At 40.4% G+C, this 48156-nt stretch carries 49 protein-coding genes (1 of these 49 cut by a window edge); 26 read left to right on the top strand and 23 right to left on the bottom strand.

Translation table 11 applies throughout. The features are described 5' to 3' along the window. The first annotated feature begins 167 nt into the window (after positions 1-167). Positions 168-1904, top strand: coding sequence for a winged helix-turn-helix domain-containing tetratricopeptide repeat protein (locus tag Q1A31_RS02235; protein ID WP_299871739.1), 1737 nt, complete (start codon positions 168-170; stop codon positions 1902-1904). A gap of 9 nt (positions 1905-1913) precedes the next feature. Here the strand turns inward: Q1A31_RS02235 and Q1A31_RS02230 are convergent, their stop codons facing one another. From Q1A31_RS02230 to Q1A31_RS02210, 5 genes are all read right to left on the bottom strand, one after another. Next, positions 1914-2831 carry an alpha/beta hydrolase gene (locus Q1A31_RS02230; RefSeq protein WP_299871736.1) on the bottom strand — a complete coding sequence of 306 codons (918 nt, stop codon included), beginning with the start codon at positions 2829-2831 and terminating at the stop codon, positions 1914-1916. 20 nt (positions 2832-2851) lie between these two features. After that, a complete protein-coding gene (locus Q1A31_RS02225) occupies positions 2852-3097 on the bottom strand; it encodes a hypothetical protein (protein ID WP_299871734.1) in 246 nt (81 codons plus the stop codon). Between the two features lie 94 nt (positions 3098-3191). Beyond that, entirely contained in the window at positions 3192-3413 is a 222-nt protein-coding gene (locus tag Q1A31_RS02220) for a hypothetical protein (protein ID WP_299871731.1), read from the bottom strand. 400 nt (positions 3414-3813) lie between these two features. Beyond that, positions 3814-4587, bottom strand: a complete 774-nt coding sequence (locus Q1A31_RS02215; protein WP_299871727.1) for an ABC transporter permease — start codon at positions 4585-4587, stop codon at positions 3814-3816. Then, complete coding sequence (locus Q1A31_RS02210) at positions 4584-5540, bottom strand: ABC transporter ATP-binding protein (protein ID WP_299871724.1); 957 nt, start codon at positions 5538-5540, stop codon at positions 4584-4586. The genes Q1A31_RS02215 and Q1A31_RS02210 overlap by 4 nt, the downstream gene beginning before the upstream one ends. 191 nt (positions 5541-5731) lie before the next feature. On the opposite strand from Q1A31_RS02210, the gene Q1A31_RS02205 reads away from it, so the two are divergent. From Q1A31_RS02205 to Q1A31_RS02190, 4 genes are all read left to right on the top strand, one after another. After that, positions 5732-6007, top strand: a complete 276-nt coding sequence (locus Q1A31_RS02205) for a GIY-YIG nuclease family protein (RefSeq protein WP_299871722.1) — start codon at positions 5732-5734, stop codon at positions 6005-6007. Between the two features lie 12 nt (positions 6008-6019). Next, positions 6020-6340, top strand: a complete 321-nt coding sequence (locus Q1A31_RS02200; RefSeq protein WP_299871720.1) for a hypothetical protein — start codon at positions 6020-6022, stop codon at positions 6338-6340. Between the two features lie 191 nt (positions 6341-6531). Continuing rightward, the gene (locus tag Q1A31_RS02195; protein ID WP_299871717.1) at positions 6532-7746 is read left to right on the top strand and encodes a class I SAM-dependent methyltransferase; all 1215 of its coding nucleotides are present in this window, start codon (positions 6532-6534) and stop codon (positions 7744-7746) included. Positions 7747-7863: 117 nt separating this feature from the next. Further along, the gene (locus Q1A31_RS02190) at positions 7864-11238 is read left to right on the top strand and encodes an adenylate/guanylate cyclase domain-containing protein (protein WP_299871714.1); all 3375 of its coding nucleotides are present in this window, start codon (positions 7864-7866) and stop codon (positions 11236-11238) included. Between the two features lie 119 nt (positions 11239-11357). On the opposite strand, the gene Q1A31_RS02185 is transcribed toward Q1A31_RS02190, so the two are convergent. The 8 genes from Q1A31_RS02185 to purB all read right to left on the bottom strand — a co-directional run bounded on the left by Q1A31_RS02185 (position 11358) and on the right by purB (position 19441). After that, positions 11358-12665, bottom strand: a complete 1308-nt coding sequence (locus tag Q1A31_RS02185) for a threonine/serine exporter ThrE family protein (protein WP_299871711.1) — start codon at positions 12663-12665, stop codon at positions 11358-11360. A gap of 107 nt (positions 12666-12772) precedes the next feature. Next, positions 12773-13270 carry a hypothetical protein gene (locus Q1A31_RS02180; RefSeq protein ID WP_299871709.1) on the bottom strand — a complete coding sequence of 166 codons (498 nt, stop codon included), beginning with the start codon at positions 13268-13270 and terminating at the stop codon, positions 12773-12775. 530 nt (positions 13271-13800) lie between these two features. Beyond that, positions 13801-14154, bottom strand: a complete 354-nt coding sequence (locus Q1A31_RS02175; protein ID WP_299871706.1) for a YkgJ family cysteine cluster protein — start codon at positions 14152-14154, stop codon at positions 13801-13803. Positions 14155-14353: 199 nt separating this feature from the next. After that, on the bottom strand, positions 14354-15001 hold the full coding sequence (locus Q1A31_RS02170) for a bifunctional 2-polyprenyl-6-hydroxyphenol methylase/3-demethylubiquinol 3-O-methyltransferase UbiG (protein ID WP_299871703.1): 648 nt from the start codon (positions 14999-15001) through the stop codon (positions 14354-14356). Positions 15002-15359: 358 nt separating this feature from the next. Continuing rightward, on the bottom strand, positions 15360-15941 hold the full coding sequence (locus Q1A31_RS02165; protein WP_299871700.1) for a DUF4760 domain-containing protein: 582 nt from the start codon (positions 15939-15941) through the stop codon (positions 15360-15362). 269 nt (positions 15942-16210) lie between these two features. Continuing rightward, positions 16211-17392, bottom strand: coding sequence for a cupin domain-containing protein (locus Q1A31_RS02160; RefSeq protein ID WP_299871697.1), 1182 nt, complete (start codon positions 17390-17392; stop codon positions 16211-16213). A gap of 85 nt (positions 17393-17477) precedes the next feature. Further along, the gene (locus Q1A31_RS02155) at positions 17478-17891 is read right to left on the bottom strand and encodes a hypothetical protein (RefSeq protein ID WP_299871694.1); all 414 of its coding nucleotides are present in this window, start codon (positions 17889-17891) and stop codon (positions 17478-17480) included. A gap of 185 nt (positions 17892-18076) precedes the next feature. Further along, a complete protein-coding gene (gene purB, locus Q1A31_RS02150; protein ID WP_299871691.1) occupies positions 18077-19441 on the bottom strand; it encodes an adenylosuccinate lyase in 1365 nt (454 codons plus the stop codon). Positions 19442-19765: 324 nt separating this feature from the next. On the opposite strand from purB, the gene petA reads away from it, so the two are divergent. The 16 genes from petA (at position 19766) to Q1A31_RS02070 (ending at position 34272) form a co-directional block, all read left to right on the top strand. Next, a complete protein-coding gene (gene petA, locus Q1A31_RS02145) occupies positions 19766-20371 on the top strand; it encodes a ubiquinol-cytochrome c reductase iron-sulfur subunit (RefSeq protein ID WP_299871688.1) in 606 nt (201 codons plus the stop codon). Beyond that, positions 20371-21789, top strand: a complete 1419-nt coding sequence (locus Q1A31_RS02140; protein ID WP_299871686.1) for a cytochrome bc complex cytochrome b subunit — start codon at positions 20371-20373, stop codon at positions 21787-21789. The genes petA and Q1A31_RS02140 overlap by 1 nt, the downstream gene beginning before the upstream one ends. Next, positions 21786-22589: a cytochrome c1 gene (locus Q1A31_RS02135; protein ID WP_299871683.1), complete on the top strand. Its 804-nt coding sequence runs from the start codon at positions 21786-21788 to the stop codon at positions 22587-22589. Before Q1A31_RS02140 ends, Q1A31_RS02135 begins: the two co-directional genes overlap by 4 nt. Positions 22590-22784: 195 nt before the next feature. Then, positions 22785-23414, top strand: coding sequence for a glutathione S-transferase N-terminal domain-containing protein (locus tag Q1A31_RS02130; RefSeq protein WP_131907121.1), 630 nt, complete (start codon positions 22785-22787; stop codon positions 23412-23414). Between the two features lie 80 nt (positions 23415-23494). Continuing rightward, positions 23495-23950 carry a ClpXP protease specificity-enhancing factor gene (locus Q1A31_RS02125; RefSeq protein WP_299871675.1) on the top strand — a complete coding sequence of 152 codons (456 nt, stop codon included), beginning with the start codon at positions 23495-23497 and terminating at the stop codon, positions 23948-23950. Between the two features lie 22 nt (positions 23951-23972). Beyond that, positions 23973-24464 (top strand): type 3 dihydrofolate reductase, encoded by a 492-nt coding sequence (folA, locus tag Q1A31_RS02120; RefSeq protein ID WP_299871672.1) that lies wholly within the window; start codon positions 23973-23975, stop codon positions 24462-24464. Between the two features lie 84 nt (positions 24465-24548). Then, complete coding sequence (locus Q1A31_RS02115; RefSeq protein ID WP_299871669.1) at positions 24549-25898, top strand: dihydroorotase; 1350 nt, start codon at positions 24549-24551, stop codon at positions 25896-25898. Between the two features lie 179 nt (positions 25899-26077). Beyond that, positions 26078-27667 carry a peptide ABC transporter substrate-binding protein gene (locus tag Q1A31_RS02110; RefSeq protein ID WP_299871666.1) on the top strand — a complete coding sequence of 530 codons (1590 nt, stop codon included), beginning with the start codon at positions 26078-26080 and terminating at the stop codon, positions 27665-27667. A gap of 15 nt (positions 27668-27682) precedes the next feature. Then, positions 27683-28597: an oligopeptide ABC transporter permease OppB gene (gene oppB, locus Q1A31_RS02105; RefSeq protein ID WP_299871663.1), complete on the top strand. Its 915-nt coding sequence runs from the start codon at positions 27683-27685 to the stop codon at positions 28595-28597. 1 nt (position 28598) lies between these two features. Beyond that, positions 28599-29492 carry an ABC transporter permease subunit gene (locus tag Q1A31_RS02100; protein WP_299871660.1) on the top strand — a complete coding sequence of 298 codons (894 nt, stop codon included), beginning with the start codon at positions 28599-28601 and terminating at the stop codon, positions 29490-29492. A gap of 7 nt (positions 29493-29499) precedes the next feature. Continuing rightward, positions 29500-30477 carry an ABC transporter ATP-binding protein gene (locus Q1A31_RS02095; protein WP_299871657.1) on the top strand — a complete coding sequence of 326 codons (978 nt, stop codon included), beginning with the start codon at positions 29500-29502 and terminating at the stop codon, positions 30475-30477. Continuing rightward, entirely contained in the window at positions 30477-31334 is an 858-nt protein-coding gene (locus Q1A31_RS02090) for an ATP-binding cassette domain-containing protein (protein ID WP_299871651.1), read from the top strand. The genes Q1A31_RS02095 and Q1A31_RS02090 overlap by 1 nt, the downstream gene beginning before the upstream one ends. 69 nt (positions 31335-31403) lie before the next feature. Beyond that, positions 31404-32366: a patatin-like phospholipase family protein gene (locus Q1A31_RS02085; RefSeq protein ID WP_299871648.1), complete on the top strand. Its 963-nt coding sequence runs from the start codon at positions 31404-31406 to the stop codon at positions 32364-32366. A gap of 132 nt (positions 32367-32498) precedes the next feature. Further along, on the top strand, positions 32499-32918 hold the full coding sequence (locus Q1A31_RS02080) for a polyhydroxyalkanoate granule-associated phasin (protein ID WP_299871646.1): 420 nt from the start codon (positions 32499-32501) through the stop codon (positions 32916-32918). A 170-nt stretch (positions 32919-33088) separates the two neighbouring features. After that, a complete protein-coding gene (locus Q1A31_RS02075; RefSeq protein ID WP_299871644.1) occupies positions 33089-33658 on the top strand; it encodes a uracil-DNA glycosylase family protein in 570 nt (189 codons plus the stop codon). A 104-nt stretch (positions 33659-33762) separates the two neighbouring features. Continuing rightward, positions 33763-34272: a hypothetical protein gene (locus Q1A31_RS02070; RefSeq protein WP_299871641.1), complete on the top strand. Its 510-nt coding sequence runs from the start codon at positions 33763-33765 to the stop codon at positions 34270-34272. 81 nt (positions 34273-34353) lie between these two features. Here Q1A31_RS02070 and Q1A31_RS02065 read toward each other — a convergent pair whose 3' ends face one another. The 6 genes from Q1A31_RS02065 to Q1A31_RS02040 all read right to left on the bottom strand — a co-directional run bounded on the left by Q1A31_RS02065 (position 34354) and on the right by Q1A31_RS02040 (position 37087). Next, positions 34354-34653 carry a 4a-hydroxytetrahydrobiopterin dehydratase gene (locus Q1A31_RS02065; RefSeq protein ID WP_299871638.1) on the bottom strand — a complete coding sequence of 100 codons (300 nt, stop codon included), beginning with the start codon at positions 34651-34653 and terminating at the stop codon, positions 34354-34356. A 141-nt stretch (positions 34654-34794) separates the two neighbouring features. Then, complete coding sequence (locus Q1A31_RS02060) at positions 34795-35424, bottom strand: LysE family translocator (protein ID WP_299871636.1); 630 nt, start codon at positions 35422-35424, stop codon at positions 34795-34797. 48 nt (positions 35425-35472) lie between these two features. Next, positions 35473-35718, bottom strand: coding sequence for a DUF6868 family protein (locus tag Q1A31_RS02055; RefSeq protein WP_299871633.1), 246 nt, complete (start codon positions 35716-35718; stop codon positions 35473-35475). A 115-nt stretch (positions 35719-35833) separates the two neighbouring features. Next, positions 35834-36451 (bottom strand): carbonate dehydratase, encoded by a 618-nt coding sequence (gene can, locus Q1A31_RS02050; protein WP_299871631.1) that lies wholly within the window; start codon positions 36449-36451, stop codon positions 35834-35836. Between the two features lie 110 nt (positions 36452-36561). Beyond that, positions 36562-36906, bottom strand: coding sequence for a hypothetical protein (locus Q1A31_RS02045; RefSeq protein WP_299871628.1), 345 nt, complete (start codon positions 36904-36906; stop codon positions 36562-36564). A gap of 40 nt (positions 36907-36946) precedes the next feature. Then, positions 36947-37087 (bottom strand): hypothetical protein, encoded by a 141-nt coding sequence (locus Q1A31_RS02040; protein WP_299871625.1) that lies wholly within the window; start codon positions 37085-37087, stop codon positions 36947-36949. Positions 37088-37197: 110 nt separating this feature from the next. On the opposite strand from Q1A31_RS02040, the gene Q1A31_RS02035 reads away from it, so the two are divergent. Then, on the top strand, positions 37198-37818 hold the full coding sequence (locus Q1A31_RS02035) for an HAD family hydrolase (RefSeq protein WP_299871623.1): 621 nt from the start codon (positions 37198-37200) through the stop codon (positions 37816-37818). A gap of 65 nt (positions 37819-37883) precedes the next feature. Here the strand turns inward: Q1A31_RS02035 and Q1A31_RS02030 are convergent, their stop codons facing one another. Continuing rightward, positions 37884-38798 carry a prenyltransferase gene (locus Q1A31_RS02030; RefSeq protein WP_299871620.1) on the bottom strand — a complete coding sequence of 305 codons (915 nt, stop codon included), beginning with the start codon at positions 38796-38798 and terminating at the stop codon, positions 37884-37886. A gap of 145 nt (positions 38799-38943) precedes the next feature. Between Q1A31_RS02030 and Q1A31_RS02025 the strand changes: the two genes are divergently transcribed. After that, the gene (locus tag Q1A31_RS02025; protein ID WP_299871617.1) at positions 38944-39387 is read left to right on the top strand and encodes a MarR family winged helix-turn-helix transcriptional regulator; all 444 of its coding nucleotides are present in this window, start codon (positions 38944-38946) and stop codon (positions 39385-39387) included. Positions 39388-39531: 144 nt separating this feature from the next. On the opposite strand, the gene Q1A31_RS02020 is transcribed toward Q1A31_RS02025, so the two are convergent. Beyond that, on the bottom strand, positions 39532-40278 hold the full coding sequence (locus tag Q1A31_RS02020; RefSeq protein ID WP_299871614.1) for an SDR family oxidoreductase: 747 nt from the start codon (positions 40276-40278) through the stop codon (positions 39532-39534). Between the two features lie 185 nt (positions 40279-40463). On the opposite strand from Q1A31_RS02020, the gene Q1A31_RS02015 reads away from it, so the two are divergent. Both Q1A31_RS02015 and Q1A31_RS02010 read left to right on the top strand, forming a co-directional pair. Then, positions 40464-41768 carry a hydroxyacid-oxoacid transhydrogenase gene (locus Q1A31_RS02015; protein WP_299871611.1) on the top strand — a complete coding sequence of 435 codons (1305 nt, stop codon included), beginning with the start codon at positions 40464-40466 and terminating at the stop codon, positions 41766-41768. Positions 41769-41997: 229 nt separating this feature from the next. After that, the gene (locus Q1A31_RS02010; protein WP_299871608.1) at positions 41998-43281 is read left to right on the top strand and encodes a hypothetical protein; all 1284 of its coding nucleotides are present in this window, start codon (positions 41998-42000) and stop codon (positions 43279-43281) included. Positions 43282-43318: 37 nt separating this feature from the next. Here Q1A31_RS02010 and Q1A31_RS02005 read toward each other — a convergent pair whose 3' ends face one another. Together Q1A31_RS02005 and Q1A31_RS02000 are read right to left on the bottom strand one after the other, a co-directional pair. Further along, positions 43319-44305, bottom strand: coding sequence for an HPP family protein (locus tag Q1A31_RS02005; RefSeq protein WP_299871605.1), 987 nt, complete (start codon positions 44303-44305; stop codon positions 43319-43321). Beyond that, positions 44306-45658, bottom strand: coding sequence for an MFS transporter (locus tag Q1A31_RS02000; RefSeq protein ID WP_299871602.1), 1353 nt, complete (start codon positions 45656-45658; stop codon positions 44306-44308). It abuts the gene before it with no gap. 190 nt (positions 45659-45848) lie between these two features. Between Q1A31_RS02000 and uvrA the strand changes: the two genes are divergently transcribed. Then, a protein-coding gene (gene uvrA / locus Q1A31_RS01995) for an excinuclease ABC subunit UvrA (protein ID WP_299871599.1) crosses the window boundary here: on the top strand, positions 45849-48156 show its 5' portion. It continues 521 nt past the right edge of the window; only the first 2308 of its 2829 coding nucleotides appear in the window; its start codon is at positions 45849-45851; its stop codon lies off the right edge, out of view.

Below are 48156 nucleotides of genomic sequence, written 5' to 3'. Positions count from 1 at the left end.
AACTGCGAAAAGGCTATAAGGTATGATAGTAAAAACAATGACTTGGTTGCTTAATTCAACGGCATTGGGGGGGTGACCTTAATCTAGACTAATAACCTTTACCTCATTTATGTATTACACTCTATTAGTATAAGTTATTAAAAGTTTGCTTAAAAAAATAGGTTGTTATGACGGAGCATGAGGAACAGGTTGAATCTTCAAGTCATTTAAATAATGAGTGTTTTTTAGTGGCTGGATGGGAAGTGTCGCCTGATACTTTACGAATACAAAAAGGCTCTCGAAGTGTAAAATTAGAACCAAAAGTTATGCAGGTTTTAGTATTTCTTGCTAATCATCCTGGTGAAGTAATTTCTCGCCAAGAGCTAGAGGAAGATATTTGGCGAGGAACCATTGTTAGTTACGACGCAATTACTAATACAGTAATTAAATTACGTAAGGCTTTTGGTGATAGTTCAAAAAATCCATCCGTGATAGAAACTATCCCTAAAACAGGCTATCGCTTGATAGCTGATGTACAAAAAGTAATCTCTTCAGAACCCCATAGTAATGAACTAAATCATTCATCAAAAACAAAAGTTAAAATAATTAATAGTAAAAAGCTGCTTTATCTAATTGTTTTAGGAGGGATTTTTATTGTTGCTGTTTCGTTGTTTCTTGTTAAAAAAACAACATCTCTATTGCCACCTGATAAACCTTCACTTGTTGTTCTACCTTTTGATAATGTTGGTAAAAATCCCAAGTTAAATTATTTTAGTGATGGCATTACAGAAGATTTAATTACTGATTTGTCCAACGTTTCTGGTCTTTTTGTTATCGCACGAAACTCTTCATTTCAATATAAAGATAAACCAATAAAGCTGACGGATATCGCGGAAAAATTAGGGGTTAGATATATATTACAGGGCAGTGTAAGGAGGGATAACAATCAATTCAGAATTAACGTTCAACTCATGGACAGTATGACAAATAAAAATATCTGGGCTGAACGCTACGATTCTACCCTCGAAAATTTGTTTGCAGTTCAAGATGAGGTCACGAGAAAAATCACAGCAGCACTTTCAATTAGACTAAAAAATAATACTGGAAATGCCGTTGCTAACAATGAAACCATGAATAAAATTATCAATGTGGCTTCTTACGATGAATTCTTAAAAGGATGGGAAAGATACTGGAAGTTTACCAGAGATGATTTTGCCATTGCCGAAACACATTTTAAAAAAGCATTACAGCTTGACCCAGATAATTCGCGTGCGCATGCGGCTCTGGCTTTGATTTACTGGAAATCATGGCAACTCAAATGGCATGAGAACCATGGCACTCCGCATGAGGGTTGGCGACGTGCCAATAAAGAAATAGAGCTCGCATTGAAAAATCCAACACCACTGGCATATAGTACCAAATCAGCCATGTTACTGATCAATCGTCGTTATGAGGAATCCATAGTGGAAGCTGAGAAAGCAATCAAACTGAATACAAATTATGCAATGGCTTATCTGGCACTTGCAGAAGCACTGAGCTTTTCTGGACAACCTGGACGAGCCATTGAGAATGCTAAAATAGGAATGCGCTTAGATCCTAATTTCACTCATCCTTATCTTACTGTGATTGGACGATCACAATTTGATATGGGTTTGTATGAAACGTCTAACAAGTCATTAGATTGTAATACCACACAAAATATCCAGGGCTGTCACTCTTTGATTCTTGCCATCGCGAACTATGGGTATTTGGGCCAGCAAGATAAAGCACAATTGTTTATCAAAGCTTTAAACAATAAAAGTAAAGCTGAGAAAACTCCCCCATTTACTATTGATAGATTAAAATACCGATTGCCATACCGTAGAAAAGCAGATCGTGATCATTTCTTTAATGGTCTGGAAAAAGCCGGTGTTCCTCTGTGGTAGTCTCAAAGATTATGAAGAAGTCGTCTCAAGATTATCAACAAATTCTACAGCTGCCTCAACCGCATCTTCAATATTCAAGTCGCGAAAGAAATGACCTGCTCCTTCAACAATGGTTAAAAATATACGTTTATCATCTACATAGGGTTTCATATACTTATCAATATTGGGTTGGTGCTCATCATGACTTGCTGCAACAATCAAAACCGGAACATTTATCTGTGGCAGATAAAGATGTGCATTCCAGAATTCTTTTTTTCTTTTATAAAATGCGACAAAGGCGTCAGCACTGACTGAGGTCTTGGGGCAAAAACCCCAATCTACTTCTTTCATTAACTGGTCTTTTTTTCCATCCGCGATCAAAAGTTTTGCACGCTCAAGGACTTCGGAGAGGAGCGTTCCATAGGTTTCTTTATAGCGGGCAGGCGAACTGGCGGTTCCCCGAGTATTGGGAGCGAGAAGTACTAAGCCTGTTACTGATGGGTTATTGCGTTTTGCCATATAATTCAAAATCTGGTTTGAAGAGATTGAATGTCCCATTAGCACAATTTTCTCGACTCCTTTACGAGATAACCAATTAATCCAGATATCTAATTCAGCAATTGCATCGGATAGTTTAAAGCGAATCGGAATAAAACAATCGTAGTTACCATGCCTATTGTCTACGCCAAGACTCAAATTAATAGCTAGCGAGTTTTGCTCATTTTCTAAAAAAGCATCCTGGCTTGCTTTGATAATTTCCATGCGGTTATGCGCAAGAAAACTGTGCATAATGAGTACTACACCATCACTGATTGTCTTCCCTTCAGCGATTTCGAGGTTTGCATTCAGGGTTAAATTATTAAATGGGAGTGTGACTTCTTCCGCAAATGAACTTGAGCTAATGAAGAAGAATAACGCACTGATTAAAATATTACTTATTGCTTTCATGTTAAGTCCCTCTATATCTATTATAGCCAACCTGCAAGCTGAGCATGTATGCCAGTGTTTTTAACGCCTTCAAGTACTTGCTGAGAACTGATTGTTTGCGGGTCATAACTTACCCGCATTAAATGTGGTTTTTGATCACTCATTAACACACTAGAAATTCCTTTTAGGTTGTTAACTTGTTCTGACAAATTTTCTCGGTGCTGTTTATTCAGTTCTTCGTTAATGTGAACCACAACCTCAGTTATTCCAAATTTGAATACCTTCATTTGAGACTCCTTCATAAATTTAATATGTATAGTTTTTCAAATACCTCACCGAAAATGAATGCAATGAGGTACTTTTGGTACACCTTTATGTGAATTAACATCCATCATCGTCAGAATCGTATGCGTAATCAATTTCAGTTTCATTTGATGGAATGACTCGAATAGTAACTGGAACAGTAACAAGATTAGGAGCAATAGTAGCTTGCTCATCTAGGTTGATCTGGTCGCTAGCACTAGGGCTTGTGTTTTCGGCATAGCTAAGTGAACCTATGGATATAGCTATTAAAAAAGTTAAGAGTGTCATTGCGGTTTTCATTGGAAGACTCCTTTTAGTTTGAGTAAATAGCTTATTGGCTGCTTAGCCATTTGCTATGACTCATTTATAAGTGAATCCCAATGAAATAACCCAACGGAAAGGAAACGGTTTTACGACGGTTTTATATTATCAATATAAACAGATGCTTAAGGGGTCTTTAAGAGTTGTTGTTTTATTTGCAGTTTATTTTTAAAAGTAATTTGTAGATGGCAAATAAGCACACTAGCTGATGTTTAGTCGATTTAATGTTGACTGTCTATCGGTAAGTTTTTTGCAAAAAGTGCCTAAAAGTAGGGGGGTGACTATTTGAAATGCTACCTATGAATAAAACCAGTACAGCCCCATGCTACGCATGACCCTGCGTACACTTCTGGCTCTTAGTGAGCCAAGAAGAGCAACCTTAAGATCGGATTCCAACGCCATTCTTTAATAATCGATAAGCGATGAAATACAAAGCGGCTATGAACGCGATAATTAAAGAGAAACTCACCCAAGGATTTATATCTGAAACTCCAAGAATACCGTAGCGGAAACCATTTACCATATAGAGTACTGGATTTGCTAGCGATACGGTTTGCCAGAATTCAGAGAGCAGACTAATCGAATAGAAAACGCCACCCAGATAGGTTAGGGGCGTTAATACGAAGGTTGGGATAATGCTGATGTCATCAAAGTTTCTCGCATATACAGCGTTAATGAAACCTGCAATTGAGAACAACATGGACGTCATCAATACGATGAAGATAGTCATTATCGGATGTTCAATATGCAATTCTGAAAAGAATAAAGAGACCAGTGTCACGATTAAGCCAACGGTTAATCCTCTCGCCATTCCACCGCCAATATAGCCGAGTAAAATGACATGGTTAGGCACAGGTGAAATCAGCATCTCCTGAACATGACCGTACATTTTCGCATTGAAAAATGCGGCAACAACATTGGAATATGAATTGGTAATTACCGACATCATGATCAAACCGGGCGTAATGTATTCGATATATTTGAAACCACCCATTTCACCGATTGCACTACCAATCAAATTACCGAAAATCACAAAGTATAAGGTCATGGTGATTGCGGGCGGTATTAGGGTTTGCACCCAGATTCTCAAGAAGCGTAATACTTCTTTGGTAATGATGGTTCTAAAGGCAGTCAGATTCTTTTTGTTGTTCATGAGGCTGCCTCCGCGTCATTTGATTCGTTGTCTTGGACTTTATCTTTTTCAACCAGGTTGATAAATAACTCTTCTAAACGACTGGTTTTATTTCGCATACTTGAAACGCGGATATTGTGTTCACTGAGTTTTTCAAAAAGAAAATTCAGCGATCTGGACTTGTCTAGATCAGCCTCAATGGTGTTCGCGTCGCGTCGACGCAAGGTAATATCTTCAATATGGGGGAGTTCTGTGATGGGTTCTTTAACATCGAGCACGAATGTTTCTACATTTAAATGCGAAAGTAATTCCTTCATGCTGGTATTACTAACCACTTCACCGCGATTAATGATGGCGATGTTATCGCACATGTTTTCCGCTTCTTCCAGATAATGTGTGGTTAGAATGATGGTTGTTCCTGCCTGATTGAGTTGGGTCAGAAATTTCCACATTGAGCGGCGAATTTCAATATCCACGCCAGCTGTTGGTTCATCTAAAATTAATAGTTTAGGCTTGTGCAGCAAAGCTCTGGCAATCATTAGTCGACGCTTCATGCCGCCTGAAAGTTTATTCGCTTGTTCGTGGCGTTTATCCCATAAATCAAGGTGTCTGAGCAGTTCTTCAGCACGCTCAGTTGCGGTAATTCGGTCGATGCCGTAGTAGCCGGCCTGATTGATGAGTATGTCCATCACTGGTTCCCACACATTAAAGTTAAACTCCTGTGGGACTAAACCAATATGTTCCTGCACTTGTTCGCGCTGGGTATCGAGGTCATAACCAAACACTTCAACACTTCCTGCCGTTTTATTCACGAGAGAACAAATAATACCAATCGTTGTTGATTTGCCTGCGCCATTTGCCCCAAGGAGAGCAAAGAAATCGCCTTGCTCGACCTGTAAATCGATGCCTTTGAGCGCATGCATACTATCGCCATAGGTCTTCTTTAAGTTTGTTATTTTAAGTGCAGGTTTCATGGTTTTTTGTCAGAGTTAATTTTGCTGAATAGAACTAAGCAATCATGTGGTATCTTATCTAACAATTCAATTTAAATATAAGAAACTGTTTTTTGTCTAGGGGCATTTTTCGACTACTTTTGTGAAAGTAGATCAGGCGAATGAACTGGAGGACAAACAAGAGGACAAACAAGAGGGCAAATAGGAGAAAAATGGGGGAATTATCCGAATGGTTTGTTTATATGCTTCGCTGTTCTGACAATAGTCTTTATACCGGTGTGACTACCGATGTTGAGCGCCGTTTAAAAGAACATAATGAAGAGAAAGCGGGTGCAAAGTACACAAGAGTTAGACGCCCCGTTTCCTTGGTCTATGAAGAAGCAGCGGAGTCACGGTCGGCTGCCTGTCAGCGAGAATATCAACTAAAGCAATTGAAAAAGAGCGACAAAGAATCGTTTATCAAAGGCGACCTCACCGTATCTGCGTAAATTATAAAAATAATGAGAAAACGCACATTTATATTCGACACTTCCGCAGGCGCAGGGAAGGCTCTATTTAAAGTCTTACAGCATTATGCCGATGCTGCTTATCCAAAAGGTGGTTCTGATTGTGCAGCCGCTTCACGGGAGGCGCTGTTATTGATAGCTAATAAAATCGAGTCTGCTGAAAACGACAACTATTGTGAAATTAGTACACGGCAACGCCCCATCTTGAATGCTGCGGTAAACTGGTATTTCAAAGAATCTGGTATCGAAGCAGATAATGAATCTACTCAGACAGAATTCGAGCTTCTCAGCAGCTTATTGATTAAGAAGAGATAAGCGTAATTTTTAGTTATCGATAGTTGCTGAGTGTTCAAGCCTATTTAATCTATGTAATAGCATTTTGTGATTGAGTGGGTATTGTAGTTATTTATTAATAGATTTTTAGCTGATTAAATCTGCAAAATAGACTATATATAAGTAAATAAAATAAGAATAAAAAAACAAGCAACAAGTGCGAGGTAATTACTATGCGAGCGGTAAATATCGAAGATGCTTCCACCCCTGAAGTATCAAAACGAAATGATGTTGTAATACAAACCTATAACCCGGGTAAAAAAATGGTCTGGGTATTGAAGGCTTTAGATGAAGCGACAACATGTGCGGCTTCTGTCTATATGCCGGATAAAAGTGAAGTCAAAATAGGCGATAATGCCTCTGATTCTGAATTTGAAATTCATTTAAATAATGAGCGAGCCTTTTCCGCCCTAAGCTCTTTAGATGAATTAGCACTAGCTGAAGCTTACATCAAAGGAGACATAGAAATCCTGGGTGACTTCATGAAAGTCCTGGACTTACGCCATGCGATTTCTGATAAGCACCCTGTATTGGATTTTGTCCGTCGTATCAAACCTAAACTTTATGGTCAGGTTAAAGATGATCGAAATGCCATAAAAGAACATTACGAATTCGATGATGATTTTTATATGGTCATCCTTGATGAAACGCGTACCTATTCACAAGGTGTCTACGAGTCTGACGATGAAACCCTAGAGACAGCGATGAAGCGCAAACTGGATTATGTGATTGAATCCTGTCATCTTAAAAAGGGCTCAAAAGTATTGGATGTGGGTGGTGGTTGGGGTGCGTTTAATGAATATGCCGGAAAGCAGGGCATAGAGGTCACATCATTAACCATTGCCGAGCATTCTAAGGATTATTTGAATCGTCTGATTAAAGAAAAAGATTTGCCCTGTCATGTGATCAATCAAAATTTCCTTGAATTTGAACCTGAGCAAAAATTTGACGCGGTTGTAGTGTTAGGCGTGATTGAGCATATGCCATATTACGATAAGGTAGTAAAAAAGCTGGAAAGCTTATTAAAAACAGGAGGGTATGCATATTTTGATGGAAGTGCCAGCACCAGGAAATTTGACTTTAATGCTTTCTTAAATCGTTATATTTATCCGGGTAATCACTGCACTTTGAGTATTCATGACTTTTTGGGTGAAGTGCAAAAAAGTGATATGGAATTATTAACGGTCCATAGCGATAGACATAGTTACTATTTAACGTGTAAAGCCTGGGCTGAAAAGATGGAAGAAAACCGTGAATTAATTATCGATCGATGGGGGCGTGAACTCTATGCCAAGTTCTTATTGTACTTATGGGGCGTGGCGCATAATTTCTATCATAATCAGTTACAAGCGTATCGTTTGGTCTTAACTTTAAATCCTGCAACTTAATCAAAGTCTCCTTAAGTCACAGAATAGTTTTTCAGGTGCTTGTATTATTTGTACTTTAAAACAAGATACTGAAATCTATATTTTGCTGTATGGATCGCTGTTGAGAGAAAAAGCAATATGAAAATAAGCTGTGCAAATTGCAAAGCAGATAATAGTGAAGATAGAAAGTTTTGTAAAAAATGTGGTGCAAAGCTAGCTGAAATCTGTGGTTCATGCGGTTTTACCAATCAATCTGACGCTGATTTTTGTGGCGGCTGTGGTCTTAAGTTAACTAAATTTACCTCCAGCGAAAAAACCGAGCAAGACGCTGAAAGACGTCAATTAACGGTGATGTTTTGTGACCTGGTGGGTTCGTCTGAGCTTGCTGAAAAGCTTGATCCAGAGGAACTCCGTCAAATTTTAAGATCTTATCAACAATGCGTTGCCGAAGTGACGTTGCGCTATGGTGGACATATTGCTAAATATATCGGTGATGGTTTATTAATTTATTTTGGTCATCCACATGCCCATGAAGACGATGCTCGTCGCTCGATACTAGCCGGTTTAGGAATCATAGAAGAAATAAAAAACCTGAATCGCAGCTTGGTTTCAGAATATTCTGGAAAACAAAATATTAAGTTAAAGGTCCGTTTGGGTATTCATACCGGTTTGGTTGTAGTGGGCCAAATGGGCAGTGGTTCCAATCGTGAAGAAAACGCAATAGTAGGGGAAACGCCGAATATTGCCGCAAGAGTAGAAAAACTTGCACATGAAGATACGGTGGCGATTACCGAAGAGACCAAAGCTTTGGTCAATGGTTTGTTTATTTTAGAAAGCCTCGGTAAAGAACCCTTGAAAGGCGTATCTCACTCGATTGAAATATTTCGTGTGTTAGCAGAGAAAAACTATCGATCTGAATTTCATGTACGCCGTCGACACGGTATTACTCCAGTTGTAGGAAGAGATAGAGAACTGGATTTTTTATCAGAATGTTGGGAACAAGCTAAAAACGGTGTTGGTCAAATCGTTATGTTGACTGGTGAAGCCGGGGTTGGCAAATCCAGAGTAGTCTCAGAATTTATGAGCAGGGTGTCAGATGAGCCTCAGCATCTGCGTTTGTATCGTTGCTCGTCTGTGCATACTAATTCAGCTTTCTATCCCATAATTAATTATCTCAAACAATTATTGAATATAGATAAGGATGTTTCGGAGGAAGTTGCTTATAAAAGTGTCGTTGCTTTATTCGATCAATTCCTAACACCTTTAGGACAATATGCACCATTTTTTGCACCACTGATGGGTGTTAAGGTGGTAGGTCAAGATGCGTTTGTCGATGTGAGTCCAGAAAAGACGAAAGAACTGATCTTCTCTTCCTGGTTAGGCTTAATGGAGCAGATGGCGCTGGAACATCCTTTGCTGTTGATTTTTGAAGACACTCACTGGATCGATCCATCCACCCAGGAATTGATAAACATTATATGCCGCAATATTAGCTCTCAACGCATTTTGTTTTTTATTACTTCGCGTCCGGGTAGCCAGCTAATAACAAATAAAGATGTCGTGATGCAATCACTAACTCTGGGTCGTCTAAGTCAGAAACAAAGTTACGAGATGGTCACACAGTTGGCAGGTAACAATTCTTTGCCAGAAGAAGTGATACAGGAATTAATTGCTAAAACCGATGGCGTACCTTTGTTCGTAGAGGAATTGACTAAAACGGTTCTCGATTCTGGACAGTTGAAACTGACGAATAAACGATATGAGCTTGCTGGACCGTTAGCCAGTATGGCAATTCCAAATACACTAAAAGACTCATTAATGGCTCGTTTGGATCAACTTTCAACGGTTAAGAAAATTGCACAGGTAGCGTCTACCATAGGACGAGAATTTTCGATTGATTTACTAAAAAGTTTGCCTATTGATGGTTTTGAAAGCATCGATAATGCATTACAGAAATTGATCAATTCACGTTTGATAGTGCAACATGAAGATTCCGAGGAATCAGTCTATCAATTTCGTCATGCTTTATTGCAAGAAACGGCTTATGAATCTTTACTCAAAACTACGCGCCGTGAATATCACGAGCTGATCGCTGATGCCTTAAAAGAGAAATTCCCTGAAATTGTAGACGCCTCTCCCGGAATGCTGGCACTGCATTACACAGAAGCAGGAAAGTCTGAATTGGCGATTCAATATTGGTTGGCCGCAGGTAATAAGTCGAATCAAACCTCATCACATAATGAGGCGATATCGCATTTCACAAAGGCGATTGAGATATTGAACAGCTTGCCTGAAACTGAGGAAAATATGGAGCTGGAATTTCAGTTTCAAGTGCGCTTAATCGGCCCATTAATCGCCTCTAAAAGCTATGTATCTCCCCTAGTGGAAAAGGCTTATACACGGGCTTTGGCCCTTTCCAAAAAGATCAAATCATCACCGGAGATTTTCCCGGTTTTACATGGTCGATATGCTTTTTTCCAGGTGTGCGGTTTAATTAACAAAGCAGAGTCATTGGTTGATGAGTTTTTTAAACTGGTAGAAAGCCAAAAAGGTGAAACCAAGACCTTGGAAATGATAGCCAATCGTATGCGTGGCTCATCGTTGGTAATGAAAGGAGAGTCGAAGAAAGCAGATGTTTATTTTAAAAAGGCATTAGCCACATACGATTACAAAACTCATAAAAGTTTGAATATTCTCTATGGTCAGGATATCAAGGTTATATCCTTGACGTATTTAGGCTTAAGCCAGTGGCACCAAGGAAATATCGCTGAGTTATATAAATGCAGTGAAGAAGCTTTTGAACTAGCCAAGAAAATCCCCAGCGCTAATACTATTGGCATTTCACATATTGTCAGCAGAGTCATTCCCTATGTTTTATTAGACGAGGCTGAATTAGCATTAGAAGCGAGTGACAAAGCGATTGAAGTCGCAACTAAATTAGAAACCCCTTTGTGGAAGGTTGCAGGCATTATTTTCAAAGGTTGGGCATTGGTGCGGCTCGGTAACAAAGAAGAAGGAATGACTTTTCTGGAAAAAGGAGTTGAGGCCTATATAGGAATGAACTTGGGACTGTTTCGTCCACAGATCATGATTATTTACGCTCAGGCATTAATGGAAACCGGCTCAATCGGTAAAGCTTTAGACATATTAGAAAAGTCACTGGAGTTTACTGAAATAGGTGGAGAGCATTGGCTAGATGCTGAAACGCATCGCTGTATCGCTGAAGTTTTATTGCGACAACCAGAACCAGATTACGCAAGAGTTAAACAAGAGCTAGATATTGCCTTGGAGATTGCGTTGCAGCAGGGTGCTATTACTCAGGAATTAAAAGTAGCGGTGAGTTTATTTAACTTTGCAAAAAATAAAAGTAATGAAAAAGATATTACTAAGTCTCGCGTTTTATTACACGCAGCCTATGAAAAATTTGAAGACAAAAAGAGTACTAAAGATTTGCTGAGAGCCGCAGAACTATTAGCCGAATCGAGTGTAAGTCATGTGGTAAAGGGTGATTAATCTGAGATTCCATAACGATAATGTTAACGAAAAACAGGCTAAAAGTAGGGGGGTGACCTTTAATTCTTAATCGTCACAATGAATTAAAATGTTGATCAGAGCTAACAAACTATCGATTATCAAAGACTAATTTTAGGTCGTAAAATGATATTAGCAATCAACAAACCTGCGGCAATGGCTAATGCGACAATGAACATTTGCAGAAACATTTGCATACCTTGATCAGCTTGCTGAGTGGCTGCAGTCAGCAAACCACGAAAACCGATTGAGCCACTGACCAATATCGTTATCGCAGGAATCAATACAATTGAAGTCGGTCGATTGGTCATCCTCGCCCATAAATTCGCGAACATACTGGCTACGGTTGCACCGAACAAAATGCCTATATCAGCAGACAGTAATTCGCTGGTACTGAGAACGATACCATAGGCTAGAGCGCAATTAATTAGCACCCAAACACAATCTCTCAATAAGGTTTGATAAGCCAGGCATAAACCAACAATCAAACACGTTATAGATAGCAGGATGATAGAGGTCGAATTGGGGTCAAGAGAGGTATTTAGCTCCATATCTCCAAACAAACTGATAAATGAAATACCTAGCCATGCACCAGTGAATTGTTTTATCAGGTAAACCAGGCCACCAAACAGGCGTGCTGTTCCTGCAATAATGTAATTTTCTACGATTTCAACAATGCCAGCAGAAATAATAAAGCCAGGAATTAATACAATAATCGCGGCTAATATAACGATGCTCTCGTTAAGCTCAGGTAGCCATAATTTCACCGTAGCTGCGCAACTACCAGCAACAAAAGCAGAGGTGAAGGGCAGCGCATCTAAAAAACGGCCTTTCATTTTTTCGGCCAATAAAAACAAGGCACAAACGACAAGGCTTAAACAAACTGAGACGATATTATCCAGTAAGCTACCCTCTAACATACCTGAAAATCCAAAAGCGACTAAGGCAAAACTCACAGGGTAAGACCACAATCCCCAGGGATCAGGCATAGCCTCAATTTCATCCAAGCGTTTTGACGCTTCAATCAGCGTAATCTTATCTGCGACCAACTCCTCAACTAAGTTGCCCACTTCAGCCAACTTTGCCATGTTGTAACCACCCACAGGCACAACGGCAATATGCGTGCGTTGCCACCATTGATCTTGCTTGGAAAAAGCAAAAGTAATCTCAGAAGGAGTCGAGCGAAACACACCTTCATAACCAAGCGTCGTACAAACCGCCGTTAAATAAGACTCAAGGCGCGCCGCAGACGGGCCATAGTGATGCACTGCCGTACCCAGTTTAATAATAAACTGACACGCCGCATCGTACTTTTGATCGTAGATGTGTTTTGGACTTAGTTCTTGGTTAAGTTCTTGGCCTAGTCCTGAGTTTAATTCTGAGCTAGGTTCTGTGATCAAATCGGACATGACGAGCCAAATATTAAGGTAGTGTTGAATGGCGTACCATATCCGACCTATCGTGCCTGGTAAATTAGAAGTTCACTTATTTCTGCTGGTGTAAGTAACAGCATTTCTTAAACCCTTCTTTGCTTAAACGAATAGACCCCTGATGCCAGTAGTGTTTCAAAGACTGTTTTCCATGCAGAGAGTTTTTCATTAGGCGCCTTACCTTTGGCTAATCCTCCACCCAATGCAATAGCCGAAGGTGCGACAGGCGTCTTCACCAAAAAGTTAGGTATTTGTTTACCGGGATGGTTGAGCTGTGCCCAGATCGCGCAACCACCTGTTTTTCCCGCTGTACTCCAGCGACGAAAAGCTTCTAGATCACTCTGCTCATCGAGTACAACATTGGCGGGCTCTCCAAGTGCAGAACGGTCGATCATGATATTGCCAGTGACCGAAATACCTAAACCACCCTCGGCCCAGGTGCGGTAGAGCGTTTCTAGACCAGGCTTGGGGTTGTGATTCTTATCGCCAAGCTGCTCACTCATGGCTGACTTCATTAGTCGATTGCGGATGATTGCTCCGCAAGGCAGGGTCAGTGAGTCGTTAATCTTGGCGTGTGTATTCATGGGTGAGTCTTATGATAAAGAGGGGCGAGTATCCCTCTTGTAATAACTAAGGACAAGCGTAAGCAGAATTACAGTAGTTTGGGTTGACGACAAGAAACCCAGAAAATCACACAACTCATCAATCGTTTAAGGCTTTGTATCTCATGACTAAAAGATGGATGTCTTAATTAATGAACCGCTTCTATTTGTTTTGATGGTTTAAGGATAATGGCGTCTTCTGATATAAAAAAAGTGCCTAAAAGTAGGGGGGTGACTTTAAAATCCTATTCTAAGGACAGGTAATAAAAACCTGAGAGTGAAGAGTTTTTGTTGAGTATACAATGATGGAAGTCTTTTGTGAGTTTACAAAATAATTGCAGATGTAGCCTAGATAAGCGATAGCGTCATCTGGGTTTCGAGAGTTATAAAGAAATGATAGAGAGAATAAATACATTTCAGAAAGCATGCGTCAGATGACGCAAGCTTATCTAACCTACGAATGTGGATACGGGTTACCACACTTTACAAAAGATAAAACAGGTTTTAATGACCTACACTAAAACCTGCCGTGTGTTAGCGATATAGTGATGAACCAGGCTTTCAATTTCAGGGTCAACCATATCTTCTGGGCGACGACCATTAGGGCAGGGCATAGTTTGTGTTGTGCCAAACAATCGACAGATTAAAGGTCGCTCCTCATAAACCTCACAACCATTAGGCCCCAGATGTACGCAATTATAATTATCTAATGCTACTTCATGTTCGGCATCAGTTTTAACCGGCAGACGTGACATTTCCTCCGAAGAAGTAGTTACCGGACCGCAACAGTCGTGACAACCTGGCACACATTCGAATGTCGGAATGCGCTCACGTAGTCGTAAAATGATTTCTTGGTTATCGTTCATTTATATCTTATTTATTTATTTATGTATGCAATTAGCTAACAACGTTAATCTAAATCTATATTCAATTTCATCGAAACAAATAAAAGGAATTAGAAAAGTACTTAGCTCTGCATAAATTTTATTTACGTTATGTAAAAATAAAAAACAATACAAGCGTTGGCGAGTAGTTTTTCCGATGTAGCACTTGTATGGTTACTTGTTATGTTTTTTGTAACTTCTTAGCCACGACAAAATAGCTAGATGCGTCTTTGTATATCTCTTCAGATTCAACAGCTTGAAACCCGCCTGCCTCTAATAAGCTTTCTACTTCAGAGCTTGTGACTCTTCTTATAGGAATGGGAATTAGTCCAAGTTTACACAAGACCCGCACCAGCTGGATTTGAAGATTAACTAAAAATGACATCTTTTGACGTAAGCAAGGTGTTACAGAAATGAATAAACCTTCTGGCTTTAGCAATTCATTTATTCGCAGTACTACATCCTGTGGGCTAGGGACTGTATGTAACATGTTAAAAGCCAGAATAACATCATACGACTCTTTAGAATATTTGCTGTCAAAAATATCCGATTGCTCGAAGCTTACGTTCTCTACTTTCGCAACTGCTGCTTTCTCCCTCGCTATTTCAATCATCTTCGATGATATATCAATAGCGTGAACCTCTTTAACCTGACAGGAAAACTGGCAAGCTGCAGTTCCTGTCCCACACCCATAATCGAGAACGGTATCGCTACCTTTGAGGAATTTTTTGGTATTTTCTCTAGATTTACTATGAATGTACTCAAATCGTTCTTCGGTCTTGTCGTAGTTTTTAGATGCTCCGTCCCAAAACTTTTCCGGTTTACTCATTCTCTATACCTTTATGGGGGGAACATACCCCCTTGCTCAGCGGAAAAATGCGAGATTCTATGTCCATATTCAAGTCAAAAAAACTTAAATTGGAAAATATTCAGAATGATCTCTCATTAGTGCAAAGGCCAGTCTAGCTATTTTACGAGACAACGCAACTGCCGTAGAAGTTGTTGAGTGTCCTCTGGCTCGCATTTTAAGAGTTTACAAAATAATTACAGATGTAGCCTAGATAAGCGATAGCGTCATCTGGGTTTCGAGAGTTATAAACAAATATTAGAGGGAATAAGTACATTTCAGAAAGCATGCGTCAGATGGCGCAAGCTTATACAACCTACATATCAGGGTTACGCGTTTGTTAAGGGACAATTGCTTTTGTTCCCTTTTCTTTATTAAGTGATTCTTGAGCTGCGGCTAATTTTTGCTCTCGATGTTCTTTTGTATTTAAATAACGTTCATGCCAACGAGAGGCCACAACTTCTAGCTCTATATATATTTCGTCATCTTCAGCCTTTTCTCGACTATATATTATGTAATTTTTGAATTTATGATAAGTGTCTGTGATCCTTGCAGAATGGACGCTATAAGCATAATTATCATCTATTGTTTGTGCGTTTACAGCTGCGCACAATTGCTCAAATTTATTAAGAAATTGTTTCACACAAACCCAATGATCTGAATTACTATAGATTTTATCAGCTGATTCTTTGGTGAGAGCTCCATTTTCTTCAACGTCCAGATCTTCTATGATTTTCCAGAATCGCTTTTCATGATCTTCATCGGGCAGGTTCGAGAGTAGCGCATGCTGACTATTTGCCTTGTTCCATTGATGCGTAAGCCTTATTTGATACCAAAGTAACACCAAGCCTACAACGCCTACAAATGAAACTAAAAGTTGCAATATAGGTACTATATCTTTAGAGAATTCTTGTAAAGTCATAGGTTATCCTTTTCTTAAGTTGGTCTCTTCCACAAGCCAGAAAGATCGTTTAAGAATCACTTTATCACTATTTAATGTAAGAAAAGCAATAATCAAATAGATACTGCTTATTATGCCAGCTTATGGTGTATTAACCAATTGATCTGATCAGGAAAGAGAAATTGCCACCCAGAACACATCAGAGAAAACAGCTTTAGCTGAACCTAATTATGGGGTTGAAAATTCATCAAATTTTTTTTTGGGGGGGGGGTAAAAGCTATTTGAAACAATTAAGAAGTATGTAAACTCCCAGCCTTCAATAATTCCTTAAACATCGCTGTAAACTCATCATACTCAAATAAAGGCTTAAGTGTTTCTGCACCATAATAATAATGCTCACAAAAAGCCTGAATTGCGGCTCTCTCTGATTGCGGTAAAGTCACATGCAAACCCGCAGCAAATAAATGAATGCTCTTATTTTTCTCGTCTTCGATATAGGAAATACGTGTCCAGCTTTGGCGTTCGTAGTCTGCTTTCTTTGAGAACTTGCCTGAGAGTGTTTGTAAAGAAAAGTCCTCATCTTCCAGTTCGCTATTTTTAGTTTCTGTTAAATATTTGCCCAGGAATATCGGGAGTTGTTGTTCTTGATTTTTGACTAGATCCATTATCAAGTTTGATAATTTTTGAATGTCTTCAGCGGCTATTTCGCCTGAGCTTTCTTGTATTTTGCGTTCGGCATCATTAAAGCGTTTGGTGATTAACTCTTTAGTTTTAGCGTTGCTCTGTTCATTACTAAATGATTCTAACCAGCTTTGGGTTAGGCCAAGCGTATCGGGTGCTCTAAAACCTACTGAGAAGGTCATGCATTCGCCGTCCGCGACACCCAGATGTGGCATATTGGGTGGTAAATACAGCATGTCGCCAGTATCGAGCAACCATTCCTCATCGTGTTGGAAGTGCTTCAAAATCGCTAATTGAGAGTCTGGTAGAAGTTCTGTTGGGTAGTCTGGATCAGTTACTACTTGCCAGCGGCGTTTACCTTCGCCTTGAATCAGGAATACGTCATAGGCATCGACGTGTGGGCCGACTGAGCCTTGATCAGCTGCGTAGCTAACCATGAGGTCGTCGATGCGCCAATCAGGGATAAAGCGAAATGGCTCGATGAGGTTTCCTAGCTCTGGGTAATATCGCTCTAGATCGTTTACCAAAAAAGTCCAATGCGTTTCTGGTGTGCTAGTGAAGTCTTCATCTGTGAAGGGTGGGTATTTGACCGTCCAGGGTTTGTTTTCAGGTGCTTCGCCTTTTTCTAATATGATGCGGGCTGGGCTATCAGTTTCGAGCGCAAGTCCTGCGAGTTCACCGGCATCGAACGGCATTTCAAAATCAGGAAACGCGCCACGAATGACTAAGGGTTTTTTCTGCCAGTAGTCGCGGAGGAATTCTTCTGTGGTGATGTCGCCTAGGATGCTCATAATTGATTTCTGTTTGAAAAAAGTGCCTTAAAGGTGGGGGGTGTCATTTTAAACTATGTAGAATGATATTTTTCTGTCAGCTTCTTTAAATTTTGCTAAGAGCAGCTTCGCAAACCACAAAGAACCGTTTGAGTTCGATGTTTTCGCCGAAACCTATGATTGGGTTGTCAGTGCCAATATTCGAGTTTGCGTTTGTATCCTTAACACTGCCTTTTACTTTCGAGCAGAGTAAATAGCCTGGCTCGACCGCTTTCAGTTCTTCTAAGGCTTTTCCAATGCTTATCGCTTTGCTGTCAGAATTAGCTTCAGAAGAGGTGTGTAGCAAACATTCTTCATGTTCATTATCAACTTCAATATGTGTGACTGCTTCTACCGTTGCATCTGAGCTTACTTCACCTGACTCGTCAATTTCTATCGACATGACGAATAAGTCAAAGTCATCCTCGACTATACCTAAGGACTTAAATTCATCGAATAGGTCTATGACTAATTTACTCAAAATTGATTCCTGTGAAGATTGTCAGTTCTAGCGTAATGGGGAAAACAGGCTAAAAGTAGGGGGGTGTCTTTTATCAACTAAAAAACACCCTTGTTTCGGCGACTATCGGTATTTCCTTGTGGAAATACCGGCATACTTTTCGGCTCTTGGTGAGCCTAAAAAAGCTACTTTTTAGCTATTTCTAATTAAATCGCTTTAGCTTGCTCAATCGCATTACCAATATAAGTCGCTGGTGATAATTCTATCAATTGCGCTTTCGCTTCTTCAGGTATATCTAGCTTCTGAATGAACTCTGCCATTTTCTCGGCATTGATGCGTTGTCCGCGAGTTAAGTCTTTGAGTTTTTCGTAGGGCTTTTCGATGCCGTATCGACGCATTACGGTTTGTACTGGCTCTGCCAATACTTCCCAGTTTGCATCAAGGTCAGCAGCAATCGCAGCTTCATTCACTTCTAGTTTAGAAATGCCTTTAAGCGTTGATTGAATTGCGATGCTAGTGTGTCCGAATCCAACACCTAAGGTTCTTAATACCGTTGAGTCGGTTAGGTCACGCTGCCAGCGAGAGATTGGTAGCTTTTGCGATAGGTGCGTCATCATCGCGTTTGCCATGCCCATATTGCCTTCGGCATTTTCAAAATCAATCGGGTTAACTTTGTGTGGCATGGTTGATGAGCCAACTTCACCTGCAATCACCTTTTGCTTGAAGTAACCGATAGAAATGTAAGACCAAATGTCACGACAGAAGTCGATGATGATGGTGTTGTAACGCGTAGTCGCGTCAAACAACTCAGCGATGTAGTCGTGTGGCTCGATCTGAATCGTATAAGGGTTAAACGTTATGCCTAATGATTCGATAAAGTTCTGTGAGAATTTAGGCCAGTCGATATCTGGGTAGGCACTGTAATGTGCGTTGTAGTTGCCTACTGCGCCATTGATTTTACCGAGAATTTCTACTTCGGCAATTTGCTTGCGTTGGCGCTGTAAACGATACGCTACGTTTGCCATTTCTTTGCCTAATGTTGAAGGCGATGCTGTTTGTCCGTGGGTGCGACACAGCATAGGAATTTCAGCATTATCAAGGGCTAAGGTTCTAATTGCAGAATTTAGCTGATCAATTTCGTTTAGCATTACTGATCGTCCGCCTTTTAGCATTAGGGCGTGCGATAGGTTGTTGATGTCTTCAGAAGTACAAGCAAAGTGAATGAATTCTGTGACTGCGTTTAATTCTGCGTTATCTGCGATTTGATCTTTTAGATAATACTCAACTGCTTTCACGTCGTGATTGGTTGTGCGTTCAATATCTTTTATTTTCTGAGCTTCAGCTTCATTGAAGTTAGTCAGGATGGCTTCCAGATGTTGGTTAGCTGCATCCGAAAACGCAGGAACTTCAGCAATTGCTGGTTCATTCGCTAGCGCTTGTAACCAGCGAACTTCTACTAAAACGCGGTGTTTAATTAAGCCGTATTCACTAAAAAATTCACGTAGTGCGCTAGTTTTTGACGCATAACGACCGTCAACAGGGGAGAGTGCAGTTAAAGCAGATAGATTCATGTCTGTATTTTCTGTAATAAGGGGTGGGATAAAATAGAGATGGAGTATAACTGATGCTATTATCCATACAAGAGCATCTTTATCTGCGCTTTCAATCTGGTATGCTTACATAGACATGCAAGCTGATAATTATCAAACTATTCCTGCGGCGTTTTTTAATCTTTTGTATTTATATGTTTTAGATCAAAAAACCCCACCAATTTAGGATTATTTCTTGACCTTCTTGGCCAGTTAAGCGACGATACGGCGGTTTTTTAACGAGGAATATTATCAATATTTTTCTCGTTATTTCAGATTTTCTAATTTATGTGGAGAACATGAATCATGTCAGATTCTGATTCGAATACAGTCGATAAAAAGCGTAGACGCATGCTTATCGGTGCCACTGCAGCAGTTGGTGCAGTAGGTACAGCCGGTTTTGCAGCGCCACTTCTTATCTCCTGGATGCCGAGTGCAAGAGCCAAAGCAGCAGGCGCTCCTGTCGAAGTTAATATCAGTAAAATTGAGCCGGGACAGTTAGTTAGAGTTATCTGGCGTGGTAAACCTGTTTGGTTTATTCGTCGCTCAGAAGAGACTCTGGCAAACTTGCCAAGTAATAACTCATTACTTGCAGATCCTGATTCTAGTGTAGAAGCGCAGCAGCCATCTTATGCTAAGAACCTAAATCGATCGATAAAGCCAGAAGTACTGGTTTTGATCGGAATTTGTACACATCTAGGTTGTTCCCCAACATACAGACCAGAGCTTGCACCTGCAGATATGGGTCCTGACTGGAAGGGCGGATTCTATTGTCCTTGTCATGGTTCACGTTTTGATATGGCAGGTCGTGTATTTAAAAACGTTCCTGCGCCAACGAATCTTGTAGTACCACCTTACTATTTCAAAACTGATGATATAGTTCTGGTTGGTCAAGACGGAGGTGCTGCATAATGGCTGCAAAAGAAAAGTCTGAATTAAACGGTGTTTTAGGTTGGGTTGATGAACGTTTTCCATTGATGGAAACGTGGAAAGCTCATATGTCCGAGTACTATGCGCCTAAGAACTTTAATGTATGGTACTACTTTGGCGTTCTAGCCATGTTGGTTTTGGTTATTCAGATTGTATCTGGAATATTCCTGACCATGCATTACAAGCCTGATACAGAGCTTGCATTTACGTCTGTTGAATACATCATGCGTGATGTTCCGGGTGGCTGGTTTATACGTTATATGCATGCCACGGGTGCGTCGGCATTCTTCATTGTGGTGTATTTCCATATGTTCCGTGGCCTTATGTACGGTTCATACAAAGGCAAGCGTGAGCTTATCTGGCTGATCGGTATGGTTATATACCTCGCCCTCATGGCCGAAGCCTTTATGGGTTACTTGCTACCATGGGGTCAGATGTCATTCTGGGGTGCGCAGGTGATTATCAACCTGTTCAATACTATCCCATTTGTGGGTGAGGGTTTATCTCTCTGGATTCGTGGTGACTTTGTTATTTCTGATCCGACCTTGAATAGACTGTTTGCATTCCATGTTGCAGCGGTACCGTTAATTTTGGTTGCCTTGGTATTTGTTCATATTGTTGCACTTCATGCGGTTGGCTCTAATAACCCAGACGGTGTTGAGATCAAGAAACTTAAGAATGAAAAGGGTATACCGCTAGATGGTATTCCGTTCCATCCTTACTACACAGTGCATGATATTCCTGCAATCGTTGTGTTCTTGATGGTGTTTTTCTCGATTATTTTCTTCGCGCCTGAAATGGGTGGCTACTTCCTTGAATATGCGAACTTCGAGCCTGCAAATCCATTGAAAACACCTGAACATATCGCTCCGGTTTGGTACTTTACGCCATTCTATACAGTGCTACGTGCGGTTACGTTATCTCCGTTCATGGGTACTTTGGCGATGTTTGGTGCGATTATTATGTTGTTCTTGCTCCCTTGGTTAGATCGTAATCCGATTAAATCATGGCGCTACCGTAATACTGCACACATGCTTAACCTAGCTATCTTTGCTGCGGTATTTATCATCCTTGGTTACTTGGGTGTTAAAGCAGTTACTCCTGAGTTTAAGGAGATGGGTGTACGCATGACAGAAATTTACTTTATGTTCTTTGCGGTTATTTTTGTTCATAGTAATTCAACAAAACCAGGTCGTTATCTGGTTTGGTTTGTAATCTTGGCGGCAGCGGTTTTCTTAATCGACTTTATCCGTTATAACCCAGAAGATTCAATTAGTGCTGGCCAGATTATGTGGCAGTGGGTATGGCCAATTGGTTACTTAGCTTTAACCTTGTTACTTCCATACTTCATGAAAGGTTGTAACGCAGAGAAAGAAGTTCCAGAGAGGGTAACATCATGAGTAATAGTATTCGCAAATGGATATTTGTCTTATTAGTGCCAGCCTTGGTTGTCCTAATCCTTGGTAGTGTTGGTGGTGGAGCAGGTCATGGTGTGGCGCTTCAAAGTGCAAATATTGATATACATGACAAACAGAGCCTGCAAAATGGCGCTAAATACTATGTGAACTACTGCATGGGTTGTCATTCTCTTAAATTTAGCCGTTACAATCGTATGGCTGAAGATATGGGTCTTAATGAAGAGAATGGCTTAACTCCTGATGATGTTGCTACTTTGTTAAAAAAGAACATGATTTTCACTTATGATGAGGAAGGCAAGCAGGATCAAATAGGTTCTTTGATGAAAAGTGCTTATTCTCCTAAAGCTGCTGCAGAAGCATTTGGTACATCTGTACCGGATCTTTCATTGGTAGGTCGTTCTCGTGGTACAGACTGGATCTATTCTTATTTGAAAAGTTTCTATCTTGATTCATCTCGCCCAATGGGTGTGAATAACACTGTGTTTAAAGACGTTGGTATGCCTCATGTATTATGGGAGCTGCAAGGTTGGCAGGAAATGGAGCATGCTGAAGAAGGTGCTGAACACCATGGTGAGCCAAAATTGACTTTGTCTAAACCAGGTTCAATGTCACCAGGTGAGTACGATCAAGTAGTACGTGATCTTACTAACTTCCTGACTTACGTAGGTGAGCCAGCGCAATTATCAAGAAAGATGTACGGTGTATTTACATTATTATTCTTGTTACTACTGTTCGGTGTTTCCTGGATGTTAGAGAAGGAATACTGGAAAGATATTCACTAAAAGGAATAAAGATAATTGCAGAAAATACGGTTATCAATGGTATTTAATTTGCAAGGATTTTTATAGATTTTTAGTGTAGAATACTGGGCTGCTCAAATTGAGCAGCCTTTTTTATTTTATAGTCTTCATCTTGAAGTTTATTGAATAACACCCATATAGCTGTTGATAAATATTATCAGCAAGCAGGAGAATTAGATGTCATCAGTTGCAAATCGTCGTTCAGTAATGACCCTTTTTACTTTGCCGGATTGTCCGCATTGTCATAGCGTAAGAATCGTTTTGGCAGAAAAAGATATTCAGGCAGATATTATTGAAATGGACCCTAATAATAAACCTGAAGACCTAGCTGATCTTAATCCTTATAACTCAGCACCAACGTTGGTTGATAGAGAATTAGTTCTGTATGACTCACACGTTATTATGGAATACCTTGACGAGCGTTTTCCTCATCCACCATTAATGCCTGTTGATCCTGTATCAAGAGCGCATACACGCCTTACATTATTCCGTATCAAGAAAGATTGGTTATCACTGGTTGGTGATTTAGAGAGTGGCGAATCTGAGCGCATGGATACAGCTCGTGTCATCTTAAGAGAAAGCATGCTAGCGGCAGCAGAAGTTTTCGAAGTTAAAGACTACTTCCTAAGTAATGATTTCTCTTTGATTGATTGCACTATTGCTCCAATCCTTTGGCGTTTACCGAAGTATGGTATTGATTTGAATGGCCCAGAAGTTAAGCCAATCCATGATTATATGGATAGAGTTTTCTCTCGTGACTTATTCCAGGGTTCATTGACATTAGCAGAACAGTCAATTCGTCCTTAATTACTCGTTTAAAAAAGCCAGTTCGGTATATACCCCTGATATAGACGCTACAGTCGATATAGAAGAAGGCAATTTAAATAATGGAATTAACATCTAACAAACCTTATTTGCTTAGAGCAATTTATGAGTGGGTAGTAGATAACGATGCTACCCCTCATGTTGTATTGCATGCAGATAACCCTCTCGTAGAAGTTCCTCAGCAATTTGTTGAGAACGGTAAAATCGTCCTCAATGTTAGCCCTTCTGCAGCCAAAGACCTTTTAATAGATAATGATGGACTAAGCTTTAGTGCGCGTTTTGGCGGCAAGCCTTATTCGATCTTTTCACCTATCGGTGCTGTTTTAGCGCTTTATGCGAGTGAAACAAGTGAAGGTTTGTCATTTGATCCTGAAGAATTTGACGATAGCACTCCACCTGATGATGAGCCTCCCAAAACTCATTTGTCTGATGCGAGCTCGGATAAAGGTCCAGATAAAGCTAAATCCAAAGCCCCGAAAAAGAATGCTAAACGTCCAAGTTTGAAAGTCGTTAAGTAGTCACCGTTAAAAAGGTTTTGAAATGAAACTTTCAATGATAGCTGCGATGAGTCAAAACAGAGTTATTGGCTTAGATAATAAAATGCCTTGGCATCTGCCCGCTGACTTGCAATTTTTTAAAAAGACGACCTTAGGCAGCCCAATAATTATGGGGCGTAAAACCTATGATTCTATTGGTCGCCCACTCCCCGGAAGATTGAATATTATTCTAAGTCGAAATACTGATTTGGAAATAGAAGGGTGTACCGTCGTAAATACCTTGTCAGAGGCATTAGAAGCCGCTGAAGGGGTAGATGAAGTATTTATTACAGGTGGTGCACATCTCTATGAAAAGTTTTTGCAGGATGCAGATTGTCTCTATTTAACCCTGATAGATGCAGAATTTCAGGGAGATACTTTTTTTCCCGACTATACTCAATATGCATGGAAACAAATTGATCGAATCGATAATCCTGCGGATGAGAAAAATCCTTACCCATACTCATTCGTCACGCTAGAACGAATTAAAGATTAGTAAGGCAGTTCTTGATTAGGAGTCATAGTTGACCCTTAAGCAGATAAAGAATTGCTAATACCAATAGGTTAAAGTGAAGAATATATGAGTAGTACCCTTTTAATACTCAACGCCAAAATTGTGAATGAAAATTCAATCGTAGAATCTGATATTTATATCAGAGGTGGGCGCATTGAAAAAATAGCAAAAGATCTTTCATCAATGAAGGTCAGCAATGTTTTGGATGTTAAAGGCAAGCACGTAATGCCTGGCATGATCGATGACCAGGTTCATTTTCGTGAGCCTGGCTTAACCTACAAAGGCGGTATTAAAAGTGAATCACGTGCAGCCGTTGCTGGCGGCATAACCACTTTTTTTGATATGCCCGATAGTATTCCGAATGTACTTAATAGCGAAATATTAGAAAACAAAATGCAGTTAGCGGCAGAAAAATCTATTGCTAACTATTCGTTTTATCATGGTGCTTCTCACGATAACCTCGAAGATATTAAAATTATAGATCCGCAGGCTTGTTGCGGGCTTAAAGTGTTTATGGGTTCATCGAGCGGAAATATGTTGGTTGATGACGAGGATACGCTCAACGATATTTTTGCAAATACACCCATATTTCTAGCTGCTCATTGCGAAGATACGCCGACAATTATTGAGAATGAGGAAAATTATCGTCAAATTTATGGTGATGATATTCCGATTGAGTTTCATTCCAAGATTCGTAGTGAAGAAGCTTGTGTAAAATCATCAACACTCGCGATGAAATTAGCAAAAGCGCACAAAACACGCTTACATATTCTAAATATAACCACTGCCAAAGAAGCTGAAAAGCTCTCAGAGTTACCACTTGATGAAAAACTCATCACCGCAGAAGTATGTTGTCATTATTTAATGTTTTGTGACGAAGATTATGAAACCAAAGGCTCACTGATTAAGTGTAATCCTTCAATTAAAACCGCAGCTGATCGCGCTGCATTGATTCAAGCTTTATTAGATGGTCGTTTGGATATTATTGGTTCAGATCATGCCCCTCACACGCTAGAAGAAAAGCAAGGTAACTATTTTGATACTCCATCGGGAATGCCGATGGTGCAATATGCGTTACCGAGCCTATTAGAGCATTATCAAGATGGTATATTCTCTTTAGAGCTTATTGCTGCTAAAACGAGCCATGCCGTTGCAGACTTGTTCAATATAAAAGAACGAGGCTATATCCGTGAAGGATATTGGGCCGATTTAGTGGTTATTGATCTTGATAATGAATCAACTGTAAGTAATGACGATGTTATTTCAAAATGTGGCTGGACTCCATTCGATGGCTATGAATTCCGTTCCAGTGTGTATGCTACAGTAGTTAATGGTGAGCTCGTTTACGTCAATCAGAAAGTTAGAAATGGTACATTAGGTCAACGCATTGAATTTGATCGAGAATCACGAAGTTAATGATGCATCATTAATAAGCTTCTTATGTCCAATAAGATTCTTAAGAACGCATAAATATCCTGAAAAAAGTGCCTTAAAGGTGGGGGGTGACCTCTATCTAATTCTCATTTAAAAACATCGCTATAAAACAAGTTCAAGGCATTGTAGAATCAATCAAACTAGCTACCAAAAGACCCTTGATGAAAATCTCTCATAAGCTTCCATTTTTACTTTCTCTTATTATTCTTTTTAGTACTTTTACAACTAGCATTAACGCCGAAATGGTTATCCATCGTGGCAATGGCGCAGAGCCTGAAACGTTAGATATGCATAAATCTACTGGGGTTCCAGAAGCGAATATCCAGCGTGATTTATTCGAAGGATTAATTTCAGAAGCTGCCGATGGCTCATTAATACCGGGAGCAGCCGAAAGCTGGACTACATCAGAAGATGCAAAACTCTGGACCTTTAAACTTCGCCAAAACGGTAAATGGTCTGATGGTACTCAAGTTACCGCAAACGATTTTTTAAATGGTTTCCAGCGTGCCTTGTTGCCAGAAACAGCCTCAGAATATGCTTTCATTTTATGGCCGATTAAAAACGCAAAAGCGATCAGCAAAGGCGAGATTAAAGACATCAATGAATTAGGCGTTAAAGCTGTCGATGACTTTACCTTGGAAATAGCCTTAGAAAACCCGACGCCTTTTTTAACAGGATTACTCAGTCATCACATGGCTTATCCGGTACCTGTAGCGAAAATAAAAGAACACGGCAAAAAATGGACGCGCCCGGGTAATTTGATTTCAAATGGCCCTTACCAGCTTGCAGAATGGAAGCCACAATCAAAAATCATACTCACAAAAAACCCGTATTACCGTGATCATGATGCTATCAAGATAGACACCGTTTATTTTCATCCCATCGAGGATAAAGCGACTGAGTTAAAACGTTTTCGTGCTGATGAGCTAGACATCACCGATGATGTACCGTCTGATCAAATCGCATGGGTTAAGAAGAATCTGGGAGACGCTTTTCGTAATACGCCATATATTGGCACGTATTATTTAGCAATGAATCTGGAACAAGCGCCATTCAAAGATAATTTAGCCTTACGCAAAGCGCTGAGTTTTGCCATCGATAGAAATATTCTAACGGCTAAAGTCACTAAAGCGGGTGAACTACCGGGCTTGGGTTGGGTACCCCCAGGTATGAATGGTTACACATCTCAAACGATTCCTGAGCTTGCGCTGGAGAAAAAAGAGCGTGTTGCACTGGCTAAAAAATTGTATGAAGAAGCAGGGTATTCCAAAGATAAGCCCCTTGAGGTTGAGCTGCTTTATAACACCAGCGAAAACCACAAGAAAATCGCGATAGCATTATCGGCGATGTGGAAACAGACTTTGGGCGTAAAAGTGAGTCTGCGTAATGAAGAATGGAAAGTGTATTTGAATTCACGCTCACAGAAACAGTTCCAACTAATTCGATCAGGCTGGATTGGAGACTATAACGATGCCTCGAATTTTCTTGATTTATTTCGTTCGGATGTCGGCACAATCAATCCCTCAGGATATAAAAACCAAGACTACGATAAACTGTTAAAACAGGCTGAAATCGAAACAGATGCCAAGCAGCGTGCTGAATACATGCAAAATGCAGAAAAGCTATTACTGGCGGATATGCCGCTAATTCCCATTTATTATTACACTACCCAGCACTTGCTGAATCCTAAAATAAAAGGCTGGGAAGATAATGTGATGGATATTCATCCGACGCGTTATTTAGCTAAATAATTGCTCTAAAAAACAATGCTTTCATATTTTGCCAAACGTATCGCTTCGAGTATCCCCACACTATTTATCATAATAACCATCGCTTTTTTCATGATACGTTTGGCGCCGGGAGGACCATTCGATTCTGAGCGTCCAGTTCCCGCTGAAATAGCAGCAAATCTGGAAAAGGTCTATCACCTCAATGATCCATTGCCCGTTCAATATGGTTACTACTTATTGAATGTTCTCAAAGGAGATTTTGGACCTTCTTTTAAATACCATGACTTCACCGTAAGCGAGCTCATTGCTCAGGGTTTTCCCGTGAGTATTCAATTGGGCTTGTTGGCTATTTTACTGTCTTTAATGATTGGTGTTTTACTCGGTGTGATTGCGGCATTAAGACAGAACAGCGCGATAGATTATCTGGTGATGGGCTTGGCGATGACGGGAATTACCATTCCTAATTTTGTCATGGCGCCGATACTAATTTTGCTTTTCGGCGTATTCTGGGGGCTTTTGCCAACCAGTGGTTGGGGTGAATTAAAGCACATGGTATTGCCGGTGATTGTATTGAGTTTGCCACAGATAGCGACTGTCGCTCGCATGACACGAGCCAGTCTTATTGAAACCTTGAATATGCCTTATATTCGCACCGCCAAAGCCAAGGGTTTACCGACTCGATTGATACTCTCCAGACACGCTTCAAGAGCGACGTTATTGCCGATCTTATCCTGGTTGGGTCCAGCAACAGCCGCAATTATTACAGGTTCTGTGGTAGTGGAAACCATTTTTGGTTTGCCGGGAATAGGGCGTCACTTTATCAATGGGGCGCTCAATCGAGATTACACTTTGGTGATGGGTGTTGTGGTGTTCTACGGTTTTCTGATTATTCTGATGAATCTATTGGTTGATCTACTCTATGCTTGGCTTGATCCAAGGATTAAATACTAAGATGTCAGCGCTTATTCCAAATGAGATTATTGCAGATAACGCCGTTGTTGGTTTATCTCCATGGCAACAAGCATGGCGACGCTTATTGAATAATAAAGCGGCGGTCGTCAGCATCGTGCTTTTAGTCATCATCGCCGTTTTATGTATTTTTGGACCATTATTTAGTCCCTGGGAACTCGATTCTGTCGATTGGGATAATATGGGGACACCCCCCCACTTACAGTCACATCATTACTTTGGTACAGATTCTAACGGGCGAGATCTATTTGTTAGAACGCTAGAAGGTGGACGCATATCATTGATGGTAGGTTTATTGGCAACAGCCGTGAGCTTCATCATTGGCATCATCTACGGCTCTATCGCGGGTTACGCCGGTGGTAAAACAGATTCGATAATGATGCGCTTTGTTGATGTGTTGTATGCATTGCCCTTCATGTTTTTTGTTATCCTGCTGACGGTCTATTTTGGGCGCAGTATCTGGCTAATTTTCATTGCGATAGGCGCGGTTGAATGGCTCACCATGGCGCGTATTGTTCGTGGCCAGACCTTATCACTCAAACAACGTTCATTTGTCGAGGCGGCCCGAGTAACGGGTGCGAGTCATTACTCGATTATCAAAAGACATATCATTCCCAATACGCTTGGGCCAGTGATTGTTTATGCCACATTGACTGTGCCTCAGGTGATTCTCTTTGAATCCTTCCTCAGCTTTTTAGGGCTTGGGGTACAAGAACCCATGTCGAGTTGGGGAGTGCTTATCGCTGAAGGTGCGCAACAAATGGAGTCAGCGCCGTGGATGGTGTTATCGCCAGCAATTATGTTGGCAGTCACATTGTTTTGTTTGAATTTTATCGGCGACGGTCTGCGTGATGCGCTAGACCCAAAAGATAGGTAGAACGATTATGATGCTTACCATCGAAAACCTTCGCGTCGACTTTACGGTAGATTCGGGTATTCAGAGAAAGCAAACGCTTCAAGCGGTTAGAGGAGTTTCACTCGAGTTAGATCAGGGAGAAAACGTTGCAATAGTGGGAGAATCTGGCTCAGGTAAAAGCCAGCTGTTTAATGCTTTGATGGGATTACTACCACCAAATGGAAGTGCCCACGGCTCGGTTAGCTTTAATCAACAAGCACTGCTAAATCAGTCTGATAAATCGCTAAATAAAATTCGTGGAAAAGAAATCGGCATGATTTTCCAGGACCCAATGACGGCGTTGAATCCTTATCTGCGCATTGGCAAACAACTCACCGAAGTATTGGAAGTGCACGAAGGCGCAAATTTTAATAAAGAATCTGCCAAACGCAGAGCTATCGAAATGCTCGATAGAGTGAAAATTAAAGACCCTGAGCAACGTTTCAATAGCTATCCGCATGAATTGTCGGGTGGCATGCGCCAACGCGTTGTGATTGCAATGGCTTTGTTATGTAAGCCTAAACTCATTATTGCGGATGAACCAACCACTGCGCTTGATGTGACGGTCCAGACTGAAATCATTCGGTTGCTAAAAGATATCTACCGAAAAGAGAGAACCAGTATCGTGTTAATCACTCATGATTTGCCATTGGTTGCTGGTTTGTGTGATCGCATTATCGTGATGTATGCAGGCAAAATAGTCGAAACCGGAACGGTTGATGAGATCTTCTATAAAGCTCAGCATCCCTATACGCAAGCGTTGCTTGCGGCTACACCGACCAATACAGAGAAAAGCGGTAAAATGCTAGCCATAGATGGGCAACCACCTGATCCATTAAATCTTCCTGCTGGCTGCGCCTTTTCTCCGCGTTGCGCTTTTGTGGAAGAGCGTTGTAAAACAGAGTCTCCTCCCGAGAGAAAAATCGATGCTGGTCATTTGGTGAGTTGTTTTCGGGAGAATAATTAATGTCTACACTATCTTCGCCCTCTTCGCCCTCTTCGCCTTCACAAGCTTCAGCATTACTCTCCGTTGAAAACCTCAGTGTTGTGTTCAATCAAGGTGTAAAAAAAGGCCCGAATCAGGAAATACAGGCACTTAGCGATATCTCCTTCGAACTTGTCGAGGGGGAAGTGTTAGGCGTGGTGGGTGAGTCAGGCTGTGGGAAATCAACGCTTGCCAGAGCGATCTTGCAGTTACAAGCGATAACATCTGGACAGGTTCTCTGGCAAGGTGAGGATTTAACGAAAAATACAAACGATCAGAATAAAGCGATGCGCGAGCATATTCAGCTTATCTTTCAAGACCCGTTAGATGCGTTAAACCCCCGGATGACAGTCGCACAAATAATCGCAGAGCCCCTGTATAACCTGAAGCCAGAACTGTCGAAGCAAGAAATACAAAACAGAGTGGTAGAGTTAATGCTGGCAATGGGCTTGCAAGAACAGCAAAAAAATCGCTATCCACATGAATTTTCGGGCGGCCAATGTCAACGTATTGGCATTGCCAGAGCCATGATTCTTAACCCTAAACTGTTGATTTGCGATGAGCCTGTTAGCGCGCTGGATGTCTCTATTCAGGCGCAAATCATTAATCTGTTAATGGATTTGAAGAGTCGTACAGGTATGAGTATGATCTTCATTTCGCATGATTTGAGTATTGTTAGGCAAGTCTGTGATCGTGTTTTAGTGTTATATAAAGGGCAGGTAGTCGAAACAGGAAATGCTTCGGATATCTATGAAAACCCGCAACACGCTTATACGCAGAAACTACTAGATTCTATTCCATTAGCAGACCCTGCAATGGAAAGAAAACGAATCGGTTAGATTGGATTCAAACAAATAAAAACAGGCTATAAGTAGGGGGGTGACCTCCATTAAAGGTAATAGACCATAATGAAAAATTTAAAAATCGGATTGGCATTAGGAAGTGGCTCTTCACGTGGCTGGTCACACATCGGTGTTATCAATGCTTTGACTAAACATGGTATTGAGCCTGATATCGTTTGTGGTACATCTATTGGTGCTTTGGTTGGCGCATCTTATGTTAACGGAAGGCTTGATAGGCTTGAGAAATGGGCAACTTCGTTGACAAAATTTGAATCAGCCAAATTGTATGAGATCAATTCATCGTTAAATGGTTTTGTAAATACCAAAAGACTACATATGTTAATGATAGATCTAGTCGCTGAAGAGTCTACTTTAATCAAACAGCTCCCTAAAAAATTCGCCACCATTGCAACTGATTTAGACAGTGGACGTGAAATTTGGTTAAAAAAAGGTTCGGTGCTAGAAGCAGTGTGGTCATCAATTTCATTGCCTGGTCTGTTTCCTGCGGTTCGTAAAAATGATCAATGGTTAGTCGATGGTGGTTTGGTAAATCCTGTGCCTGTTTCAACATGTCGCGCTTTGGGCGCAGATTTGGTGATTGCTGTTAACCTGAATGGCGATTTACTAGGGCGACATATGAGGAAAACTAATCTTGAAAATCTGGAATCTGAAGAATTAAAGATTCAAGAATTAAAAGATAAGCAACTACAACAAGCGAATAACTCTCCTGGTTTTGCCAATAAATTTGCTAGCCTAATTGAGGGTTACACACCGTCATTCTTTTCAACCAAAAAAGATAAAGAAAGCTCTCCCTCGTTATTTGAAACGATCGCAAGTTCAGTCAATATTACTCAAGACAGAATCACTAAAAGCAGAATGGTGGGTGATCCTCCTGAAATTATCATTACACCGCACTTGGCTCACATTGGTATCATTGAATTATATAGAGCTAAAGAAGCGATTGCAGAGGGTGAAAGAGCGGTTAATAATATGTTGCCCGAGATTAAAAGAGTCCTGGGGTTAGATTAGGTAAATAGGCTCATTTACTGCGTTTTATCGTAAAATTTGAGCAAAAATTTCATATCAATAAGAATTCTCTTGTGCAGCGCAGCAATTAGAGTATAGTCATATTCTAATTAATCCTGAAGTGTAATAAGTAAGATGACAAATAATAAGCCAAAAACAAACATCAATTCGAATCTAAATAAGTCAGTAGCGCAGCAGTCGCTTGAGTTATCAACGTCTGTTCCAGAAGTGATAGCGCATCGCCTAAGTCAGTTTATGTTTGCCGGATATCAGCCAAATGAAGAACATCATGAAGAATTTAATCTTATGTGGTCAGAAAAATCTGATGCATTTGTTGAATCCTGGCAAGCTATGGCCGATCAAGCCAGTATAGTTAACCAAGAAATCTATTCATCAATGGTAAAAGCCATGTTTACACCTTGGTGGGAAATGAACAAACTTGAAATTTGTACCCCTAAAAAGATGAATATGGCAGCGTTGAGTATCATCAACAAAGGCTTAGAGCCAATACACGCAAAAACAACGTCTAATGCGAAACGCCTTAAAAAAAGATAACAAATAGTTTATCTAACATTCGATTTATAAAAGCTTATGACTAGATTGTCCCGTCAGGAGAACTAGTTTTAAACTTTGGCTTAGATTAAGCTGTCTATTCTACAAAACAAACTGCCTTAACTCTCTTAACTGGGTTAAACAGAATGTCAGGTATAACTAGGTAGCAATTTATGGCCACTTTACTTGAACAAGTCCGCGCCTGCAGACTCTGCGAAAAAGATTTGAAGCACGGCGTTCGGCCTGTTTTACAAGTCAGTGAAAACGCTAAAATTCTGATTGCCGGACAAGCTCCAGGTTCAAAAGTACATGCCTCAGGTATTCCTTTCGATGACCCAAGCGGAGATCGCTTGCGTGATTGGATGGGGATTGATCGCGAAACCTTTTACGATTCAGAAAAAATTAGTATTTTACCCATGGCATTCTGTTATCCGGGTAAAGGTAAATCTGGCGACCTTCCTCCTCGTCCTATTTGTGCAGAAACATGGCGTGAGAAACTTTTGTCATCCATGACAGATATACAACTTACACTCGTTATAGGGCAATATGCCTTGGCCTGGCATTTAGAAAAGCCAGAAAAGAATCTGACTGAAACGGTTAAAAACTGGGCAGCGTATGGCGAGCAGACTATTCCCCTTCCGCATCCAAGTCCGCGTAACAATATCTGGTTAAAAAAGAATCAATGGTTTGAGACTGAAGTTTTGCCAGAGTTGCGGGTTCGGGTACAAAAAGCACTAAAGTAAACCTATTAAATGCACTTGATCTAAGTCAGCAAAATCTCCTATTCACAACCATTCCAGCCATCTCAGGCTTATAATAAAAGTGAAATAACCTGTAGGAGATAATCATGGATATCGAATTCAAAAAGAAATTAGAAGCCGCAGAAGAAGCGATCGACCGTCTCGAAGATAAGATTGAAAATAAAGTCGAAGACATTACGGATGATCTGGCAGATGATGCTCGTGAACTTTGGGTAGATTTAAAAAAGAGTTTTTCTGGTGTTAAAGGAAAGCTAAAGGATGCTGTTACTAATTTGGATCAAGTCGGAGATGAAGCTAAGTTACAAGTCCATCTAGGTACAATGGAAGCATTCGATAAAATGGAAGGCGTGAAAGAAACGCTGGAAGATTTTACCCAGAAAATTTCAAATAAAGCACATACCGAAATTGATACAGCAAAACTGCGTGCGCACTTAGCAGAAATGGAAGCAGAAGATTTCATGGAAACCAAAGGCGCAAAGATAAGCAAAGATTTAAATGAATCTGGCGACAAAGTAAAAGATGCCACGGTCAAAGCGGCTGGTGACGTAAAAGATTACTTTGATAAATTACTGGAAGATATCAGTAAGAGCGCTTGATCGTTCAGATAGTGATAGTAATAAAGGCTGACACATTCAAGTGTCAGTCTTTTAAAATATGCCCTAAAGTAGGGGGGTGACCTATATATCGCTTAAATTTGCTATATCTTCCATCGCTGTTGCTAAAGCAAAATCCTTATCAGTAATGCCACCAGCATCATGTGTCGTTAAATCTACTTTCACGGTTTTATACACATTAAACCATTCTGGGTGATGGTTATCGCGCTCAGCAATCATTGCTGCCTGGGTCATAAACCCAAAAGCCTGTATGAAGTTTTTAAACACAAATTCGCGATGGAGTTTCTGTTCTTTTAATTGCCACTGATTATGACTATTCAGGAATTCTTGAATCTGTTGATCTGTCGCTTTACTGGTGCTCATAAAAACTCCTTAAAAGTAGGGGGGGTGACCTTCTTAAGCTCATTAAGAGCAAAGAAAGTCCATCGTAGATTGCAGAATAAATCGTTGATGTTCAATGCTTGAATTTTTTATGTTTCTTATTACCTTGTACAAAAATGATGTTTATCGTTCCACGCTCGCCATTTTCAAACCTGCGAATATAAGCATGGCTCCGGCTGATTTGTTGATGATTTTTATCGCAAGCGGTTTTAGTCCAACACTCATGGATTTCCATCCCAGATAGGCGTAAAGGCTATAACAGACTATATCCAGGAGGAATGTGATTGCACATAAAATCAGTAATTGAGGAATGATGGCTTGCTCAATATTGATAAATTGAGGCAGTAACGCCGAGAAATAAAGCAGTGCTTTAGGGTTAGAAAACTCAATGATAAACCCCCGAAAAAATACCCGGTGATGACGTCCTACCTGTTTTTCTTCTGGCTTGATAGAAAGTGGCCCTGAACGACTTAGTAATGCGCTGAGACCTAGATATAACAAATACGCTACACCGATCCATTTAATCACTGAAAACAGGGTGCTGGAGGCTACAATTAGAGCCGCAATACCGGTTGCGGATAATACGAAGTAAACAATATTAGCAGCGGCAATTCCTAAAATCACAAACAGAGATCGTTTGAATCCATTGGATGCGGCTTCAGCTGTAACTGCAATCGCAGCTGGCCCGGGAGAAAGTACCACAACAAAGGTAGTGAGGAAGAAAAGTATTAATGTATCAAGGGGGATAATCATTTTTTCATTCTCATTTATTAGCTCTTATATTAACGTTTTTTTGTATCATTAAGCCATTAACTTGAGGGCAAAATAGGGCGTTATATTAAGCATGATAATCGCGATTTTATAATGGGCTAGATAGTTCATATACAAGTCTTGAAGCTTGTTTTTATCTAAACCCATAAGGCGACTGTGTATGGTGCTTATGAGATCTTTTAAAACGATCAGTAAGATCGTGGTAGCTATCAAAAATCCCATATTGATGACGGAGCACCAGCCGAAAAACGCGGTTAATTGTTCTATGTTGAACATTTTCTTTTTACCTGTTTCGTTTAGACAGTTTAGTTTGCACAGTTTAGTTTATACCGTTTAGTTTACACAGTTTCGTTTACACAGCTGGCAATCATATTAGTGAGTGCATCTGTTTTTATAAGTTTTTACTGGCCTCTTCATTAGATGAAAGACAGGTATCTAGATCCTTAATAATGCCATCGTCAATACCATATACCCAACCATGAACGGTTAATTCGGCACCATTCTTCCATGCTTTCTTAACAATGGTGGTGTTAGCGACATTCTTAACCTGTTCGATGACGTTTAATTCACAAAGTCGGTCTACTTTTTCATGTTCATCAAGGCCATCTAATGCACCTTTATGAAACCGTTGGACATCTTCAATATGGCGCAACCAGTTATCGATAAGGCCATAGCTTTTGTTATCCATCGCTGCTTTTATTCCACCACAACCATAGTGACCTACGACAATGATATGTTTCACTTTTAGCACGTCGACCGCAAACTGGATGACTGACAAGCAGTTTAGATCGGTATGTACCACCACGTTGGCGATGTTTCGATGTACGAATACTTCACCCGGCGGCAAGTTGATAATTTCATTGGCTGGAACGCGGCTATCAGAACAACCAATCCATAAAATTTCAGGTGCTTGTTGTTTGGATAATGATGAGAAAAACTCTGGGTCTTTTCTCTTTATGGAATTTGCCCATTTCAGGTTGTTTTCAAATAAGTGGTTTAAGTTTTTCAAGCGAATATTACCGTGTTTTAGTTATGTAAAATGTTGAGGTTAATATAGTCGTGTTTTTACAATGAAGCGAATTGAGGTTTGATTGATCAGCGTTAAATTTAATTAATAGCTTAGTAATTAGGAATGGTATTCATAACCACTGCCCAGCAATTTAACACAATGATGATTAGCAGAAATAAATTACCTACTTTTTTACTCAATGAAACAATTAAAATTACAGCCACTAGTTGTAATAACTTTCCTATCAAGACCCCAATGTAAAGCCCCAGATTGTCGATTAGCCATGCTACTACATTATTGGCTTCAGCTTCAGAGCTTAGTTTACTGACAAAATATAAAGTGGTGAGATAGTCGAAAATTATGGTGATAATCAAAATTGCCCACCAAACACGGTATCTTTTTAAAGAGAATAATAGGTTTTCTTTTAAGTTTATGTCTGATCCTAAAATTTCCATATTACTGACTTATATAGTGATGACTCATGTAGTGCTCTGATTATAAGTGGCCTACTTTACCGTAAAGGATGAAAATTGCTGCACCAATAGACGCGATAATGCTGATTGATATTATCAGTGTTTTCTTTATTTTATCTTTGCGAAATTCTTTATCTAATATTTTTCTTTGTTCTTCATTCATTGGGCAATGCCTTGGGTTTTGTATTGAGCGGTTTATATAATTTCTGAGGTTTCTTTTTCATCATGGTAGAAACTGTAGAATAGGGCGTACTCTATCAAAAAAGGTTTTTCATGTCTTTTCAAAACCAAACAGCTTTGTCTTATCATACAGTTATGCAGAAACCATTCTGGATTTTCGATATGGACGGGACTTTAACAATCGCACAACATGACTTTGATGCTATTCGGGAAGAGTTGGGATTGCCGGAAGGTTTACCGATTCTAGAGTCCTTAGAAAAGTTACCAACTGCCAAATCCAAACCATTGCATGAAAAACTGAATCAGATAGAACTAGAAATTGCACATCAATCAAAACCCGCTGAAGGTGCCGCAGATTTGCTGGAAACCTTATTGCAGAATGGTTCGAAGCTGGGTTTGCTTACCCGCAATAACGCTTTGAATATAGAAGTCACTCTAAAAGCTGCTGGTTTGTTCGAATACTTTGAATCTGAAAATCTGCTCAGTCGAGATTGTATAAACCCTAAACCTGCACCCGATGGCATTAATAAGCTGCTCTCAAATTGGCGGGCTAGTTCACAAGATGCGGTGATGGTGGGAGATCATTTACACGATTTACTGGCAGGACGAAATGCGCAAGCGCTCACGCTCTATGTAGATCAGCAGGGTAAATTCCCATTTAAAGATCATGCCGATATTTGTATTCAGTCTCTATCAGCTTTAAAAATGACGTAACTCATACAAAGCGCTATTGATAAATACACCCCCCTACTTTTAGGTGTTTTCTTGGACCTGTACCTTTAAGCGATAATCAAAGTTAAACCAAGTAATACGGGTGTCAAAATAGTCATTGCAACATTCATACCTAATAACGGTTCGACATTAGAATATTGCTGCTGTCTTATTTCATCTACATGAGAATGTAATCCACGAAAAACCTTGATACTCGTAAATAGGGGGAGTATTGAAATCAATGCCAGTACAGGTAATACACCCAACCCGACGAGAATAATGATAGTCATAGCTGTAATAACTGAGATGACCAAATAAAGCGTTAAGCTATTCTCAATGCCATAAACAATCGGGAAATGACGGCGACCAACGGTTTTATCGGCTTTAATATCGGGTAACTGATTCAGCAATAATAGATTACTTACCAGAAAAAATGGAATCAAAGAAATCAGCAATACATTCCATGAAAAAGCGCCGCTTAATATTAAAAATGTTCCTGCAATCATTAATGGCCCGAAAGCCAGGCCTGGCGCAATCAAGCATAAAAATGGGCTACGGTTTAACCACTGCGTATAGCTAACGATAATTGCTATGCCAAATAGCCCAAAAGGTAGTATACTCGGACCGTATTCTATAATAAAAAATAGGCCAACCAATATGGTAATGGTCAATGACACAAGTGCACTAGATAGAACAAATGGGGAAGAATTGGGGTTATCAATTAATGCGCCACTGCCACCACTGAATGGGGTTTTTTCAGTCAGTGCGTCCAATCCACTTTTGAAGTCGTAATACTCATTAAAGCTATTTACGCTGATATGAGCTGCCAATGCTCCGAGGGCTACCAGCAGCAAATCGATGACTTGAAAGGATGAGCGGTTGTATAAAACCGTCGAATAGGAAAGGAAAATACTGCTAAATGTTAGTGCTAAAAACGGCAAACGCATTGATCTTAAAAGAGTTTTTATGCTGACCTCACTCATATAATGATTATTATATTTAGGGTAAAAAAGTGTTAGAATACAAATAGCAGAAATTTGCACACAAAAGCTTTGTGATTAATTTCTAACCAACTTAGATAAGTATTTTAAACTACACTTGTTTAACAAACCACTAACAGAGATAACAATGATGAGCTTTGATCTAAATCAATTTATATGTTTCAACTTTTACAACGGCTGGCGAGAGATTACCGGGTTTTACAAAGATACTTTAGGTATGGATGTAACGCCCCAAAAAGTTTATGTATTAGAAATTCTTGATACCAAAGAAAAACTAACCATGAATGAACTATCGAAAAAAATGAATCTGGATAGTTCTGCGGTATCTACGCTTATTTCTAGAATGGAAAAGAAAGAGCTAGTGAAACGTACTCACGGAACAAAAGACAGACGAACTGTGTATGTACAACTTACGGCTGAAGGTGCCAAAGTAAGAGATACCTTACGCGAAAACTTCGGTACGTTAACAGACAATATTAATGAAAATATTTCTGAAGAAGACATCAATAAGCTTCAAGAAATTGTCGGAAAAATCACAGAAAATCATAAAAAACTAATGGATCAGTCTTAATTCGATCTGTTAAATAAATACAATCATTGTTCATTCACAGGCTCTTTTTAGAGCCTGTTTAGTGTTGATAATGTTCTAATCCTTATTTATGAGTGTTTGCTAACTACTCAGTATGTGTTTCTGTAAGTACTTTGTCTCTAAGCTTTAACGACCTCCGGTAACTTCAATAAAAGTACCTGTGGTATAGCTCGATTCATCTGACACTAACCAGGCAATAGCAGCAGCCACTTCCTCAGCTTCTCCACCGCGTTTCAATGGAATATTCTGTTTAATTCTATCGACTCGATTGGGCTCACCGCCATCTCTATGAATATCGGTATAGATTACTCCCGGCCTAACGCCATTTACACGAATACCCTCATCAGCCAATTCAGTGGCTAATCCTAGGGTTAGTGAGTCAATAGCCCCTTTTGATGCCGCATAGTCGACATACTCGCCGCCAGAACCTAATCGCGCCGCAGCTGAAGATACATTCACAATAGTGCCACCTTTGCCTCCATGTTTTGAAGACATGCGTTTAATCGCTTCTCGTGAACAGATGAAGTAGCTGGTAACGTTGGTGGTTAATATTTTATTGATTCTATCGGCGTCTAAATCTTCTACTCGACATTGTTGCATGAGAATCCCAGCATTATTGATAAGCGTGTTTAGTGATCCAAACTCTAAATCGATAATGTCAAAGAGATGAGCAACATCCTCTTCCCTGGAAACATCTGCTTTCACAGCAATAGCCAAACGTCCGTGTTTGCGGACTTCATCAACAACTCGCTTGGCGGCTTCTTCATCCTTAAGATAATTTACACAGATATCATAGCCGTCTTTTGCCAGGCGAATGGCTGTTGCTGCGCCTATGCCGCGACTTGATCCAGTTATTAAAGCAACCTTGCTCATTTTTCCCTCATATACTTTTTATTTCTGTTTGTTTTGTTTAGCTTTGAATTAAGAATAGTTTAAAAAAGGCTTAAAAGTAGGGGGGTGACAATAATAGTTATCATTAAATCAAAAACACCGATTATTTTGGCACGCAGTGACATTTGCATCTATCCTTTTAAAAAACCAATAAATGGGAGATTCAAATGGCTTGTCAATATTTCGCACCCTGTGATCATGGGGCCGATAGTTTTACTATCGCAATTCCTAAAGTAACTTTTGGTAGAGGAACGCTGGCTGAAGTCGGCGAGCGCGCTCAATCATTAAAAATGTCCAATGTTGCGTTATTCACTGATGCTTTTTTAAAAGATGGGCCTTATGTTGAAACGGTAACTAACTCTCTTAAAAAAGCCGGGATTGATTACCAGATTTTCTCTGATATCCGTATCGAGCCAGATGATGTGTGTGTTGATGATGCGGCGAAATTTCTAACCGCTCATAATTTTGACGGGATGATTTCTGTGGGTGGTGGTTCTGTCATTGATGTGGCGAAAGCTGCAATGGTTTGCGCGAAGTTTCCTGCTCCTGTGCGTGATTACTTTGCACCACCTGTGGGTGAGGGTAAGCCGATACCAGGGCCATTATTACCGCATATCGCTTGCCCAACGACTGCGGGTACGGGTTCTGAATGTACGTCGATTTCGGTAATCCGAATTCGTGAACTTAATACCAAATTTGTTTTTGCCAGCCCGTATATGTTACCCGATCAGGCTGTTATTGATCCGACCTGTTGTGAGTCTCTCACACCTAAAGCAGTTGCATCTACTGGCTTTGATTTACTCAGTCATGCACTCGAATGTTATACCGCAAGAGCTTATACACAATGGGACAAGGTTAAAAACCCGAATGCGCGACCACTCACTCAGGGAGCAAACCCCTGGAGCGATCTGGCGGCTACTCAGGCCTTAAAAATTGCAGGTGAATACTTGGTCCGTGGAGTTACGGATGCGAGTGATCATGAAGCCAGAGATCAACTCATGTGGGGTGCATCATTAGCTGGTATGGCTTTTGGTAATTCAGGAACACATTTACCGCATGCGCTGTCTTATGGTGTAACCCATTTAATGCATGACATCACCACCGAAGGTTATGATGTTAAATCACCATTCGTTCCACACGGTATCAGCGTGATTGTTACCGCTCCTGCGACTTTCAGATATACCGCCGAAGCAACACCAGAAAGACATCTGGAAGCTGCTGCATTTTTGCAGGCAGATCAAAAAGGAGCTACGACCGCAGATGCGGGAGAGGTGGTATCTAAACGCATCATCGAATTGATGCGCGGCACGAATATTCCTAACGGTTTAAGTGGCGTGGGTTTTGCTGAAAACGATGTGACACGATTGGCTGAATCTTCAATTCGTCAAGGGCGTGCGATCGCTAATGCACCGAGAGAAAGTAACCTCGTTGATCTTGAAAACATTTACCGTGACGCAATCAGTTATTGGTAAAAAAAGTCCTGAAAGTAGGGGGGTGTATTATTTTATAAACAAATAATAGATTCCCTTATTCTTACATCGTTACAATATCAGCACTATATGCTTTCTTTGCTTTCAGAGAGCAAAAGACTCGAATTCAGACCTAGTTCAGTGAGTAACACTTAAAATACTCAGATTGTCAGAACAACCAAAGCTCCAGAAATATAAGAAATATAATAATAACAACAACAAGGTATTCAACGTGAACAAACAGAGATTAGGTCGTCTTTCAATTCTTTTTCTATCTGCAGTTATGTTGAATGCTTGCGAATTATCTTATGAAAGTACGTCACCAAATGACGTTGAGCCAACTGAAGCCGGGGCTGCAAAATCAAAGGCAGAAACACACAAGTCAGCATCTAAATCCATAAGCAATCAACCGTTATCGCTTATATGGAACAACGGTGAAAAGCGAATCCCTGATGATGTACGTCTATCAGACCCGTCTTCTTCTATGTCTTTTGTTGGTGGGAAAATGGTTAAGGATGATGATATTCCCTTAATCGATTATCTGGCTAAAAATGGAAAAATAGAATTCAGAAAGGGTAAGGACTTCTTTCCTGAGTGGGCGATAGATATCGATGCTGAAAACCTAAAACCCGATTCTATTATTCGCTTAAGTAACCAAACGGCGACACTACAAATAACACCAGCAGGAGAAAAACTGCCTAAATCGACTTTTTTAAGGAATACCAATGGGGTAATAACAACAGGCAAGTTATCCAACTTGGGAATGACCATTCACGTTGATGTTAAAACGGGTGATGCAAAGGACGGTATTTATCGTGTTCAAGGGAAATCATTCGCAACCATAGGAGATATTCGTGTTAAGGATGGAAAGCTTGATGCGAGTTACGACAGTTTTCGCACACTGGATCTTATTACTAGAGATTACCTTAAACAAAAAATAGGTGTTTCGGCATTAAGTTTGAAACACGTTCAATTCAGCAGTGATAAAAACGCCAAAGGTAAAAGTGAAGGCGTAGCAGGATTGCTGGTTTTCAGTCACAAAACGGCAGAAAAAGAACCTGTACTCACACGCGTGCACATGCTTAAACAAGCCGATGGGTGGGTCGCTGATAGAATACTGACGCCAACAGAGCTGATCCACGTTTCTAGAAAGGGCAAAAAGCGAGAAACGGACCAAATGAAAGTGGCAACGTATGAGAAAGTCGAACGTTTTCTTGAAGAGAAAAAACTCTACAATCACATTGATTCAAGCATTCGTTGCAGAAGCACAAAAGAGATCGGCTTATGCACAGCCAATATTACGGTATTAGAAAACAACGAAAAGACGTGTACGCGAAAGGCTTACCTCTTTAACAAAGCAAAGGAATGGGAGTTTAGCAAAGAAGTCAGTCCAGACCTTAAAATTGATTACAAAACTAAAAAGCTGGTTAAAGATAAGAGAAAGGCTAAAAATCTAAAAGAATATATTCTTAATGAATCTATGGGTTTGATGTTTGGTAAATGCTCGATGTTTTAGGCAAGGGTTGATCGAATCGATTTTTGAAAAAACAGCCTTAAAGTGGGGGGGTGTGTTCAAGTATTTTCCAGGCATTACCATCTGGCTCAACCTGATGTTTAGCCCATTCTAAAAACTCGGTACGGGTTGAATAACCCGAGCTACGTTTGTTTTTCCCTGCGATGACTTTATATATCACGATATCTTTATCTGGATCTTTACTTTTAGAGCCTTCAGCAATACCAGAAGATTCATCCACTATTTGGCGTACCGTCCAGTTTTCGCCATGCGTCGCGCTGCTGTAATAACTGCCTACGATCATTTTCTTTGGATCAAAAGATGCCTGCTGCGATTTTTTAGTCGCGAGGTTATAGATTCGAATCAAATCATATTCACTGACATCAATGAATGAATCTATTTCACTCAGTGCATAGACGAAATCTTCGTGTGTTATTGATGGAATCACTTCAGTGCTAGCGTTAGGGGGTGTAACCTGATTCTGTTTACGATGTAAAAAAACCGGATATCTTCGCCATGCAAATGGGTAGTTGAATAAAATACCAATAAGCAGAATCACGATAACATTGAGTAGAATAGGGGTGAGAATAAACTGATAGCCCAAATCATGAGTCGCGCTTCCACCAATCACCGCAGATAGCGCAGTCGCACCGCCGGGGGGATGAATACACTTGAGGTAATACATTGCACCAATTGCCAAACCCACAGCCAGACTAGCGGCAATTAAGTCATTAGGTATCAATTTGGCACAGCTAACCCCAATCAATGCAGAGATTAAATGCCCACCCAAAACTGGCCAGGGTTGAGATAACGGTCCGTGTGGAACGGCAAACAGTAATACCGCAGAAGCGCCCATCGAAGCAATGATCAGCGCAGCGCTGTTTATGCCGCCACTGCCACTAAGCATCGATTGGCTAATGATAATAATGAAGAAAATAGCGGTAAATCCGCCAATTGCGGATACGACTTTCTCAATGTGGCTGACGGGGGACAGAGCAATTCCGAAGAATGATTTCAGTTTGGTCATTTACTCACTTTTAAAGTTGATGAGTTTACTTTCATCAAAAACCAACTTATCAATTTTTAAATAGGCTACACGTTCTTCGCTTGAGATGGCGGCTTGCATCACGCCTTTAATTGCTAACAATTCTTCAGTTGTTTTATCGATATTCTTTAACGCGTTTGAATTTAATTTAAAAACCTGGCTCTTGAAAAAGTCCGGCTTTGGTAAGCTTATCGCCACGATTAAAAATGCAATAGCAACAATAGCGCCAAAAATAAACACACCCGAAATGCCCCAGGACTGCATCACTAAACCACCGACTGTGCCTCCGAAGAAGATACCTAAAAACTGAGCGCTGGAATATACCCCCATAGCAGTACCTTTGGTGCTGACATCAGAGTATTTCGCTACCAGTGATGGTTGCACGGCTTCAAGAAAGTTAAAACCAATAAAGAATAATAAAAAGGCAAACATTAAAGGGTAAAAACTAGTCTGGCTAATACCTAATAAGCCTTGAGAAAGCACCAGTAAAACCACGGCAATAACAAACATTACTTTAATCTTTCGATATTTCTCTGCAATGATAATCATCGGTAATGAAAAGATGATTGAAATCACAAGTACCGGCAGATAAATCTTCCAGTGCTGGGTCGTTTCAAGATGAAGATAATCTCTGAATATCAGAGGTAGAACGGTAAAGTTAGCAGTCATCAAAAGGTGCAATAAAAACACGCTTAGATTCATGCGTAATAGGGTACTTTGCTGTAATACCGGCTTTATAAAATCACCAATAATTCCGGCATCACGATGTGTTTTTGTCAGCTTCGGTGTTGGTACAACAAATTGAATTAACAGTATGCCAATAATAGCGAGCACTGCAGTTACCCAGAATACGCCCGAAAGCCCTGCAATCTGGCTAATCAAAGGCCCCACGACCATCGCTACTGCAAAGGCTATACCGATACTCATGCCGATAAATGCCATGACTTTTGCACGGTGATCTTCACGACTTAAATCAGCGGCTAAAGCCATTGTTGTGGCTGCAATCGCGCCACTGCCTTGAATCGCACGAGCTAAAATGATGATATAGATGTCATCTGTAAGCGCAGCAAGAACACTTCCCAGTGCGAATACTACTAAGCCTCCTATAATCACCGGCTTGCGACCAATTTTGTCTGATAGAAGTCCAAGAGGAATTTGCAAGGCAGCTTGAGTTAAACCATAAATGCCTATACATAATCCTATTAGAAAAGGTGTGGAATTTTGAAGCTCTTTGGCAAACAAAGGCAGGATCGGAAGGATCATAAATAAGCCAAGCATGCGCGCTGCAAAAACAGCTGCTAATGATAGTGCAGTGCGGGTTTCGAGCTTATTCATAAAATCAGAAAAGTTATCCTTAACAAAATTTTTAAAGATTAGGTTAGTTCTAGTAAGTTTCTAACAACTAAAAGGTTGCTAATAATTTATCAAGGCGGCGATAATAACAGATTAATAGAATTTGGTACCTGACAATCATCATAAAGTCATTTCACTGAATTTAACTATACGATACTAATTTAAGGTAAGAATGGATACGATATCTTTACGCGGCGCACGGACACATAATCTCAAAAACATAGATTTAGACTTACCACGCGATAAACTCATCGTCATTACAGGGCTATCCGGTTCGGGTAAATCTTCGCTAGCGTTTGATACGATTTTCGCTGAAGGCCAGCGTCGTTATGTGGAATCACTCTCTGCCTATGCGCGTCAATTTTTATCGATGATGGAAAAGCCCGATCTAGATCATATCGAAGGCTTATCTCCTGCGATTTCTATCGAGCAAAAAACCACTTCGCATAATCCACGTTCAACTGTGGGTACGATTACCGAAATTTACGATTACCTGCGTCTATTGTATGCGCGTGCGGGTGAGCCTCGTTGTCCGGAGCACGGTACAGCGCTTGATGCTCAGACAGTCAGCGAAATGGTTGATCAAATAATGGCTTTGCCTGAAGGCAGTAAGCTAATGATGCTGGCACCTGTTATTCGTAATCGTAAAGGTGAGCATTTACAGTTGTTTGAAGACTTTAAAAGCCAGGGTTTTCTACGTGTAAGAATCGATGGCGTTGTCTATGATTTAGATGATGTGCCTGAACTAGAGCTACGCACTAAACATACGGTTGAAGTCGTTGTAGACCGCTTTAAAGTGAAAGATGATATGCAGCAGCGTTTGGCTGAATCATTAGAGACAACCTTACGTCTTGCCGATGACTTGGCGGTAATTGCCTGGATGGATGAAGACGATGCTGAAGCTAATGAACAGATCCTATTTTCTGCAAACTACGCCTGCAAAATATGTGGTTACTCTCTTCAAGAGTTAGAACCTCGTTTGTTCTCATTCAATAGCCCAAGTGGTGCGTGCCCTACTTGTGATGGTTTAGGGGTAGAGCAAGTCTTTGCTGAAGACCAAGTGGTTAGTAAACCTCAATTGAGTCTTGCAGAAGGTGCAATTCGCAGTTGGGATAAGCGCAATAATTACTACTTTCAAATGATTACATCGTTAGCGGAACATTATGATTTTGATATCGAAACGCCGTTTCAGGATCTACCTGCAAAAATTCAGAAAATCGTGCTTTATGGTAGCGGTAGAACCAAAGTTGATTTCACTTACGAAGGTAAGAAAGGGCAGCGTTTTATCCGCACCCATCCTTTCGAAGGAATCATCCATAATCTAGAGCGCCGTTACAAAGAAACCGATTCAAATGGCGTGCGTGAAGAGTTAGTCAAGTACATGTCGGTGCATGCCTGTTCGAGTTGTCATGGCTTGCGTTTGAACGAAGCGGCACGCAATGTATTTATCACCGATTTAAATTTACCAACAATAACGGATAAAGCGATCGGAGAATGTTTTGAGTTTTTCGAAACGCTTAACCTACCTGGAAAGCAGGGGAAAATCGCTGACAAAATCATCCGTGAAATCAAACTACGTTTAGAATTTTTAGTGAATGTGGGTCTTGATTACCTAACCTTAAGTCGTAGCTCAGAAACCCTATCGGGTGGAGAGGCACAACGTATACGTCTGGCGTCTCAAATAGGCGCTGGCCTGGTTGGCGTCATGTATGTTTTGGATGAGCCGTCAATTGGATTACATCAGCGCGATAATGATCGCCTACTGAAAACACTCAGGCATCTGCGTGATCTTGGCAATACCGTGATAGTGGTTGAGCATGATGAAGACGCAATCCGACTCGCTGATTATGTCGTCGATATTGGACCTGGTGCAGGCGCTCATGGCGGCTATATTGTGGCGCAGGGTAAGCCAGAAGAAATCGAGCATAATAAAGATTCTGTTACAGGTCAGTTTTTATCCGGTGTGCAGAAAATAGATGTACCGAAAAAACGCGTAAAAGCTGATAAGAAGAAAATGCTTAAGGTGATTGGTGCAACGGGTAATAACTTGCAATCAGTTTCTGCGGCTATTCCCGTTGGCCTTATGACGTGTATTACAGGTGTTTCTGGTTCGGGTAAATCGACCTTAATCAATGCAACCTTGTATCCAAATATCGCTCACTTTTTAAATAACAGCTCGCTGCGTCGTGCGCCCGTTGAAAAAATTGAAGGCTTAGACTTTTTCGACAAGGTTGTGGATGTTAATCAAAGCCCAATCGGGAGAACTCCACGCTCAAATCCAGCAACGTATACGGGCGTATTCACGCCAATTAGAGAGTTGTTCGCGGCAACTGCCGAAGCACGATCTCGTGGTTATTTGCCGGGACGTTTCAGTTTTAACGTTAAAGGCGGACGCTGTGAAGCCTGTCGTGGTGATGGCGTAACTAAAGTCGAGATGCACTTTCTGCCTGATGTTTATGTTCAGTGCGATGTCTGTCACG

The sequence above is a fragment of the uncultured Cocleimonas sp. genome, from assembly GCF_947495625.1.
Lineage (GTDB): Bacteria > Pseudomonadota > Gammaproteobacteria > Thiotrichales > Thiotrichaceae > Cocleimonas.
The sequence above is the reverse complement of the archived record's forward strand: the minus strand, read 5'-3'. Positions and strand labels throughout refer to the sequence as shown.

Excerpts from the sequence above, each read along its gene's own strand:
- Q1A31_RS02175 (WP_299871706.1), bottom strand. The coding sequence starts at position 14,154 with ATGAACGATAACCAAGAAATCATTTTACGACTACGTGAGCGCATTCCG.
- Q1A31_RS02085 (WP_299871648.1), top strand. The coding sequence starts at position 31,404 with ATGAAAAATTTAAAAATCGGATTGGCATTAGGAAGTGGCTCTTCACGT.
- Q1A31_RS02040 (WP_299871625.1), bottom strand. The coding sequence starts at position 37,087 with ATGAATGAAGAACAAAGAAAAATATTAGATAAAGAATTTCGCAAAGAT.
- Q1A31_RS02170 (WP_299871703.1), bottom strand. The coding sequence starts at position 15,001 with ATGAGTAAACCGGAAAAGTTTTGGGACGGAGCATCTAAAAACTACGAC.
- Q1A31_RS02065 (WP_299871638.1), bottom strand. The coding sequence starts at position 34,653 with ATGAGCACCAGTAAAGCGACAGATCAACAGATTCAAGAATTCCTGAAT.
- Q1A31_RS02080 (WP_299871646.1), top strand. The coding sequence starts at position 32,499 with ATGACAAATAATAAGCCAAAAACAAACATCAATTCGAATCTAAATAAG.
- Q1A31_RS02210 (WP_299871724.1), bottom strand. The coding sequence starts at position 5,540 with ATGAAACCTGCACTTAAAATAACAAACTTAAAGAAGACCTATGGCGAT.
- Q1A31_RS02160 (WP_299871697.1), bottom strand. The coding sequence starts at position 17,392 with ATGAGCATCCTAGGCGACATCACCACAGAAGAATTCCTCCGCGACTAC.
- Q1A31_RS02075 (WP_299871644.1), top strand. The coding sequence starts at position 33,089 with ATGGCCACTTTACTTGAACAAGTCCGCGCCTGCAGACTCTGCGAAAAA.
- Q1A31_RS02020 (WP_299871614.1), bottom strand. The coding sequence starts at position 40,278 with ATGAGCAAGGTTGCTTTAATAACTGGATCAAGTCGCGGCATAGGCGCA.
- Q1A31_RS02130 (WP_131907121.1), top strand. The coding sequence starts at position 22,785 with ATGTCATCAGTTGCAAATCGTCGTTCAGTAATGACCCTTTTTACTTTG.
- Q1A31_RS02000 (WP_299871602.1), bottom strand. The coding sequence starts at position 45,658 with ATGAATAAGCTCGAAACCCGCACTGCACTATCATTAGCAGCTGTTTTT.
- Q1A31_RS02055 (WP_299871633.1), bottom strand. The coding sequence starts at position 35,718 with ATGTTCAACATAGAACAATTAACCGCGTTTTTCGGCTGGTGCTCCGTC.
- Q1A31_RS02095 (WP_299871657.1), top strand. The coding sequence starts at position 29,500 with ATGATGCTTACCATCGAAAACCTTCGCGTCGACTTTACGGTAGATTCG.
- Q1A31_RS02140 (WP_299871686.1), top strand. The coding sequence starts at position 20,371 with ATGGCTGCAAAAGAAAAGTCTGAATTAAACGGTGTTTTAGGTTGGGTT.
- Q1A31_RS02110 (WP_299871666.1), top strand. The coding sequence starts at position 26,078 with ATGAAAATCTCTCATAAGCTTCCATTTTTACTTTCTCTTATTATTCTT.
- Q1A31_RS02070 (WP_299871641.1), top strand. The coding sequence starts at position 33,763 with ATGGATATCGAATTCAAAAAGAAATTAGAAGCCGCAGAAGAAGCGATC.
- Q1A31_RS02205 (WP_299871722.1), top strand. The coding sequence starts at position 5,732 with ATGGGGGAATTATCCGAATGGTTTGTTTATATGCTTCGCTGTTCTGAC.
- Q1A31_RS02045 (WP_299871628.1), bottom strand. The coding sequence starts at position 36,906 with ATGGAAATTTTAGGATCAGACATAAACTTAAAAGAAAACCTATTATTC.
- folA (WP_299871672.1), top strand. The coding sequence starts at position 23,973 with ATGAAACTTTCAATGATAGCTGCGATGAGTCAAAACAGAGTTATTGGC.
- purB (WP_299871691.1), bottom strand. The coding sequence starts at position 19,441 with ATGAATCTATCTGCTTTAACTGCACTCTCCCCTGTTGACGGTCGTTAT.
- Q1A31_RS02035 (WP_299871623.1), top strand. The coding sequence starts at position 37,198 with ATGTCTTTTCAAAACCAAACAGCTTTGTCTTATCATACAGTTATGCAG.
- Q1A31_RS02225 (WP_299871734.1), bottom strand. The coding sequence starts at position 3,097 with ATGAAGGTATTCAAATTTGGAATAACTGAGGTTGTGGTTCACATTAAC.
- Q1A31_RS02135 (WP_299871683.1), top strand. The coding sequence starts at position 21,786 with ATGAGTAATAGTATTCGCAAATGGATATTTGTCTTATTAGTGCCAGCC.
- Q1A31_RS02230 (WP_299871736.1), bottom strand. The coding sequence starts at position 2,831 with ATGAAAGCAATAAGTAATATTTTAATCAGTGCGTTATTCTTCTTCATT.
- Q1A31_RS02125 (WP_299871675.1), top strand. The coding sequence starts at position 23,495 with ATGGAATTAACATCTAACAAACCTTATTTGCTTAGAGCAATTTATGAG.
- Q1A31_RS02060 (WP_299871636.1), bottom strand. The coding sequence starts at position 35,424 with ATGATTATCCCCCTTGATACATTAATACTTTTCTTCCTCACTACCTTT.
- Q1A31_RS02235 (WP_299871739.1), top strand. The coding sequence starts at position 168 with ATGACGGAGCATGAGGAACAGGTTGAATCTTCAAGTCATTTAAATAAT.
- Q1A31_RS02005 (WP_299871605.1), bottom strand. The coding sequence starts at position 44,305 with ATGACCAAACTGAAATCATTCTTCGGAATTGCTCTGTCCCCCGTCAGC.
- Q1A31_RS02025 (WP_299871617.1), top strand. The coding sequence starts at position 38,944 with ATGATGAGCTTTGATCTAAATCAATTTATATGTTTCAACTTTTACAAC.
- Q1A31_RS02185 (WP_299871711.1), bottom strand. The coding sequence starts at position 12,665 with ATGTCCGATTTGATCACAGAACCTAGCTCAGAATTAAACTCAGGACTA.
- Q1A31_RS02220 (WP_299871731.1), bottom strand. The coding sequence starts at position 3,413 with ATGAAAACCGCAATGACACTCTTAACTTTTTTAATAGCTATATCCATA.
- Q1A31_RS02195 (WP_299871717.1), top strand. The coding sequence starts at position 6,532 with ATGCGAGCGGTAAATATCGAAGATGCTTCCACCCCTGAAGTATCAAAA.
- Q1A31_RS02100 (WP_299871660.1), top strand. The coding sequence starts at position 28,599 with ATGTCAGCGCTTATTCCAAATGAGATTATTGCAGATAACGCCGTTGTT.
- Q1A31_RS02190 (WP_299871714.1), top strand. The coding sequence starts at position 7,864 with ATGAAAATAAGCTGTGCAAATTGCAAAGCAGATAATAGTGAAGATAGA.
- petA (WP_299871688.1), top strand. The coding sequence starts at position 19,766 with ATGTCAGATTCTGATTCGAATACAGTCGATAAAAAGCGTAGACGCATG.
- Q1A31_RS02015 (WP_299871611.1), top strand. The coding sequence starts at position 40,464 with ATGGCTTGTCAATATTTCGCACCCTGTGATCATGGGGCCGATAGTTTT.
- Q1A31_RS02030 (WP_299871620.1), bottom strand. The coding sequence starts at position 38,798 with ATGAGTGAGGTCAGCATAAAAACTCTTTTAAGATCAATGCGTTTGCCG.
- oppB (WP_299871663.1), top strand. The coding sequence starts at position 27,683 with ATGCTTTCATATTTTGCCAAACGTATCGCTTCGAGTATCCCCACACTA.
- Q1A31_RS02090 (WP_299871651.1), top strand. The coding sequence starts at position 30,477 with ATGTCTACACTATCTTCGCCCTCTTCGCCCTCTTCGCCTTCACAAGCT.
- Q1A31_RS02180 (WP_299871709.1), bottom strand. The coding sequence starts at position 13,270 with ATGAATACACACGCCAAGATTAACGACTCACTGACCCTGCCTTGCGGA.
- Q1A31_RS02200 (WP_299871720.1), top strand. The coding sequence starts at position 6,020 with ATGAGAAAACGCACATTTATATTCGACACTTCCGCAGGCGCAGGGAAG.
- Q1A31_RS02165 (WP_299871700.1), bottom strand. The coding sequence starts at position 15,941 with ATGACTTTACAAGAATTCTCTAAAGATATAGTACCTATATTGCAACTT.
- Q1A31_RS02115 (WP_299871669.1), top strand. The coding sequence starts at position 24,549 with ATGAGTAGTACCCTTTTAATACTCAACGCCAAAATTGTGAATGAAAAT.
- Q1A31_RS02215 (WP_299871727.1), bottom strand. The coding sequence starts at position 4,587 with ATGAACAACAAAAAGAATCTGACTGCCTTTAGAACCATCATTACCAAA.